At 70.3% G+C, this 44,825-nt stretch carries 46 protein-coding genes and 1 tRNA gene; 15 read left to right on the top strand and 32 right to left on the bottom strand.

Features of this window, described 5'->3' with window-relative positions:
* The 5 genes from AB0K37_RS15560 to AB0K37_RS15540 form a co-directional block, all read right to left on the bottom strand.
* Positions 1 to 1,329 (bottom strand): AAA family ATPase (locus tag AB0K37_RS15560; RefSeq protein ID WP_363980620.1); only part of this gene is annotated, 1,329 nt, incomplete at its 3' end.
* 81 nt (positions 1,330 to 1,410) lie between these two features.
* Complete coding sequence (locus AB0K37_RS15555; RefSeq protein ID WP_363980617.1) at positions 1,411 to 2,109, bottom strand: L,D-transpeptidase family protein; 699 nt, start codon at positions 2,107 to 2,109, stop codon at positions 1,411 to 1,413.
* 170 nt (positions 2,110 to 2,279) lie between these two features.
* On the bottom strand, positions 2,280 to 3,356 hold the full coding sequence (locus tag AB0K37_RS15550) for a hypothetical protein (RefSeq protein ID WP_363980614.1): 1,077 nt from the start codon (positions 3,354 to 3,356) through the stop codon (positions 2,280 to 2,282).
* 211 nt (positions 3,357 to 3,567) lie between these two features.
* Complete coding sequence (locus AB0K37_RS15545) at positions 3,568 to 4,380, bottom strand: crotonase/enoyl-CoA hydratase family protein (RefSeq protein WP_363980611.1); 813 nt, start codon at positions 4,378 to 4,380, stop codon at positions 3,568 to 3,570.
* Between the two features lie 8 nt (positions 4,381 to 4,388).
* Positions 4,389 to 5,162 (bottom strand): SDR family oxidoreductase, encoded by a 774-nt coding sequence (locus tag AB0K37_RS15540; protein WP_363980609.1) that lies wholly within the window; start codon positions 5,160 to 5,162, stop codon positions 4,389 to 4,391.
* A gap of 179 nt (positions 5,163 to 5,341) precedes the next feature.
* Here AB0K37_RS15540 and AB0K37_RS15535 point away from each other — a divergent pair, with 179 nt between their 5' ends.
* Positions 5,342 to 6,190 carry an SDR family oxidoreductase gene (locus AB0K37_RS15535; protein ID WP_363980607.1) on the top strand — a complete coding sequence of 283 codons (849 nt, stop codon included), beginning with the start codon at positions 5,342 to 5,344 and terminating at the stop codon, positions 6,188 to 6,190.
* A gap of 11 nt (positions 6,191 to 6,201) precedes the next feature.
* Positions 6,202 to 7,224: a DNA topoisomerase IB gene (locus AB0K37_RS15530; protein WP_363980604.1), complete on the top strand. Its 1,023-nt coding sequence runs from the start codon at positions 6,202 to 6,204 to the stop codon at positions 7,222 to 7,224.
* Between the two features lie 28 nt (positions 7,225 to 7,252).
* Here AB0K37_RS15530 and AB0K37_RS15525 read toward each other — a convergent pair whose 3' ends face one another.
* Positions 7,253 to 8,659, bottom strand: coding sequence for a family 1 glycosylhydrolase (locus tag AB0K37_RS15525; RefSeq protein ID WP_363980602.1), 1,407 nt, complete (start codon positions 8,657 to 8,659; stop codon positions 7,253 to 7,255).
* Positions 8,660 to 9,284: 625 nt separating this feature from the next.
* On the opposite strand from AB0K37_RS15525, the gene AB0K37_RS15520 reads away from it, so the two are divergent.
* A complete protein-coding gene (locus tag AB0K37_RS15520; RefSeq protein ID WP_363980600.1) occupies positions 9,285 to 9,815 on the top strand; it encodes a C40 family peptidase in 531 nt (176 codons plus the stop codon).
* A gap of 54 nt (positions 9,816 to 9,869) precedes the next feature.
* Here the strand turns inward: AB0K37_RS15520 and AB0K37_RS15515 are convergent, their stop codons facing one another.
* Together AB0K37_RS15515 and AB0K37_RS15510 are read right to left on the bottom strand one after the other, a co-directional pair.
* Positions 9,870 to 10,556 carry a dienelactone hydrolase family protein gene (locus tag AB0K37_RS15515; RefSeq protein ID WP_363980598.1) on the bottom strand — a complete coding sequence of 229 codons (687 nt, stop codon included), beginning with the start codon at positions 10,554 to 10,556 and terminating at the stop codon, positions 9,870 to 9,872.
* 1 nt (position 10,557) lies between these two features.
* Positions 10,558 to 10,950, bottom strand: coding sequence for a PaaI family thioesterase (locus tag AB0K37_RS15510; RefSeq protein WP_363980596.1), 393 nt, complete (start codon positions 10,948 to 10,950; stop codon positions 10,558 to 10,560).
* 24 nt (positions 10,951 to 10,974) lie between these two features.
* Between AB0K37_RS15510 and AB0K37_RS15505 the strand changes: the two genes are divergently transcribed.
* The 3 genes from AB0K37_RS15505 to AB0K37_RS15495 all read left to right on the top strand — a co-directional run bounded on the left by AB0K37_RS15505 (position 10,975) and on the right by AB0K37_RS15495 (position 14,044).
* Complete coding sequence (locus AB0K37_RS15505; protein ID WP_363980593.1) at positions 10,975 to 12,261, top strand: cytochrome P450; 1,287 nt, start codon at positions 10,975 to 10,977, stop codon at positions 12,259 to 12,261.
* A 44-nt stretch (positions 12,262 to 12,305) separates the two neighbouring features.
* Positions 12,306 to 12,378, top strand: a tRNA-Lys gene (locus AB0K37_RS15500).
* 547 nt (positions 12,379 to 12,925) lie between these two features.
* Entirely contained in the window at positions 12,926 to 14,044 is a 1,119-nt protein-coding gene (locus AB0K37_RS15495; protein ID WP_363980590.1) for an acyl-CoA desaturase, read from the top strand.
* Between the two features lie 367 nt (positions 14,045 to 14,411).
* On the opposite strand, the gene AB0K37_RS15490 is transcribed toward AB0K37_RS15495, so the two are convergent.
* Together AB0K37_RS15490 and AB0K37_RS15485 are read right to left on the bottom strand one after the other, a co-directional pair.
* Positions 14,412 to 15,047 carry a hypothetical protein gene (locus tag AB0K37_RS15490; RefSeq protein ID WP_363980587.1) on the bottom strand — a complete coding sequence of 212 codons (636 nt, stop codon included), beginning with the start codon at positions 15,045 to 15,047 and terminating at the stop codon, positions 14,412 to 14,414.
* A gap of 402 nt (positions 15,048 to 15,449) precedes the next feature.
* Positions 15,450 to 15,713 (bottom strand): hypothetical protein, encoded by a 264-nt coding sequence (locus AB0K37_RS15485; protein ID WP_363980584.1) that lies wholly within the window; start codon positions 15,711 to 15,713, stop codon positions 15,450 to 15,452.
* 58 nt (positions 15,714 to 15,771) lie between these two features.
* On the opposite strand from AB0K37_RS15485, the gene AB0K37_RS15480 reads away from it, so the two are divergent.
* On the top strand, positions 15,772 to 16,290 hold the full coding sequence (locus AB0K37_RS15480) for a DUF5994 family protein (RefSeq protein ID WP_363980581.1): 519 nt from the start codon (positions 15,772 to 15,774) through the stop codon (positions 16,288 to 16,290).
* Between the two features lie 434 nt (positions 16,291 to 16,724).
* Here the strand turns inward: AB0K37_RS15480 and AB0K37_RS15475 are convergent, their stop codons facing one another.
* The 4 genes from AB0K37_RS15475 to AB0K37_RS15460 all read right to left on the bottom strand — a co-directional run bounded on the left by AB0K37_RS15475 (position 16,725) and on the right by AB0K37_RS15460 (position 19,994).
* Entirely contained in the window at positions 16,725 to 16,982 is a 258-nt protein-coding gene (locus AB0K37_RS15475; protein ID WP_363980625.1) for a DUF6458 family protein, read from the bottom strand.
* A gap of 275 nt (positions 16,983 to 17,257) precedes the next feature.
* Positions 17,258 to 18,466 carry a PP2C family protein-serine/threonine phosphatase gene (locus AB0K37_RS15470; protein ID WP_363980578.1) on the bottom strand — a complete coding sequence of 403 codons (1,209 nt, stop codon included), beginning with the start codon at positions 18,464 to 18,466 and terminating at the stop codon, positions 17,258 to 17,260.
* 80 nt (positions 18,467 to 18,546) lie between these two features.
* Positions 18,547 to 18,864, bottom strand: a complete 318-nt coding sequence (locus AB0K37_RS15465) for a UBP-type zinc finger domain-containing protein (RefSeq protein ID WP_363980575.1) — start codon at positions 18,862 to 18,864, stop codon at positions 18,547 to 18,549.
* A gap of 32 nt (positions 18,865 to 18,896) precedes the next feature.
* The gene (locus AB0K37_RS15460) at positions 18,897 to 19,994 is read right to left on the bottom strand and encodes an acyl-CoA desaturase (RefSeq protein ID WP_363980572.1); all 1,098 of its coding nucleotides are present in this window, start codon (positions 19,992 to 19,994) and stop codon (positions 18,897 to 18,899) included.
* Between the two features lie 247 nt (positions 19,995 to 20,241).
* Here AB0K37_RS15460 and AB0K37_RS15455 point away from each other — a divergent pair, with 247 nt between their 5' ends.
* The 3 genes from AB0K37_RS15455 (at position 20,242) to AB0K37_RS15445 (ending at position 22,486) form a co-directional block, all read left to right on the top strand.
* Positions 20,242 to 21,156, top strand: coding sequence for a LysR substrate-binding domain-containing protein (locus AB0K37_RS15455; RefSeq protein ID WP_363980569.1), 915 nt, complete (start codon positions 20,242 to 20,244; stop codon positions 21,154 to 21,156).
* A gap of 169 nt (positions 21,157 to 21,325) precedes the next feature.
* The gene (locus AB0K37_RS15450; protein ID WP_363980566.1) at positions 21,326 to 22,183 is read left to right on the top strand and encodes a slipin family protein; all 858 of its coding nucleotides are present in this window, start codon (positions 21,326 to 21,328) and stop codon (positions 22,181 to 22,183) included.
* Positions 22,184 to 22,303: 120 nt separating this feature from the next.
* Positions 22,304 to 22,486 carry a hypothetical protein gene (locus tag AB0K37_RS15445; RefSeq protein WP_363980563.1) on the top strand — a complete coding sequence of 61 codons (183 nt, stop codon included), beginning with the start codon at positions 22,304 to 22,306 and terminating at the stop codon, positions 22,484 to 22,486.
* Positions 22,487 to 22,616: 130 nt separating this feature from the next.
* Here AB0K37_RS15445 and AB0K37_RS15440 read toward each other — a convergent pair whose 3' ends face one another.
* The 5 genes from AB0K37_RS15440 to AB0K37_RS15420 form a co-directional block, all read right to left on the bottom strand.
* Positions 22,617 to 23,309 carry a serine/threonine-protein kinase gene (locus tag AB0K37_RS15440; RefSeq protein WP_363980623.1) on the bottom strand — a complete coding sequence of 231 codons (693 nt, stop codon included), beginning with the start codon at positions 23,307 to 23,309 and terminating at the stop codon, positions 22,617 to 22,619.
* 1,346 nt (positions 23,310 to 24,655) lie between these two features.
* Entirely contained in the window at positions 24,656 to 25,072 is a 417-nt protein-coding gene (locus AB0K37_RS15435) for a hypothetical protein (protein ID WP_363980561.1), read from the bottom strand.
* A 106-nt stretch (positions 25,073 to 25,178) separates the two neighbouring features.
* Positions 25,179 to 25,607: an STAS domain-containing protein gene (locus AB0K37_RS15430; RefSeq protein ID WP_363980558.1), complete on the bottom strand. Its 429-nt coding sequence runs from the start codon at positions 25,605 to 25,607 to the stop codon at positions 25,179 to 25,181.
* Between the two features lie 54 nt (positions 25,608 to 25,661).
* Positions 25,662 to 26,252, bottom strand: coding sequence for a DUF5994 family protein (locus tag AB0K37_RS15425; RefSeq protein WP_363980555.1), 591 nt, complete (start codon positions 26,250 to 26,252; stop codon positions 25,662 to 25,664).
* A 431-nt stretch (positions 26,253 to 26,683) separates the two neighbouring features.
* Entirely contained in the window at positions 26,684 to 26,854 is a 171-nt protein-coding gene (locus AB0K37_RS15420; RefSeq protein ID WP_363980552.1) for a hypothetical protein, read from the bottom strand.
* A 617-nt stretch (positions 26,855 to 27,471) separates the two neighbouring features.
* Here AB0K37_RS15420 and AB0K37_RS15415 point away from each other — a divergent pair.
* Both AB0K37_RS15415 and AB0K37_RS15410 read left to right on the top strand, forming a co-directional pair.
* Positions 27,472 to 27,864 carry an STAS domain-containing protein gene (locus AB0K37_RS15415; protein ID WP_363980549.1) on the top strand — a complete coding sequence of 131 codons (393 nt, stop codon included), beginning with the start codon at positions 27,472 to 27,474 and terminating at the stop codon, positions 27,862 to 27,864.
* 415 nt (positions 27,865 to 28,279) lie between these two features.
* The gene (locus AB0K37_RS15410) at positions 28,280 to 30,013 is read left to right on the top strand and encodes a SpoIIE family protein phosphatase (RefSeq protein ID WP_363980546.1); all 1,734 of its coding nucleotides are present in this window, start codon (positions 28,280 to 28,282) and stop codon (positions 30,011 to 30,013) included.
* Positions 30,014 to 30,061: 48 nt separating this feature from the next.
* Here the strand turns inward: AB0K37_RS15410 and AB0K37_RS15405 are convergent, their stop codons facing one another.
* The 4 genes from AB0K37_RS15405 to AB0K37_RS15390 all read right to left on the bottom strand — a co-directional run bounded on the left by AB0K37_RS15405 (position 30,062) and on the right by AB0K37_RS15390 (position 32,939).
* Positions 30,062 to 30,358, bottom strand: a complete 297-nt coding sequence (locus AB0K37_RS15405; RefSeq protein WP_363980544.1) for a hypothetical protein — start codon at positions 30,356 to 30,358, stop codon at positions 30,062 to 30,064.
* A 767-nt stretch (positions 30,359 to 31,125) separates the two neighbouring features.
* Complete coding sequence (locus AB0K37_RS15400) at positions 31,126 to 31,752, bottom strand: NAD(P)H-binding protein (protein WP_363980541.1); 627 nt, start codon at positions 31,750 to 31,752, stop codon at positions 31,126 to 31,128.
* Positions 31,753 to 31,783: 31 nt separating this feature from the next.
* Complete coding sequence (locus tag AB0K37_RS15395; protein WP_173392544.1) at positions 31,784 to 32,224, bottom strand: SgcJ/EcaC family oxidoreductase; 441 nt, start codon at positions 32,222 to 32,224, stop codon at positions 31,784 to 31,786.
* A gap of 64 nt (positions 32,225 to 32,288) precedes the next feature.
* Positions 32,289 to 32,939, bottom strand: a complete 651-nt coding sequence (locus tag AB0K37_RS15390; protein WP_173392545.1) for an SgcJ/EcaC family oxidoreductase — start codon at positions 32,937 to 32,939, stop codon at positions 32,289 to 32,291.
* Positions 32,940 to 33,030: 91 nt separating this feature from the next.
* On the opposite strand from AB0K37_RS15390, the gene AB0K37_RS15385 reads away from it, so the two are divergent.
* Positions 33,031 to 33,498, top strand: a complete 468-nt coding sequence (locus tag AB0K37_RS15385; protein ID WP_363980537.1) for a MarR family transcriptional regulator — start codon at positions 33,031 to 33,033, stop codon at positions 33,496 to 33,498.
* Positions 33,499 to 33,627: 129 nt separating this feature from the next.
* Here AB0K37_RS15385 and AB0K37_RS15380 read toward each other — a convergent pair whose 3' ends face one another.
* Positions 33,628 to 34,239: a hypothetical protein gene (locus tag AB0K37_RS15380; RefSeq protein WP_363980534.1), complete on the bottom strand. Its 612-nt coding sequence runs from the start codon at positions 34,237 to 34,239 to the stop codon at positions 33,628 to 33,630.
* 57 nt (positions 34,240 to 34,296) lie between these two features.
* Positions 34,297 to 35,421, bottom strand: coding sequence for a glycoside hydrolase family 76 protein (locus AB0K37_RS15375; protein WP_363980532.1), 1,125 nt, complete (start codon positions 35,419 to 35,421; stop codon positions 34,297 to 34,299).
* Positions 35,422 to 35,702: 281 nt separating this feature from the next.
* Here AB0K37_RS15375 and AB0K37_RS15370 point away from each other — a divergent pair, with 281 nt between their 5' ends.
* On the top strand, positions 35,703 to 36,455 hold the full coding sequence (locus AB0K37_RS15370; protein WP_363980529.1) for a DeoR/GlpR family DNA-binding transcription regulator: 753 nt from the start codon (positions 35,703 to 35,705) through the stop codon (positions 36,453 to 36,455).
* 148 nt (positions 36,456 to 36,603) lie between these two features.
* Here the strand turns inward: AB0K37_RS15370 and AB0K37_RS15365 are convergent, their stop codons facing one another.
* From AB0K37_RS15365 to AB0K37_RS15335, 7 genes are all read right to left on the bottom strand, one after another.
* On the bottom strand, positions 36,604 to 37,233 hold the full coding sequence (locus AB0K37_RS15365; RefSeq protein ID WP_363980526.1) for a DUF4132 domain-containing protein: 630 nt from the start codon (positions 37,231 to 37,233) through the stop codon (positions 36,604 to 36,606).
* Between the two features lie 436 nt (positions 37,234 to 37,669).
* On the bottom strand, positions 37,670 to 38,452 hold the full coding sequence (locus tag AB0K37_RS15360) for an alpha/beta hydrolase (RefSeq protein ID WP_363980523.1): 783 nt from the start codon (positions 38,450 to 38,452) through the stop codon (positions 37,670 to 37,672).
* Complete coding sequence (locus tag AB0K37_RS15355) at positions 38,449 to 38,712, bottom strand: hypothetical protein (protein ID WP_363980520.1); 264 nt, start codon at positions 38,710 to 38,712, stop codon at positions 38,449 to 38,451. Before AB0K37_RS15355 ends, AB0K37_RS15360 begins: the two co-directional genes overlap by 4 nt.
* Positions 38,713 to 39,136: 424 nt before the next feature.
* Entirely contained in the window at positions 39,137 to 40,411 is a 1,275-nt protein-coding gene (locus AB0K37_RS15350) for a cytochrome b N-terminal domain-containing protein (RefSeq protein ID WP_363980518.1), read from the bottom strand.
* A gap of 71 nt (positions 40,412 to 40,482) precedes the next feature.
* Positions 40,483 to 40,707 carry a hypothetical protein gene (locus AB0K37_RS15345; protein WP_363980515.1) on the bottom strand — a complete coding sequence of 75 codons (225 nt, stop codon included), beginning with the start codon at positions 40,705 to 40,707 and terminating at the stop codon, positions 40,483 to 40,485.
* Between the two features lie 169 nt (positions 40,708 to 40,876).
* Complete coding sequence (locus AB0K37_RS15340; protein WP_363980512.1) at positions 40,877 to 42,466, bottom strand: MFS transporter; 1,590 nt, start codon at positions 42,464 to 42,466, stop codon at positions 40,877 to 40,879.
* 233 nt (positions 42,467 to 42,699) lie between these two features.
* On the bottom strand, positions 42,700 to 43,596 hold the full coding sequence (locus tag AB0K37_RS15335; protein ID WP_363980509.1) for an RNA polymerase sigma-70 factor: 897 nt from the start codon (positions 43,594 to 43,596) through the stop codon (positions 42,700 to 42,702).
* A gap of 357 nt (positions 43,597 to 43,953) precedes the next feature.
* Here AB0K37_RS15335 and AB0K37_RS15330 point away from each other — a divergent pair.
* A partial coding sequence (locus AB0K37_RS15330) for an amino acid permease (RefSeq protein ID WP_363980506.1) occupies positions 43,954 to 44,825 on the top strand: 872 nt, incomplete at its 3' end.

Here is a 44,825-nt window from a genome sequence, read left to right as displayed (position 1 = left end):
ATGGCGCAAGCTCGACCATGGGCTGAACGGGCTGACGCGCGGCACCACCGGCCCGCAGGAGCTGACCGCCGCCGCCGCGACCAGCCACTCCAGCCGCTCGGCGGCGGGCTCGGCGGGCGAGCGGTCCGCGGCCAGCAGGTACAGCTCGGCGGCCATCCGATGCGACCCCTGCCGGACGGCCTGCTCGGCGGCGGTGACGAGCGAGTGCGCGAGCTCGGCGTTCGGGCCCGGGTCGGCGAGGGCGCGGTGCCGGGCCCGTCCCGCCGCGTCCGGCACCACCTCGGCGAGGGCGCGGTGCACCCGCGCCAGGTGCGGGGCGTCGGCGGACTCGGCGAGGACGGTGCCGACCGCGGGCGGGGTGAACCGGATCCCGCCGCCCTCGGTGATCAGCAGCCCCAGCCCGGCGGCGTGCCCGATGTCGCGCGCGGCCTCGGCGCGCCCGGCCCGGCGCAGCAGGTCCGTCGTCGGCCGGATCGCGAGCGCCGCCATCAGCAGCGTCTCGCGGGCACGCTCGGGCAGCCGCGCCAGCCGTTCGGCGATCACGGCCCGCACGCGCTGCGGCAGCGGGGCGGGGCGCCAGTGCCGCGGGACGCGCCCGGTGAACGCGCCGCCGAGCGCCAGCGCCAGGTACGGGTTGCCGCCGGAGTCGGCGTGCAGGGTGTTCACCACCCGCACCGGGAGCCCGTAGCTGTCGAACATCTCGGCCAGCTCGTCCGGCTCCAGCGGCGGGACGGGGACGTGCGCGGCGTCGGGCGCGGGCGTCCAGGTGTCGCCGCCGCCGTCGCTCGCGGCGAATCCTTCGGGCCAGCGCCCGGCGACGATGGCGCGCACGCCGCGCGGGCCGAGCCGGCCGACGGTGTAGCGAACGGCGTGCACGGACTCGGCGTCCAGCCACTGGGCGTCGTCGACGAGCAGCAGCACCGGCCGCTCCTCGGCGCACCGGGCGAGCAGCCCCCGGAACGCCAGCCGGCACGCGACATGGTCGGACGACGCCGCCGGATGCGGCTCGGGCAGCCCGGACAGCCGCTCGCGCGGCAGCTCGGCGGTGAGCGCGCCCGGCAGCTGGTCGAGCAGCTCGGCGAGCCCCGAGCACGGCACCCACCGCTCGGTCTCGGTGCCCGCGACCCGCAGCACGAGCTCTCCGCGTTCCGCGGCCGCGGCTCCGGCGGCTTCGAGCAGCGCCGTCTTCCCGATACCGCTCGGCCCGGTCAGCACCACGCTGCCGTTCCGCCCGATCCGGGACTCCACGGACGCGAGCAGCGCGGATCGCCCTGCCAGCCTGGGCGGTGCTCCGGCGCGGACCACCGACGACGCGGCGAGGACGTCCATGACTCGCTCCCCTCAGGAGGACCAGGACGCCGCCACCGACGATAGCCAGCGGACGAACCCGTCACAACGCCCGCGTTCCTGTCAGGGGCGGAACAGGGCCCGGCTCGTCCCCATCATGACCCGGTCGTGCGGGCGCAGGGTCCGCATGACGGACTCCAGGACGGGCCGCTCCATCGAGACGCACCCGGCCGTCTGACCCGCGCCGACGTGCATGAAGATCGCCGAGCCGTTCCCCTGGACGACCGGCGAGTCCGGAGGCCGGTTGTAGTTGATCACCACGGCCTGCCGGTAGGGCCCGTCCCGCATGATCTTCGAGAGGTCCTCGTCGGCGGGCAGGCACGTGCCCCGGTAGTACCGGTTGTACCGCCGGTCGCCGATCGTCGAGCCCCAGCAGTCGCCGCTCTCCCGCAGCCTGCGGTAGGGGAGGCGGGTGCCGGGGTCCCCTTCGCCGAACGCCTGGGTCAGGCTGTAGGAGCCGGTCGGCGACCTGCCGTCGCCCTCCCGCTTGGCGCCCGGCTCGGCGTAACCGTTCCGTCCCACATGCCCCGGTGCGGTCAGGAGCGTCTTCCACGAGCGCCCCGTCTTGGCGCATTCGGTGACGACCACTTCGGTCGTCCCGTACCGGGCCGCCACGGCGAACACCACATGCCGCGCCGCCCCTGGCTCGTAGCGCGTCCTCCCCTGGCCGAGCGCCCGGCAGGGATCCTCCGCCCTCTCCCGGGCGAGCGCCTGCGGCGCGTGAACCCCCGCCGCGACCAGCACCGCGGCAGCGGACAACACGGCGGCAGAGGAGAGAACCGTGACCCGCATGGCACCCGAACGCATGACGCGGCTCCCTGCTCTCCCGGAACGGATGATCATGCCTCGATCTCTACCCGCCCCGGGTACCCCTCACCCGCCCTCGTGGCGGGGCGGGCGCGGGGCGGGGCGGTCCGCCCCGAATACTCCGGTCAGCTGAAGTACTCGATGAAGGGAACCTTCTTGTCGGGCTGGGAGGCGGTGCCGGTGCTGACGATGCCGGTGGTGCCAGGACGGGCGTCGACGTCGGACGCCTGGACTGCGCCGGTGCGGGCGGGTCCGTTGAGGGTCGTCCACGCGGCGCCGTCGTAGTGCATGTACTGGGTCCTGGTCCCGGTGGTGATGGGGAGCATGACGACGCCGCCCTTGCCATCTGAGGAGAGGCCGATGCCCGCGGCGTTCAGCGGCGTGTCGACCGTCTTCCACGCCTTGCCGTCGTAGCGCAGGACCGCGTTGGTGATCTGGGCGTTCTGCCGGACGCGCAGGACGTACACGTTCGTCGGCGAGGCGGCGACGATGCGGTGGAGGGTGCCCTGGTAGCCGGGGACGCCCAGGGAGCCGGGGACGTCGATCCTCTTCCAGGTCGCGCCGTCGAAGTGCATCACCAGCCCGGTGACCGACGTGCCGGTGGCGGACGTGGTGCCGGCGAGCCACACGTCGTTCTCGGCCCGGACGTCCACGGCGGTGATGGACGACGAGGGCGGCAGCGGGACCTTCGGGTCGACCCACGCGGTGCCCGTCCAGCGCAGGATGGCGCTCGGGCCGCCGGACGCCGCGTCGACGCCCGCGATGGAGTAGGCGGTGCCGTCGGCGGCGGCGGACACGGCGGTCGGGAAGCCCACCATCGGATAGGCGACCTGGCTCCACTTGGCGCCGTTCCAGTAGAGGCCGAGGGTGCCGCTGAGGTTGTAGCCGATGACCCACGCCTTGCCGGCGCTGGAGACGGCGACGTCGGTCGGGGTGAAGCCGACCGGGCTCTTGTCGGCGACCCAGGCCGAGCCGTTCCACTTGACGAGCCTGGCCTCCGGGCTGAAGAAGGAGCCTGCGGCGCCGACGGCCCAGCCGGCGTTCTTGGCGCCGAAGTCGACCCTGTCGAGGCTGCCGTTGTAGGCGAGCGCCGTGCTGCCGATGCTCTTCCAGCCGGCGGCGTGCGCGGGGGCCGCTACGGCCACCGTCCCGGCGGCGCAGGCGAGCGCGGCCATCGCCGCCGGCACCGCGTTGCGTCTCATCTGTCGCAAGGTCCACAGCTCCCAAGATCACAGCAGGCGTGCGCCCGAGGGTACGGGATTACTTACTGCCGGGTAAGTGGAATCTTCTGGGCGGCCGGATCAGGACGCCATGGAAACCGCAAAACGCCCGGAACTATGAAGTTCCGGGCGCTCTGCGTACCGCCACGATGCCGGAGGGCTACTCAGGCCGGAGGGCCACCTGGCCGGAGGGCTACTCGCCCTTCCAGTTCGGCTTGCGCTTCTCGGCGAAGGCCGCCGGGCCCTCCTGGGCGTCCTTGGACATGAAGACCGGCAGGGTGATGTCCTGCTGCTTCTTCCACGCCTCGTCGGACGTCCAGTCCGCGGACTCGACGATGACCTTCTTGGTCGCCGCGAGCGCCAGCGGGGCGTTCTCGGCGACCTTCAGGGCCAGCTCCTTGGCCGCGGCGAGCGCGCCGCCCGGCTCGGCGAGCCGGTTGACGAACCCGAGCTCGGCCATCCGCTCCGCCGGGTACTTGTCGCCGGTGAGGGCGATCTCCATGGCGATGTGGAACGGGATGCGCTGCGGCAGCCGCAGCAGCCCGCCGCCCGCGGCGACCAGCCCGCGCTTCGGCTCGGGCAGCCCGAACTGGGCGTCCCGCGCCGCGACGATCATGTCGCAGGACAGCGCCACCTCGCAGCCGCCGGCCAGGGCGTAGCCCTCGATGGCGGCGATCAGCGGCTTGGCCGAGGGGCGCTCGGTGATGCCGGCGAACCCGCGTCCCTCGACGGTCGGGTTGTCGCCCGTCAGGAAGCCCTTGAGGTCCATCCCGGCGCAGAACGTCCCGCCCGCGCCGGTGAGGATGCCGATGGACAGGTCCTTGCGGGAGTCGAGCTCGTCGAGGGCCGCCGCGATCCCCTTCGCCACCTCGCCGTTGACCGCGTTGCGGGCCTCCGGGCGGTTGATGGTGATGATGAGGACCGCGCCGTCTTCTTCGGTCAGCACCGCGTCGTTGCCGGGGGGTGTGGGGGGTCGTCCCCCCTCGGGCGATACAGCGTCGGTCATTCAGTGCCTCACTTCGGCTGGAAGCGGATACCGCCGTCGAAGCGGATCGTCTCGCCGTTCATGTAGTCGTTCTCGATCAGGGACTTGACCAGGTGGGCGAACTCCGACGCCTTGCCCATCCGCTTCGGGAACGGGACGGGTGCGGCGAGCTTGGCCTTGAACGCCTCGGCCGCCTCGCCCTCGCCGTAGATCGGGGTGTCGATGATGCCGGGGCAGATCGTGTTGACGCGGACGCCGATCGCGGCGAGGTCGCGGGCGGCGGGGAGCGTCATGCCGATGATGCCGCCCTTGGACGCGGAGTACGCGAGCTGCCCGGTCTGCCCCTCGATGCCGGCGATGGAGGCGGTGTTGATCACGACGCCGCGCAGGCCGTCCTCGTCGGCGGGCTCGGTCTTGGAGATGGCCGCGGCGCCGATCCGCATGAGGTTGAAGGTGCCGATCAGGTTGATCCGGATGACGGTCTCGTAGGAGGCCAGGTCGTGCGGGGTGCCGTCGCGGTTCACGGTCCGCGACGCCCAGCCGATGCCGGCGCTGTTGACGATGACGCGCAGCGGGGCGCCGGAGTCGACGGCGGCCTGCACCGCGGCCTGCACCTGCTCCTCGTTCGACACGTCCGTCTTGACGAAGACGCCGCCGATCTCGTCGGCGAGGGCCTTGCCCTTGTCCTCGTTCAGGTCGGCGATGACCACCTTGGCGCCTTCGGCGGCCAGCGTGCGGACGGTGGCCTCACCGAGGCCGCTCGCGCCACCGGATACGACGGCGGAAACTCCGTTCAGGTCCATAAGCGACACCTTACGTGAGGGACCGAATGTGGTTCGGGGTGATGCTATCCAGACGTCCTCGCGCGCTCTGCTCACACCCCTGCGGATCACGGAGGCGCGACCTCGCCCGGGAAGGCGAAGTTACTCCGGAGTCACAATAGAGAACGTTTGCCGCCCCCTGGCAAGGGCACCCGGACCCCATGAGCGAGCGTCCTGCACAGAGCCAGTCCTACCCCGGGCGCACCGAGGACATGACGCCCGAACCACGCGACGAGATGCGCGGCTACACCGGCAGCGGCCTGCTGGACGGGCGGCGCGCACTGATCACCGGCGGCGACTCCGGCATCGGCCGCGCGACGGCCGTCGCGTTCGCCAAGGAGGGCGCGGACGTCGCGATCACCTACCTGGAGGAGGACGAGGACGCCCGGCACACCGCGGGCCTCGTCGAGGCCGCGGGCCGCCGGTGCGTGACGTTCGGCGGCGACCTGGCCGAGGAGCGGCACTGCCGCGAGGTGGTCCGGCACACCGTCCGCGACCTCGGCGGGCTCGACCTGCTCGTCCTGCACCACGGCACCCAGACGCCGGTGAAGGACGTGCGCGAGATCGACGACGCCCAGCTCCGGCGGACGTTCGAGGTGAACGTGTTCTCGCTGTTCTGGACCGTCCAGGAGGCCCTCGACCACCTGGGGCCCGGCTCGTCCGTGATCATCACCGGGTCCATCAACGGGCTGCGCGGCAACAAGACGCTCATCGACTACTCGGCCAGCAAGGCGGCGGCGATGACGCTGACCACGTGCCTCGCCCAGAACCTCATGGACCGCGAGATCCGGGTCAACTGCGTCGCGCCCGGCCCGGTCTGGACGCCGCTCATCCCCGCCACGTTCGACGCGGAGAAGGTCGAGGACTTCGGGAAGCAGGCCCCGATGGGACGCGCCGCCGACCCCGACGAGATCGCGCCGTCCTACGTCTTCTTCGCCTCCGACCGCCAGTCGTCCTACTACACCGGGCAGACCCTGGTGCCCGCCGGCGGTGAGATCCACCCGGGTTGAGGGAGCCCCCCATGATGGAGCTGCGACGCAGCGATCTGAGCGAGCCCGGCTACGGACGCCGGAAGTGCGGCAAGGGATTCGTGTACCTCGGTCTGGACGGCCGGACCCTGGCCGACCCCGCCGAGAAGGCACGGATCAAGGCCCTCGTCATCCCTCCCGCGTGGAAGGACGTCTGGATCTGCCCCGACTCCGACGGCCACATCCAGGCCGTCGGGACGGACGCCGCCGGGCGCCGCCAGTACCTCTACCACGACGCCTGGCGGGAGCAGCGCGACCGGGAGAAGCACGACCACGTCCTGGAACTGGCCGAGCGGCTGCCCAAGGTCCGCCACACGCTCACCGAGCACCTGGCCGGACGGGGCTACACGCGCGAGCGGGTGCTCGCGGCGGCCGTCCGCCTCATCGACCTCGGGTTCTTCCGGATCGGCGGGGAGGCGTACGCGGCCGAGAACGGCACCTTCGGGCTCGCGACCGTCCTGCGCGAGCACGTCACCTGCGGGCGGGACCGGGTGACGTTCGACTACCCCGCCAAGGGCTCGAAGGACCGGTACCAGGCGGTCGCGGAAGAGAACGTGTGCAAGGTGGTGAGCGGCCTCAAGCGGCGCGGCGACGACTCGCCCGAGCTGCTCGCCTACCGGACGCCCGCCGGCTGGCACGACGTCACCACGTCCGACATCAACGAGTTCATCCGCGAGGTCACCCAGGGCGACTTCACCGCCAAGGACTTCCGGACGTGGCACGCCACCGTCCTCGCGGCCGTCGGGCTCGCGGTGTCGGTGCGCGCCGGGGACAGCGAGGCCTCCCGCAACCGCGCCGTCGTCCGCGTCGTCAAGGAGGTCGCCTCCTACCTCGGCAACACCCCGGCCGTGGCGCGGGCGTCCTACATCGACCCGCGCATCATCGACCTGTACGAGGAGGGAGCGACGATCGCGCCCGCCCTCGGACGGCTCGGCGTGGACGTCGCCGAGGGCGAGCTGGCGACACAGGGGCCGACGGAGCAGGCCGTCCTCGACCTGCTCCGCGAGGCCTCCTGAGGTTTGCCGGAGGCGGAGACGCGCGTCCTCACTCCGTGCGGCGGTAGGCGGCGGGCGGGGTGGGCGTCGTACCGAGGCAGGTGGCGACGGGGTCCTCGATCGAGCACCAGCCGGGCGTGCGCACCGGCACGTAACCGGCGGGAACGCCCCGGTTCGCGATGATCGACCGGTAGGTCGGGACGGCATCGGTCGGACGGCGCGCCAGGGACGGATCGGTCAGCGCGTCCACCGTGTAGAGGCCGAACCGCGGCCGGTAACTGCCCCACTCGTAGTTGTCGGTGAGGCTCCAGTAGTTGTAGCCCATCATCTTCACGCCGTCGGCCATCGCACGCTGGATCCAGTAGATGTGGTCGCGCAGATGGTCCGAGCGCGTGTAGCCGTCCTGGCGCGGCTTGCCGTTGTCCGTGGACATGCCGTTCTCGACGATGTAGACGGGCAGGTTCGGCAGCCGGCGCTGGTAGTTCCTGAGGACGTAGTACAGCCCCTCGGGCTCGGGGTCGATCTTCCAGAACTCGCCCATGAGCGCGTAGGCCGCGGTCCCGTTCTGCAGGTTGGCGCCGTAGTAGTAGTCGATGCCGATGAAGTCGAGCTTGTCGGTGACCTCGTTGAACAGGGCCGCGTCGAAGATGCCGTTGACGGGCGACCCGTAGGCGACGTTGCTGGACACCGGGGCGCCCGGGTCCACCGCGTGGATCATGTCGTAGGCGGCGCGGTGCGTCCTGACCAGGGCGTCGCGCATCCTCATCATCTGGCCGAGGTCCATCGGACGGGCCGTCAGCTCCTTGTAGATGTAGGCGCTGGCCTCGTTGAACGTGATCCAGACGACGCCCTGGCGCTTGTACCTGTCGACGATGAAGCGGGCGTTGCGCAGCCAGTCGTCCTGCGTCCGGGGGTTGTCCCAGGCGCCCTGGTCGGCGACCCAGCCCGGGTACACCCAGTGGTCGAGCGTCAGCATCGGGCGCATCCCGGCCGCCTTGATCCGGCGGACGAGGTCGTCGTAGTAGGCGATCGCCTTGGGGTCGCGGAAGCCGCGGCGCGGCTCGACGCGGGACCACTCGACGGACGTCCGGAACACGTTCGCGCCGAGCCCGCGGGCGAGTCGCAGGTCGCTCGGGTAGCGGTGCCGGAAGTCGACGGAGTTCCCGTACGGGTCGGTGACGCCGCCGGCCTTGCGGTCGGCGTACCTCGTCCAGTTGCTGTCGGGGAAGGAGCCCTCGCTCTGGAAGCCGGACGTGGCGACGCCCCAGAGGAATCCCGGCGGGAACTTGGCGGTGGCGGGCCTGCCGGCGGCGGGCTCGGCGGTCGGGGCGGCGGCGGTGGCGGGGGGCGCGGCGGTCAGCGCGAGGGCGGCCGCCACGCCCAGGGCCGACAGGAGGTGGACGGGGCGTGCTCTGCGGGGCCTGCCGAACACGGGACTCCCTCCGGAGACGGACATGAATCTCCTTCGCACTACAGGGGTCGCGCGAGGCCCCGTCAACGGCCGGACACGGCCGGATCCGGCAACCTCCACCCCCTCCCCGGCTGTGCCGCGCATCACAGACCGATAAATTGATCATGCTTTTCCCGGCGCTTGTGACTCACTTCACAATTGGTGAAAGGGGTTGCTGATCAGTGCTGGCAGGGCGCTGGACCGGCGTCTCAAACGGACCGCCGGCACCGTGGAGAAATGGCGGGTGATTTGCCAGCCCGGCCGCGGGCTGGCTAGCTTCCTGCCCGGTTCATGCGGCGCCCGAGCCGCCCGGACAACAGAACACGCACCCCGACGCGCGGCGGCGGCGCGCACGGTCTCCCACGGGAGGCCGGCGCGGACCCCCAGGTCGTCCCCTCCAGGGACCCCGCCCGGAAGCCGTCGTCGGACGCCGAATCCGTGCCTACGAGAGGCACGGAACCGGAAGCGGCCGCCATTTCTCCGCGTCCCCCCTCAATGACGCTGCGAAATCGGCCGCTACATCCAGAACCCTCCAATTAATCCGGAGGGGACGGCTGCCCGGTAGGCACCAACCGCGAGGTCTGGAGACATTCTGCATACCCCTCGAAACCCCCTCAAGGCCGGATTCACCGTGGGCGGGCTCGTGCTCACCACGACCGCCGCGCTCGGCGCGTCCGTCCTGGCGGCAGGGCCCGTGCACGCCGCGGCCCCGCAGCGGGCCCCCCTCGCCGCGGCCCCGGCCGCGACGGTCACCACCACGGCCCTCACCGCCAAGCAGGCCCGGATCGCGAAGCAGAGGAAGCGCGCCGACTACGCCGTGAAGTACGCGGCCAAGCAGATCGGCGACCCCTACCGCTACGGCGGGACAGGCCCCGGCTCCTGGGACTGCTCCGGGCTCGCGGGAGGATCCTGGCGCAAGGCCGGGGTGAAGCTCCCCCGGACCACCCAGCAGATCTACAAGGCGGTCCACAAGAAGGTCTCCTGGAAGGGCGCCGTCAAGGGCGACCTGCTGTTCTTCTACGGCGGCAGGAGCCACATGGGCATCTACGCCGGCCACGGCTACATGATCCACGCGCCGAGCTCCGGCAAGCGGGTCAAGAAGATCAAGCTGAACGGCTACTACAAGCGCAACTTCCACGGCGCCGTCCGGCCCGGGATCTGACCCGGGCGCACGCCAGGCCCCGCGCCGCCCGCCCGGCGCGGGGCCTTCGCGGCGCTAGGCCGGCAGGGTCCGCCGCAAGAACTCCTCGGTGAGCCGCCAAGCGCGCGCGGCGGGCTCCGGCTGGTAGAACATCGGCGCCTTGCGGTTGTGGAACGCGTGCCCTCCGTCCTCCTGGACGTGGATCTCCATGTGGTCCCTCTGCTCGACCGCACGTTCCACCTTGGCGACGTCCTCCCGGGGGATGTACGCGTCGTCACCGCCGAAGTGGAACTGCGCGGGCGCCTGGATGGCGTCGAGCTTGTCGAGCATGTCCGGCACACCGGACCCGTAGTACGAGACGAGCGAATCGACCTGGGCGTTCGCGGCCACCAGGTACGCCAGCGTCCCGCCGAAGCAGAACCCCAGGACGCCCACCTGTCCCACCTCCGGCAGCCCCTTGAGAACCCCCAGCGCCGCCACAGCGTCCTCTACGCCCTTCTCCCAGTCGAACTGGGAGACCATCGACATCCCCTTGGGCAGGGCCTCCTCGTTGTGCACGGTCGTCCAGTTCGGCTCGATCCGCCAGAACATGTCGGGCGCCGCCACGACGAACCCCAGCGCTACCAGGTCCTCGGCGACCGCCTCCATGTACTCGCCGACACCGAAGATCTCCTGGAGGAGCAGGATCCCGGGACCGCTCGTCCCCCACACCCGCAGGTCGAACTCGCCGTCCGCGACGACGACCTTCTCTGTACGCGTCATGTCAGCCGATGATGGCGTAAACCGCGCTGGCATGCGCGACCGTCCGCCCGTCCGCGGCCATGTCGATCTCCGCGAACGCCAGCGTCCGGCCCAGCTTGGACAGCTCCGCGCGCACCAGCACGTCCCGTCCCGTCACCGGCCGCTGGAACGTCGTGCTGAGCTGCACCGTCGTCATCGGCACGAAGGCCCCCTTGGCCCCCGACACCGCCAGCACCACCGCCGTGTCGGCCGCCGCCATCAGCGCCTGCCCCGACAGCGCGCCGCCCTCCCTGGCGAGGCGGTCGGACCAGGGCAGCCGCAGCACCGCCGTCCCGTCCCCGACCTCCTCGGGCACCAGGCCCAGGTCGAGCACCCACGGCGCGAAGTTGTCACGGAGGATCTCTTCAGGCTTCACCCCGTCATGATGCACGCTGAGGGCATGCACGAGGAGATCTTCCTGCCCGCCACCTACGCCGCCGGCGTCCCCTACGCGACGTTCGCCCGGCTCCGCGCCGCGTCACCGGTCGCCCGGGTCGGCGAACCGGCCGTCGGCCCCTGGCCCGCGGGCCCCGGCTTCTGGGCGGTCTTCCGGCACGCCGACGTCAAGCACGTCCTGCGCTCCCCGGACCTGTTCTCCTCCCACCTCGGCGCCACCCAGATCCGCGACCCCGACACCCCCGAGGACCTCGCCTTCGTCCGCGCGATGATGCTGAACCAGGACCCGCCGGACCACTCCCGCCTGCGCCGCATCGTCGCCGCCGCGTTCACCCCCCGCGCCGTCCGCGCCCTGGAGGACACCATCAACGAGCGGGCGCGCGCCCTCGTGGCCTCCGCCCTCGGCGAGGACACCGACTTCGTCGAGCTCGCCGCGGACCTCCCCGTCTGGACGCTGGCCCACATCATGGGCGTCCCCGACTCCGACCGCCGCCTCCTCTACGACTGGGCGTCCCGCGTCATCGGCTACCAGGACCCCGACTACGCCGGCCTCTCCACCGCCGACACCGCCGCGATGACCCCCATGGCCCGCGAGGCGATGAAGCACCGCCCGTCCGAGACCGTCCGCCCCGACGGCCGCCCCATCAACCCGCGCTCCCACACGGCCCTCGCCGACATGTTCGCCTACGCGCACGCCCTCGCCGCCGAGAAGCGCTCCCGCCCGTCCGGCGACATCATGTCCCGCATGCTCGAAGGCGGGCTCACCGCCCACGAGTTCGAGAACATGTTCTTCCTCTTCGCCGTCGCCGGGAACGAGACCCTCCGCAACGGCATCCCGGGCGGCCTGCTCACCCTCCTCGACCACCCCGCCGAACACGCCCGCCTCCGCGCCGACCCGTCCCTGTTGCCGTCCGCGGTCGAGGAGATGCTCCGCTACTGGCCACCGGTCATGGACTTCCGCCGCACCGCCACGACCCCCCTCGACCTAGGCGGCCAGAAGATCGAGCCCGGCGACAAGGTCGTCGTCTACCACGCCTCCGCCAACCGCGACGAGACCGTCTTCCCGTCCCCCGACCGCTTCGACATCACGCGCACCCCCAACGACCACGTCAGCTTCGGCTTCGGCCCCCACTTCTGCCTGGGCGCCCACCTGGCCCGCACCCAGATGCGCGCCGTCTTCCGCGAACTCCTCCCCCACGACGTCACTCTCACCGGCACGCCCGTCCGCCTGGCCTCCAACTTCCAGAACGGCCTCAAGCACCTCCCCGTCCACCTGACCCCCGCCCCCTAACCCCGTCGCGAACCCCCCGCCGATCTCGGTACGCTTGCCAGGACGGGTCGCTAGCTCAATTGGCAGAGCTCCGGACTTTTAATCCGTAGGTTGTGGGTTCGAGTCCCACGCGACCCACCTAGTCTGAACTGGGCAAACACGAGAACGCCCGGCTTGTCCGCCGCCCGCTTCGCCCCGCTTCGTCCCCATGTCGGCTCGAGGTCGGCTCGCGGGCACGCACCGGGCCTGGTCACCCTCGTTCTCCACCGTCCGCGGCTCGGTTCACCGCCTTCCTGGACTCCCATTCCGAAGCATGGCGGCTCCCCTGGCAGGAAGGACGAGCGCCACGACGGCAGTGCTGAACGTCGCCGCGCAGCGGCAGAGGTTCCCGGTGGTGGTGTCGACGGGGAAATCGATCACGCCACCGCCGGTCTGCTGCGCGAGTAGGTGATCTCGGCCGCACCGTCGGCCGCGCGACCCCCGCTCCGGCCTCCATCGTGATGTTCACCGCCGTGGCGGTTCACCATCCCGGTCCTGCTTCTCGCCGCGCCGGTGATGGCCGATGGCACCCGGGCTCACCGGCCCGCCGGGCGATCGGCTCTGCTGATGGGCTCTGCTCGGATCGCCTGTGTCGGCGTCCGGGCCAGTGAATGTCACTGTAAGTGATTGGCGTGCTTTCTCGGGAATGCTCGCCCGTATGGAAAAAGACAATGTGACCACAAGCGTGACCACGGATGTTCCGACCCCCGGTAGTGTCCCCGCCCGGGACCGGGACGAGGCGGTTCCGCGGGGCAGCGACTACGCGCTGCTGTCCCGCGAGGTGAAGCGGGCCGGGCTGCTGACCCGGCGGCCGGGCTACTACACCGTCAAGATCGTTTCGAATCTCGTCCTGCTGACGGCCGGCTGGGCGGCCTTCGCGCTGATCGGGCCGTCTTGGTGGCAACTGCTGGTGGCGGTGTTCCTGGCAGTCACCTTCACGCAGACCGCCTTCCTCGGGCACGACGCGGGCCACCAGCAGATATCCGGCTCCAAGCGGGTGAACGAGCTGCTGGGGCGACTGCACGGCAACCTACTGGTCGGGCTCAGTTACGGGTGGTGGATCTCCAAGCACAACCGGCATCACGCCCACCCCAATCAGGTCGACCGCGATCCCGACATCGCCACCGGAGCGATCACCTTCACCCGTGAGAACGCACTGGCCCGGCGCGGCCCCGGTGCCTGGCTGGCCCGGCACCAGGCATGGCTGTTCTTCCCGATGCTGCTCCTGGAAGGGTTCCACCTACATCTCGCGGGGGTCCGCGCCCTGTTCGGCGGCAAGGCCACCGCGCGCAGGCCGGGCAGGGCCCGCTTGGCTGAGGGCGGTCTGCTGCTCGCCCACATCGGCGGATATCTCACCGCCCTGTTCTGGGTACTCCCTCCGCTGCAGGCCGTGGGCTTCCTCCTCCTCCAGCAGGGCCTGTTCGGCCTGTACCTGGGCTGTTCGTTCGCCCCCAACCACAAGGGCATGCCGATGCTCGGCAGGAACGACAAGACGGACTTCCTGCGCCGGCAGGTCATGACCGCGCGCAACATCCGCGGTGGCCGGATCACCGATTTCGCGCTCGGCGGGCTCAACTACCAGATCGAGCACCACCTGTTCCCGTCCATGCCGCGGCCCAACCTGCGCCGCGCGCAGACACTGGTACACGCCTTCAGCAAGCGCCACGGCGTCGCCTATTGCGAGACGGGTCTCCTCCAGTCCTACGCGCAGGCGCTGCGCCATCTCCATGCGGTCGGCGGGCCGTTGCGTCCCGAGATGGAGTAACCAACGCGCAGCTCATGCTGGTGTCCCTCATGAGCCCGGGGTCTCGAAGAGACCGAACCGCCCCCTCTCTTAATCCGTAGGTCGTGGGTTCGAGTCCCACGCGACCCACCCTCCACCAGGGCGAACACGTTTCGGTGGGCATGTGGGCGATCATGCCTGGTGCCGAGCTGACGCCATCCTGGGGCCGGAAGGCGCACAAGCCGAGCCGACGCCCGCTTCTATCCCTGCGCCCGATACCGCAGCATCCGAGCGTAGGCGTCCAGGCGGCTGAGCCCCCGAGCCAGGCCCTGCCGATGCGGGACGCTTACTGGTCGCCCGGCGCCGCACCAGATCTGGATCATTGGGACTCCTTCATTTTCCGGTTGAATCAGTTTCCCCAGTCTTCGTCGTCCAATTCTTCCCAGGTCGGCTGATCCGTGGGCCGTGTGCCCGACCGCTGGGAGGAACCTCCGAGAGCGTCGGCGCGGCGCGGCGGTGCCGGGGACGGTGCGGCCGGTTCGTCCAGGCGGGGTTTGAGTTGCCGGTAGCGCTCCTCGGCCTCCTCGACGCCGAGGCCGAGGACGGCGGCGATCTGTTCGAAGCTCAGGCCCGCGGCTTGGGCGATGCTGAGCAGGCGCGCCTCGGTCTGGTCCAGATTCAGGCGGACCGCGCCCAGCACCAGCAGTGCCGCCGCGACCTCGACCGGCTCGGGACTGTCGCCGTTTCCGTGCTGGGCCCGGTCACCGGCGTCGAGGACCGCGCCGATGGCGTCGCGGTCGGGCATCGGCCGTCCCCTGGACTGCCAGAGAAACTCGTCCACGCCGGTGGCGTGGCGGGGGGTCAGGAAGGCGCGTGCCTGCTGGACGGCACGCGGTGCGGGCGCTGGCAGGCCGACTGACACTACCGCCGGCGAGGCGGCGTCCACGTTCGAGGGCCGCTGTTCGTGGTCGGCCCGGTCCGGCGCGCCGGGAGAGGGGCTGCATTTCGAGGTTCGGATCGCGGGGACCCGGTCCCGGACGGTCATGGGGCTCACTTCCTCTTCAGCAACCCGGCCAAAGGTCTCGCCTCACCACGGGTTGGCCGTGGTCCAGGGCCGGCCGGCTCGGGGAGGAGCGGACGGTCCTGGACCAGCCGGGCGCAGCCCCCAGTGGTGACCGGCTGCTTCTCATTCAAGTCGGACGGCCTGATGGTGGGAAACAGGCAAGGCGTGCACACGCCATCACTTGCGCCGATGACCGCCCGCCCGGAGCTCAAATGAACCCTGATCCCGTGTTCCTGCGCACCTTCCGAGAAATATCTTCAGATAATTGCAAGTATTCATGAATTGTTGAGGTAGGATAAAATTATCCGGCAACGATGACATCCTCATTCTGAGGTTGTTCCGTCACACCGGCTCGCCCCCGAGAGGGGGAGTCATGCCGAATTCTTACGAGCGTCGCACCAGCAGCCGTCGGCCGTCTTCATGGTGGTCGTGGTAAGCAACACCGGCGACGCGCGGATCTCTTTCGCCGGCATGAGCGGTGTCCTGCCGCTGGCGGTCGTGCTCCTGGCCGCGATGGCCGCCGGAATCGCGGTGACCCTGATTCTGGGCACCGCCCGCCTCACCCAACTGCGGCCGCTGACCCGCAAGGCCTCCGATGAGGAACCGGCTCGCCGCATCGATCGAAATCCAGAAGAAGGTGCCGGCCATGTGGACCACCACCGAACGCCGCACGACGATCAGTTTGTCCCCACCCTCGACTCCACGGTTGCGGTTGCGCCCCGCGGCTCCTCCCGGCTCGGTGCGGACCGCGCTGGACGGCGCCTGGTGGCCCCGCTCGGCCGACCCGGTCGCGGAGCTGCCCGGGCTGGTCCTGGCGCTGCAGGACCACGGCCCCATCGACGACCACCGTCCCATCACCCACGTCCTGCTGCGGGCGGACGACTGGGACAGCCGACCGCGCCGGCTGCGGATCGACGGCCCGGCCGACACCCGGGTGGTACGGCTGAGCTGGTTCGACTCACTCCCCGCCGGGCTCCTCACCGCGATTCACGCCGACGGGCGGCGCGTTGACCTGCTCACCGTCCCGGTCTCCACCACCCGCGCCGAAGCCGAGGCGGTGATGGAACTGGCGTCCCACCCCGCCAACCATCTGCACACCCCCGGCCTGCTGGCGGCCCTCACCGCGGCACCCGGCCGACCGGACCGGGCCGGCACCCAGAACGCCCCGGAGGACGCCTGGGAATCCGAGGGCGGACGACTTCGCGAAGCCCCGGCGACACGCTGATCCGACCCGGCGCCCGGCCGGCCCGCCCGGGTACGGGACTTCCGCCCCCTCACCATGACGTTCCGTGACACCGGCCTGCCCTGCGGCGCACGTCCCGGTCCGGGCTCGTTCCGATGGAGAGAACTGTGAGCGTCCCCGACGGGAACGACGTCGACGCCGCCGCGCGTCCCGATCTGCGCACCGGCCGGTGGCGGGCGCCCGCCGGGAGGGCGGCCGCGCGGACGGCCACGGCATCATCGCCCTGACGTATGGACGTCGGCCCTCCCGCAGGCTGCCCGGTACATCCGCTCCTTCGCCTGGTGGCAACGGGACCCAGCCGCCCGACCGGGTGATCCTGTCAGGAAACGACGACGGCGACCGCCGCGATGAGCACGCAGACGATCGCCACCGCGATGACCATGCCGCCGATGAGTCCCATCACCAGCCGAAAGTATTCATTCTTCATGCTCATCGGGCACCCTCTGCCGTCTTTGCCTGGCGTGCGCTTCGTCGATGACGTCTTGGCGGCTGCGGGCCGGCCACCGCTTCGGACGCGGCCTTCCGCGCACGACCAGCGGAAGCAGCAGCAGGGCCACGCCGGCGACCATGAAGATGGCGCCCACCGCGTGCAGATCGATACCGCTCACGGATCCGGTGACGGCGAAAGCGAGAATCGCGCCGACCACGAGGAGAGTGATACCGGCTGTCGGCATCACACGCCGCCCTTCGGTGAGATCACATCAATGAACCAGGCGTCTATGCCCATGAGCGGACTCCTAGGACGAGCCGTGAATTCGGTCCGGATGTGCCTTATGGTCACCGGACTCGCATGCTCATCTCAGCACCATCAAACCGCCCCCCGGCCGCAACGGAAACAGCGGATTTCCGAACGTCTCTTCTCTTCAGGAGATGACCGGTCGTCATCTGCACCATCCCTCACCGCCTCACCTCCCGTTGGCCCGGCCGCCACCTGGCCCGGGTCTCGTGGTCACAGGAGGGGCCGGGTGAGGTGGTCGGCGGTGCCACCGCGCCATTCGACGAGGAAGAGGGTGGCGTCGTCGCTGGTGATTCCGCCTCGCTCACCCATAAGGGTGTGGGAGAGGTCGCGCACCATTTGCTGGGCGGTCGCGCTGGCGGGGCCGACGCGCTCGATGGTGGCGATCAGGCGGTCCTCGCCGAACAGAGTCCCGCCGGCGGTGTGCTCTTCGACGAGGCCGTCGGTGTAGGCCAGGACTCGGTCGCCGGGGAGGAGCCGGCGGTGGTTGATCTGGGGTGTGGAGCCGCCGAAGCCGACGGGGAGTGTGCCGTGGCCTTCCAGTGCGCAGATGACCTTGTGGTCGCGGATCAGCATGGGAGCGGGGTGGCCGGCGTTGACCCATTGCAGGTGGCCTGTTCCGATGTTCAGGCGCATCATCTGCGCGGTGACGAAGTGGTCGGGGCCGAACTGCTCGTCGATGGCGGTGTCCATGAACGCGTACAGCTCGGCGAGCCCGGCCTCGGCGCGTCTGGCGTGCCGGTAGGCGCCCACGGCGACGGTGGCCAGGACCGCGGCGTTCAGACCGTGGCCCATCGCGTCGATCACGGCCAGGTGCAGGACGTCGTCGTTGAGGGCGTAGTCGAGGCTGTCGCCCGCGACGTCGTAGGCGGGTTCGAGGATCCCGGCGACGGCGACCTGCGGTGTCGTCATGGTGAGCGGGGGCAGCAGGGACCACTGGATCTCCGCGGGCACGCTCATCGGCGCGCGCCGCCGTGCCCGCAGGAACTGGTCGGTGTAGTTGTTCTTGGTCACCAGCATGTCGGCGACCAGGCCCGCGAGCCGCCGCAGCAGCCGGCGGTCGTCATCGTTGACCCTGTCCAGGGTCAGGGCCATCACCCCGATCTCGTCGCTGCCGTCCAGAAGCGGCAGGAACATCCGCACACCATCGGCCTGCCGCTGTTCGACGACGGTCTCCGACAGGAACGCGCGACCGGCCGGGGACCCCTCCAGCGGCAGCGGTTCACCGTCGGTGAGGCCCCGGCCCGACAGCGGCACCAGCGTCAACTGGGCGTAGTCCTGCAGCAGGATCGAGACGTCCCGGCCGCCGATCGCACGCACCTCCTCGGCCACCAGCGGTGCGATGAGCTGGGGCGGCATCTCGTGCGCCCGGTCCAGCAGCTGTCCCAGCAGCCGCTCACCGAAGCCTTCGCTCCGATCCACCCCGTCCTCGGGCCCGCTCAGTTCCCCCACGCCGTCTATGTGCCCTCCGGCATGGACGGTAACTTCGCGTAGCGAGAGTGTTAGACGGGACGTTCGTGGACATAGCACCATTTCCAGGTCGATCCCGGCTCCACGGCGGCGGCGAGCGGATGGTCGGTCTCCTGGTAGTGCGCTCGCGCGTGCCGTCCGGGCGAGTCGTCGGAGCAGGCCACCCAGCCGCAGGTCAGGCACAGCCGCAGCGCCGTCCACCGGCCGCCCCGTGCCTCACACGCCGCGCAACCAAGTGATCGTGGCGTGACGGGGGTCAAGCCGTCCAGATGCTCACAACGCGGCGCCGAGCCGTTGGGGCTGTGCGGCACGCCCGAGGCCATGGCGCGGACCCTCATCTCGTGATCCATCGAACCTCCCCTTCCGGGTGTCGCGTTGCGGGTCAGTACTCCAGTTCCGGCCGCAGGGGACCGCCGACCGCGTGCAGGTGACGCAGTACCTCGGCGTAGGAACCGGTGAGGGTCGTCTCGCGGTAGGCGATGTCGTTGCGGGCGCAGAACTCGCGCACAAGGGCTTGGGCGCGGCGCAGGTTGGGGCGCGGCATGGAGGGGAAGAGGTGGTGTTCGATCTGGTAGTTCAGCCCGCCTAGCGCGAAGTCGGTGATCCGGCCGCCGCGGATGTTGCGCGCGGTCAGCACCTGCCGGCGCAGGAAGTCGGACCCGTGGTCCCTGCCGAAGATCGGCATGCCCTTGTGGTTGGGGGCGAACGAGCACCCCAGGTAGAGCCCGAAGAGTCCCTGCTGGAGCAGGAGGAAGCCGACGGCCTGGGCGGGAGCCAGGACCCAGAGCAGGATGGTGAGGTATCCGGCGGCATGGACGAGAAGCAGGCCGCCCTCGACCAGCCGCGTCGTTCCCGGGGTGTTCGCCCGGGAGGTCGCGCCATGCCCGAGCAGTGCCCGGGCGCTCGCCACGTGCAGGTGGAGTCCTTCCAGGAGCAGCATCGGGAAGAACAGCCAGGCCTGGCGGCGGGCCAGCCATACGCCGAAGGCGCCGCGGGCCTGGGCGTTGTCGCGGGTGAAGGCGATCGCGCCGGTGGCGATGTCGGGGTCGCGGTCGATCTGGTTGGGGTGGGCGTGGTGCCGGTTGTGCTTGGCGACCCACCAGCCGTAGCCGAGGCCGACCAGCAGGTTGCCGTGCAGCCGTCCAAGCAGGACGTTGACCCGCTTGGAACCGGAGATCTGCTGGTGGCCCGCGTCGTGGCCGAGGAACGCGGTCTGGGTGAACGCGGCCGCCAGGAACGCCGCCACCGCCAATTGCCACCAGGACGGGCCGACCAGCACGAAAGCGGTCCAGCCCGCGGCGAGGAACAGCAGGTTCGTCGCGGCCTTCACCCAGTAGTAGCCGGGCCGCCGGGCCAGTAGCCCGGCCCGTTTCACCTGCCGCGACAGCACCGCGTAGTCGCTGCCTCGGACGCTGCCTGGTCCGCGGGTCTGGTCCGGTGCGCCGCTTCGAGGGTCGCCTGCGGGGACGATCACGGTCATGGTCTTCGACTCCAGGTAGATGCCCTCCGGTGAGGGACGACCGGCTCGAACGCCGCCGGCGGGCTCGGGAGCGCGGAAGGCGCCTACTCCCAGTTGAGCCCGCTCTTGGGCCGGACCGAACCGGGCAATGCGGTCAGGGATCATCAGTTGCGGCGATAACCGTCGACCGGCGATGCACAGTTTCAGGCGCACGCCGCGATGTACGCTGCTGGAGGGTCCAGCTGTTCCGGCCCGGAAGGCGGGAGACGTGGAACTGCGCCAGCTCCGCTATTTCGTCTCCGTCTCCGAGGAGCTCAACTTCGGGCGCGCGGCGGCCCGCGAGCACATCGTGCAGTCGGCGTTGAGCCAGCAGGTACAGCGGCTGGAGCGGGAGCTCGGGGTGCGCCTGCTGGAGCGCACCACGCACTACGTCGCCCTGACCGTGGCGGGGGCGGCGTTCCTGGTCGAGGCGCGGCAGATCCTCGCCCACGTGGAGCGCGCCGCCCAGGTCGCCCGGACCGCGCAGGGCACCTCGCCGGCATTGCGGGTGGGCATCATCGACGCCAGCTACGACTCGATGCCGCAGATCCTGCACGAGGCCCAGGCACGCTACCCCGACCTGGTGATCCACCAGGTCGAGGCCGGTGTCCCCGAGCAGTACCAGCAGCTCGTCGACGGGCGCCTGGACGTGGGCATCGGCCGCGCCGCACAGGCACCCGGCGGGATCGCCTCGCACCTGTTCCGCCAGGACCGCCTCGGCGTCCTGGTCCCCCGCGGGCACCGGTTCGCCGACCTGGACGAGGTGCCCGTCGATGCCCTGGCCCGCGAGCCGCTGCTGCTGGCCGAGGAGATGAAGGCCCCGGAGTTCAACCAGTTCACCGTCGAGATGTGCCGCGCCGCCGGCTTCACCCCCACGGTGCACCAGGGCACCGTCGAAAGCATCCGCGCCGCGTCCACACTGGTCGCCCAGGGCCGCTGCCTGTACTGCGTGCCCTCCTCCTGCATCTCCGCCCTCCCGGGGACGATCTGGCGCCCGCTCACCGAACCGGTCTCGTTCTACCCCTGGTCGATCCTGTGGCGCGCCGCCGACGACTCCCCTCACGTCCGCGCCGTCGTCGCCTGCGCCCGCGGCATGTCCGAACGGCTCGGCTGGCTCGTCACCGCCGACCAACCGGCCGGCTGACCCGCCGGCCACCGATCCACCGGCCTCCACCCGACCCGCGCGGTGATCGGTCGTGGTGATCGGCTCAGACCGTATCGGCGGTATCCCCCGGCGGCCGGACGGGATTGTCTGTAATAGGGGTCTTCCACACGGCCCGTCCAGGCCCAGCCCCCACCGAGCGGAGTATTCGATGGGAATCCTGATCGCCGTTGTCATGATCATGGTGCTGGTGGCGCTGTTGCTGCTCGCGATGGCGGTGCGGATCGTCAAGCAGTACGAGCAGGGGGTGCTGTTCCGGCTCGGCCGGGTCCGCGGCGTTCGCGAGCCCGGCCTGCGGCTGATCATTCCGGTGGTGGACGTGATGCGGCGGGTGACCCTGCGGATCGTCACGATGCCGATCCAGTCGCAGGGCATCATCACCCGCGACAACGTCAGCGTGGACGTCTCGGCGGTGGCCTACTACCGGGTGGCCGACGCGGTGAAGTCGGTCGTGGCGATCGAGAACGTCCGCGCCGCGATCGACCAGATCGCCCAGACCACGCTGCGCAAGGTGGTCGGGCAGCACACCCTGGACCAGACGCTGTCGGAGACCGACCGCATCAACGCCGACATCCGCGAGATCCTCGACGTCACCACCATCGCCTGGGGCGTGGAGGTGAGCCTGGTCGAGCTGAAGGACATCCAGCTCCCCGAGACCATGAAACGCGCCATGGCCAAGCAGGCCGAGGCCGAGCGGGAGAAGCGCGCCAAGATCATCAGCGCGGAGGGCGAGTCGATGGCCGCCGCCGCCCTCGGCGACGCCTCGGACACGATGATGGCCCACCCCCTTGCGCTGCAACTGCGGAACCTGCAGAGCCTGGTCGAGATAGGCGTGGACAAGAACAGCACCGTGGTGTTCCCCGCCCCGCTGATGACCACCATCGCCGAACTCGGAGCCTTCCTCGCCCGCGAGAAGACCGCCGCCCTCCCCGCCGCCACGCCGAACGGCGCCCCGCAACCCGCCGCGACCACGGTCGTAGACCCGCCCGCTCCCCCTCCCACCACCTGAGAAGGCCCCCCATCGGGGACGCCGTCGCTCACGGTCGGGCGCCCGACCCTCAGCCACGCGGTCAGTCGACTCCATTCGCATCACGCTCGACGGATCATCTTCACTGAGCAGTGATCCGCCATGTCGGGGGACCAGCCGGATCTCTCCGGGGCCGCCCGTTGGAAGGCAACTCGGGCGGCCCCGGACGATCTCGATGAACGCAAGCACGCGCTCGAGCAGGAGATCTCCAGCGGCGACACCGAGCGGCTCCGGATCGGGCTGCGGCAGTACCACCGGATGCTGTACCAGATCCTCACCCTCTGAGCCGCCCCGCGGCTCGACCACGGGCCGGTACGCGGCGATGCCGCGTACCGGACCTTCTCGTACGGAGCGCACGGGCCGATTGGCGAACCGCGAACCGAGACGTGCAGCAGCGGAGATTCGCCGCAGCCCCTCATCCGCTTGCGAGTGCGCGCCGGCAGCCGGCGGCGGCCGCAGGCAGGTCGCACATCACCTGGCCGGCACTGGGCCGCAGAGCCGGATCCTTGGCCAGGCACGCGGCCGCCAGGGCGCGCAGTCGTCCCGTCAGCCGGCCCAGTTCGGGATCCTCGTCGAGGATCCGTCGCATTACGGCCGGGATCGTGTCATCGCCGAACGCGGGTGATCCGTTCGCCGCGAAGGCCATCGTGGTGGCCCAGGCGAACATGTCGGCCGCGGGCCCGGCACATTCGCCGAAGAACTGCTCGGGGGCCATGTAGGAGGGTGTGCCGATCACCTGGCTGGTGGCGCTCGTACTCGCCTCCAGCACCCGCGCGACCCCGAAGTCGATCACCCGGGGCCCGTCCGGGCCGATCAGCACGTTGGCGGGCTTGAAGTCGCGGTGCACGATGCCGGCATGATGAACGGCCGCCAGGGCGGTGGCCGTGCCCAGCGCCAGCCGGTCCAGGTCACCACCGCGGCGCGGTCCCTGCCGGCGGACCAGGTCCCGGAGCGAGGGCCCGGCGATGTACTCGCACACGATGAACGGTCGCTCACCATCGACCTCGGCGGCCAGCACGGCGGCGGTGCAAAAGCTCGCCACGCGCTGTGCCGCGGCCACCTCGCGGACGAACCTTGCCCGTGCACGCTCGTCATCCCCGCGGTGCATCACCTTGACGGCGACCGGCTCTCCCGCCGCCGGTCTCACCGAGATAGACCATCCCCTGGCCCCCCTCGCCCAACCGGCCGAGGATCCGGAAACCGGCAAGCCGTGATGGGTCGCCGGGTCGCAGCGGCTCCATGATGTCCCACTCTCGTCATGCCGGGCGTGCTATGTGCTCCGTGGGAGCACGGGAACGGCTCGGTGCGCCTATGACCGCGGTCCCGCGCATCTTTCAGGTCCTTGCGGGCTCCGGGCCGCCACGGTCCACCGCCGCCCCAGGGCCATTTCACCTGCGGCCTGCCCAGCTGTTCGAGCGGCGGAACGCCGGCCGTTCCGGCCGCCGCCGCCGTGTCCGGCGCGGCGTGTGGTGATGAAGGGTAGGCGAGCAGGAGGAGGGCCGATCCGGCGACGGCGGTGATCCAGGTGGACGATCACTCCGGCGACCAGGCCGAGGATGATCCAGGCGATGATGCCCATGACCGAGCTCCTAGACGAGCCTTGAATCGATGGCTGCCCGGCAACGGTCATCCGGACCGGCCAGGGCAGGGGCCCCGGCATATCTTCCGCAGGAGCGCGGAAAGGGGCCGCTCGTTCACCCCTAAGCCAATCCCGTTGGCGCCGGACGGGAAACAGTCAATCCACGACAAGTGTCATCACCGTGACCGATGACCGCATGGGCACCGGAAGTCAGGTGATCGGCCCCAGTGATGGCCTTTGCGCGAATCGCCCCTTTCCCATGCCCCTTTCCGCACCCCGATGCCGCGACGCCCCGGACGGGAGCCCAGCGCGCCCAGAGGGCGCCGACTGGGGCGACGCCCCCCTTTGTCCTCCTGTTGGCTCGCGGGCTCGATCGGGACCTCCAAACGCCCTGGTCACGCCCGGAAATCCGCCGATCCTGCGCCGCCAGGAGGTGCAGGTGGCACGGTGCCCTGCCGGGTCCGAGGAGGTCTGTCCGCTGGTGACGACCGCATGGTTCGGCGGCGCGGCGGCCGGACACCAGGGCACCCTGGATGGAGCCGGTGTCGCGGTCCCCGGGCGGCACCGTGGTCGCCGCAGACGTGGCGTCCTCCGCGTATCCGCACCGAGCGGCGCAGCCGCAGTGGCGGGAGCATCGCCGGAAGAGCGCCTTCGATCGGATACGTGGCGATCAGCAGCCACCCGGCGGTGTCACCGTAGATCTCCTCCAGCCGGCGGCGCACGCGCGACTCGTCGGCGTCAATCCCGAGCAGGGAGGTCGCGATGAGCGCGCGGCCATCGGCGGAGTAGTACTCGGGCGCCGCGTCGGTGAGGACCGGCATCCGCCCCATCCCGAAAGCAGGGACGCCGCGGCTGCGCTCGGCTTGCCGATGGCCTCAGCGTGGCCGTTCCGCCGTCCAGCGGCGGTGACGTACTGCGTGGAGTCTCCCGTCGGGCGGGGAGGTCGTGGCCCGTGGGGCCGGCGGCGCCTGGGGGGCGATGGCGTGGGCGAGCGCCGCGGCGCGGATGCCGTGGATGATCTCGTCCAGTGCGCCGATCGCCTGCCGCAGCGTCCTGCGTAGCCGCTCGGCCTCAGCGGGGGTCACCCGGCGGTGGGCCGGAGCCGCGGCGGCAGGTCGGCCGTCGCGCTGCCGCCGAGGGGGCTGGTCGTCACCGTCCTGTGGGCTGAGCCGGGCGAGGTCCTGGTGCAGGTCCATGCTGACGGTGAACGCCTGGCGGATCAGCCCGTCGGCCAGCACGGTGAAGTCGGGGGGCCCGCCGTCCGCGGGTAGATGGGGCCGTTGTTCCGGCATCGCAGACCACTTCCTCGATGGATTGAAGGACGACGACCCCGCGGTGTTGAGCTCGCCTCGCCCGCCGCGCGAGGCCAGAGCGGCGTGGATTTCCTCTCCGGCCGCATCAGCCGCCGGTATCCGGAGCGTGGAGAGAAGAGTCCGGGTGGACGTTGAGACCGCGGTCCAGGCCGGTGATGCGCAGCAGTTTGGCGACCTGCGGGCGGGGGCCGGACAGCCGCAGGGTGAGGCCGAGTCCGGTGGCCTGGCGCTGGATGCCGATCAGCATGGTCAGCCCCACCGCGTCGCAGAAGGTCACCCCACTCAGGTCAAGGATCAGCAGCCGGGCGCTCCGGGGCAGCGCGACGAGCAGATGCTCGCCCAGTGCGGGGGCGGACGCCATGTCGAGATCGCCCTGCAAGGCGAGAATGGCGACTCCCGATCGTCCGCGGGGAAACACAGTGGCCCTGGCGGCTCCATGGGAGCGGTTCACTGCTGCGAACCTGGTGTGGTCGGCGTATCGGTTGCTCAGGGCGGTGGGCCTGCTGCCGGTCATGGCGATCTCCGATCGCGAGGTGGTGGATCCGGCCGTGTGAACCGCGTCCGCTGATCAGCGCGACGTCGCCGGTTCACGCAGTCGTTCACCTTGCCGTGTCGAGGTGCTTCCGGGTGGTTCGGCGCCCCACCCGTCCCGCGGCTCGGCCGGAGCGGTCGGTGCGGCCGGCACGTCGCGGGCGGGCAGACTGCCGGCCGGATCGGCGGCCCTCTCCAGGGTCGCCTGAGCCGCCGCACTGCCGGTGGCGGCCGGGACGGTGAGCAGCTCGACGCGGCGGCCGTCGGCGTAGATCGCGGTGAGCAGCCCGGCGGGCAGGTTGTCGAACCAGCTCAGCATGACCTCGCGGGTGTCGTCGGGACCGTTGACGAGCAGGCGGCGCGGATGGCTGTCCCAGTCGGCCGCCCGCAGCAGAACGTGGCTGATCGGCCGGCGGTCGTCGGGTGGGCCGTAGGCCCTCAAGGCCAGCAGCAACCCGGGCAGTTCGGCGACCGGATCGGCCGAGCGGGGCCACCACGCACCGTCCAGAAGCGTGCGCCCCCGTTCTGAACGGTTTCGGCTGAGCGGGGCGGACGGCTGCAGGACGAGCCGGGGGGCCGAGGGCGACAGAGGGCCGACGATCGTTCCTGGTTCCGCGGTGGCACGCATGGAATTCCCCTTCCCCTTGAACCGCGAAGCGGTTCCGAGCAGTGAACGAGCCGGTGTGGCGGATCACCCTCTAGGGTGGGGATGTCGTCTTTGCCGGATACGTTCACTCTAGCTCCCAACCCTCGGCGCCTTAAAAACCTGGAGTAATATCCGCCCAAGTTTTCGACATTTCTCCCCTGTCTTTTGATTCCGAGGGTTTGACGGAGAGGGATTTCCAATCCCGAATTTCCGTCCTTCCGGAGGTGTCGAATCCGTGCCGCCAGGGGCGACCTGGGGGCTTCTTGGCGTCCCTGATCTGCAGTGATCAGTATTGGAGCGCGGCACGAAGGACGTCCCCTGGCCGCTCAGCGTGGCGAGAAATGCAGGCGTGAAGAGAGCTGCCGAGGCCCCGCCGGGCTCCGTCCGCCCAACCGGCTCCGTGGCCGCTGGGGTCAGCGGGAGCGCAGTCTGTCGAGGCGATGGGCCGGCACCCCGAGCGCCTGCAGAGCGTCGCGCAGTTCGTCGCGCTCCGCTGCGCTGACCGGCGCGTCCCTCATGTACAGGCCCATGATCAGCTCGCCGATCGCCTTCTCCCACCGCCCGCGGGCGGCCGAGTCGGCCACGCGCCGCAGCGTCGAGGCGGGAAGGCGATCCTGGAAACCCCCGGGCAGGCATCGCATGGCGTCGGCCAATTCCCGGTGCTGCGCGGCTGCCAGCGGTGGGGCGGATGCCAGTTGGGGCCGGGATGGTCTGGGGAGACCGAATAACCGCACCATCTGATCCATCGCGCCCACAGCGTGCCCTGCCTTTGCTGGCCCAGAGGGGGCGCCCGGCGTTCGTGCCCGTTGTTCTGGAGGTGTGGCCAGCTCATACCCCCGAACGCGCAGGCCCACTCATCGCGATGAGCCGGCGCAGGGCGGTCCGGCACTCCAATGACCTCGATCGCCGGCAGCACCCCCGGGCCAGGCCCGGTGGCGTAGGCTCCGTGGTACTGGAGGCACTTCATGCGCGGACCGCCATGTCGGCGCTGTCTCCGGCGATCACGACCCGGTCCCCCACAGACCGAGAACGAGGCCTTCGAGATGGCCCGCACAGTGCTCGATTCACAAACGCCGCAAGACAGCGGTCCCGGTCGGCCATGTGCCGCGGAGGAGATCCTCGCCTCCCGTGCCACGCGATTCGGTGTCATCCATCGCCCACCTCCCGGGGCGGTAGAGCGTTCCGTGATCGGAGATCACCAATGAGCGCCATGACCGCCGCGTCCACTGCCGATGATCTGACCACGGCACCCGCCACGGGACGGGTGCCCGCCCGCCGGCGTCCCGGCCACACCATCGTCGCACTGCACGGCGACCTCGTTGCCTCCGCGGCGCCGGCACTGCGCGAGCACTTGCTGCGCATGCTGCGTCCAAGCGGCAGGCTGCTGATACTCGACCTGGGAGAGGTGCCGTCCTGCGACGAGGCGGGGCTCGCCGTTCTGGTCGGCGTCCAGCGCCGCGCGGCAGGACTCGGAATCATCGTCCGCATCGGTGCCCCGAACCGGCAACTCACCGAACTCCTCCACCTCACAGGTCTGGACCGCGTGCTCGTGGCCCAGACGGCTCCGAAAGCCCAGGCCGCGGCCACGTCATGACCGCCGGGACTCCGGACGCCACGGGCACGGCGGCGGCCGCAGCGCACCGTGTCCGGCCACGCCGGTCGTACCGGACGGCGCGGGCCGTTCACTGATCGGGCGCCCACGTGATCCCCCGCCACGCGCTCCGCACCCAGGCGGCCCCGACGAGAAGCCACCGAACTCCGAAGCGGGCGAATGACGATGAAGGACGAATACCTCGCGCTGATGAAGGGCCTCGCCGCAGGCATGGCCATAGCGCTGACCGCCGTATGCGCGGTCATCGCCGTCGTCTCTCTGATCGTCTCCTGAACCGGCCGGCCGGAGGCGACCGCGCAGTGCACCCGAGACCCTCCGGGGACCGGGCCGGCCGCAGATCGGACCGCGCACCCGCGGGACCGAGGTGTTCCGGTGGCCGTGAGGGGGAGGGATCCTGATGTCCGACCAGGAGGAACAGATGAGCGGGCAGCCGCACGACCGGGTCGGCGCGGACGACGCGGGCCCGGTCGAGGCGATGGACTCGGCGATCGTGGCCGTCAGCGCGTCGGGCAGGATCACGGCCTGGAATCCCTCGGCCCGGAATCTGCTGGGTTACACCGCCGAGGAGGCGCTGGGACGACCGGTGGAGCGGTTCCTGCCCCGCGTCGCAGCGGGCGACGCCCCTCCGCTGCGAGACCACCGCGTCCTGCGGGCGCTGCGGGCCGGTGTCCCCGACAACGCCGACGGCGACTCGTTCACCCATCGTGACGGGCACCCGGTGATGCTGGCCTGGTCATCCGCTCCGATCCACGCCGACGAGCCGGGAACTGAGGGACGCGGAGCCGAAGCGGTGACCGGAGCGGTCATCGTGCTGCATGACGCGGCCGAGCGGCTCCGGATCGAGCGGGAGCAGCACAACCGGATGGAGCAGGCGCGGCGGGCGAACTCCCGGCTGGCGCTGGTCGCCGAGATCACCACCGTGCTGTCGTCCACCCTGGACGAGAACGAGGTGCTGCGGCGGCTGGTCCGGCTGGCGGTGCCCGCGCTCGGTGACTGGGCGGAGGTCGACCTTCTCGTCCCGGACGGACGCGTCGAGCGGGTGGCCGCGACCCACCGCGAGTTCTCCCCCGCCGACATCGCTCGCCTGGAAGGGCCGCTACCGCCGCTCCCCCGGTCCCCGCGCGGCCCCCTCGCGCGAGTGCTGCACGGCGGCACGACCATGGTCGTCGGCGGCGACGCCGCCCGGCCCTACTCCGACGAGCCGCTCACCGCCGCCCAGCACGAGCTCTTCCAGACCATGGACGCCCACAGCGTGATCATCACCCCGCTGGCCGCCCGGGGCGAGACCTATGGCGCGCTGACCCTGGGCTACTCCCGTCCCCGGCACGACTACGGTCCTGAGGACCGGCTCGTCGTGGAGGACATCGCGCGCCGCACCGGCCTCGTCCTGTCCAACGCCCGGCTCTTCGCCACCCAACGGAACACGGCGGAGGCCATGCAGCGCAGCCTGCTCACCCCTCTGCCCCAACCGGACGACCTGCAACTCCAGGCCCGATATCTGCCCGCCGCCCAGGCCAGCTGGGTCGGCGGCGACTGGTACGACGCCTTCCCCCTCGCCGACGGCGCCACCGGGCTGGTCATCGGCGACATCATGGGCCACGACCTGAACGCGGCGTCCCGCATGGCACAGGTCCGCAACATGCTCCGGGCCCTGGCCTGGGACCTCGCCGCACCCCCGAGCACCGTCCTGGAGCGCCTGGACGCGGTGATGGACGCCGTCAGCGACGCCGAACTCGCCACCGCCGTGTTCGCCCGCGTCGAGAAGACCGCCGCCGGACCCTGGCACCTGCGCTGGTGCAACGCGGGCCACCCCCCGCCGCTCCTGATCACCCATGACGGCGCCACGACGTTCCTCCAAGAGCACGGAATGCTGCTCGGCAACCCCGGCCTCACCGGTGGCCGACCCGACGGCACCCGCGAACTGCCCGCGCTGTCCACCCTGCTGCTCTACACCGACGGCCTCATCGAGACCCGCGGCACCGACCTGACCGACAGCCTCACCGGCCTTCGCCGCCACAGCGCCCACCTGGCCCGGCTCCCCGTGGCCGAACTGTGCGACCAGCTCCTGGAGCGCATGGAACTCAGCGGCGAGGACGACGTCGCCCTCCTCGCCCTCCGCATCCCCGCATGAAGGCACAGTGACTGCGCCCCTGCGATCGGGGCCGTCGCGCGCCTCCCCTCACAGGGGTTCGCTGATCCAGCGCCAACCGCCGTCGACACACCGTGCACTGATCAGCTGCGCGCTACCGGAGTCCGCGACCTCGGCGATCATCCTGACCAGCCGGCGGTGGAAGTCCGCGGGCGGACGTCCGCTTCCCGCCGCCCCCTCCAAGAGGGGAACGCTGACCTTCGCCTCGTCGCGCAACTGCACCGTCAACCGGCCGGTCTTGTCCTGACGCAGGACCACGATCGCATCTGCGCGAATCAGGTCTCCTTCGGCCGCCGAAATCCATACCTCTGGTGCGTTACCGCTCATGAGCCCCACCCTCCATGAGTCCGGGAGCCCGCCTCACCCCCGAACCTAGTACGGCCCCCGCCCCAGCCCCCTCGGCGCGCCGACGAAGAAGGCAAGGACCACCGGAACAAGGGACGCGCGATGGGCGGCCAGGACTTCGGCGACGGCTCCGGCCTCTTCCTCTTCGGCGGCGCGGCGGCGCGCCGATCACCTCACCAGCCCTCTTCCCTCTCCCGGGAGCAGAGACCCGGCCCTAGTCTCACCCACGCGACCCACCACCCCTCACCAGGGGAAACGCGAGCATGCCAGGCTTGTCCACCGCCGCGTCTGCCCCACTTCGCCCCCATGTCGGCTCGAGGGCGGCTCGCGGGCACGCCCCCGCCTGGTGTGGGTGGCGTGCGCGACCTCGTGCGTCACGACACGGAGTCCAGACCTTCTGCCCCTCCGCCAGCACGGCCATCACCGAAAGCTCGGCGTAGCAGGCAATCGCCGCTCCACCACGCAACCGACCTTGGGCATCAAAGATGTTGAGCTAGCGCTGATGGATTGAGCCGAATGTGGGCCAAACAGGGCCAATGTGACCACTCAGCGACTTGATGGAGCGCTCAAGGGGAGGGCGGTGCCGCTCTTCTTTGGAAGTAGGCGCGGGACGATCCTCCAAGCCCGCGCCCAGAGCCTCGCACAAGCGATCACGGCAAAGTACGGCCGGGCGGTCTCCCGGAGATGAAGGTCGTGAAGGAGCCGTGGCGCCTGCCGTTCGGCGTCCGTCCCGATCGTCGGCAAGGTGGTCAGGAGGAGATGGCGACCCGCGTGCGGTGGGTGCGTGGGTCGTTGATCGCGTTCAGGGTGTAGGCGGCGAGGTCGGTCCGGGTGGTGTGGTTGCCGACGCGGGTGGTTGCGCCGATGGAGACGCGGGGGTGACCGGTGGCGGGGCGGCCGGTCAGTCGGGTCGGGCGGACGGCGGTCCAGGTGAGGTCGCTGTCGGCGAGGAGTTGTTCCATACGGGTCATGTCGGTGTAGGTGTGCCGCATGAGCTGATGCAGGAGCCGGGCGGCCAGGCGGGTGCCGGGTCCGGCGTCGGCGGGGGTGCCGAGCCCTGCCGAGGAGATCACGATGAGCCGCCGACGGGGCTTCATGGCCGAGATGATCTCGGCGGTGCCGGCGGAGTAGACGGTGGTGGGACCGCGGCCGTTGGCGCCGAGCGCGGAGATCACCGCGTCGTGATCGTCCAGGAGTCCGTGGAGTGAGCCGGGCGTGTGGATGTCGGCGATGGCGGTGGTGAGTCGGGGACTCGTCGATGCGAGGGACTGGGGTCGGCGTGCGATCGCGGTGACGTGGTGCCCGTCGGCCAGGGCCCGCTGGATGATGAGCCGTCCTGTGCGGCCGGTCGCCCCGATGACGGCGATGGAGGTCATGGCGTTCTCCTGTGTGATCGGCGCCGTGTGATCAGCGCGTGGCGGGCTTGGTGGCGGGCTGGAACTTGAAGGAGACGGCCTCCATCAGCGGCTTGCGCTTGGTCTTCTGGACGGCGGCGATCCGCCAGCCGCTGGTGTCGCGGACGAGGGTGTAGGTGGCGACCTTGCCGAGCTTGTCAGGGGTCTTGCCGGCCGACTCGCCTCGGGTGACCACGATGGCGGTGTCGGTGCCGTAGAAGCGGATGTCGACGATCTCCATGTGCAGCCGGGTGCCTTTGAGGAAGCTGTCGAACAGTGCCTGGTGAGCCCGTCCGATCTCGTGGCCGCCGGTGTAGACGGTGCCGACGTAGGTGACGTCGGTGGCATCGGCGGTGAAGCAGGCTCCATAGGCGGTGCCGTCGCCGCGGTTCCAGGCGTCGCAAGCCCGGTCGAGCAGCGCGCGGATCTCGATGGTCGCGGTGGTGGAGTCCATGGCGTCAGGTCCCTTCGGTGGTGTGGTCGGTTGAGCGGTGTGGTCGGTCGGGTGGCGTGGTCGGTCACTTCTCGGCGGCGGGCTTGGTGCCGGCGTCGAACAGGAACGAGATGCGCTCCATGACTCGCTGCCGCTTGGTGTTGTGGAAGGCCGCGATGCGCCACTGCCCGTCGTCCTGGCGGATCAGCGTGTAGGTCTGGGTCTTGGACAGCTCACCGGGCTTCTTGGGCTTGCCCTCGTAGGTGTCGCCGCGGGTGGTGACGATCGCGACAGTGGGTCCGTAGAAGCGGATGCCGAGGTAGGAGTCGGCCAGCTTGGTGCCCTTGAGGAAGCCGCCGAACAGGGCACGGTGGCCTTCGGTGATGTCGCGGCGGCCCTGGTAGTGGCTGCCTACGAAGGTGGTGTAGGTGGCGTCCTGGGTGAACGCCTTGCCGTAGGCCTCGGCGTCGCTGCGGCCCCAGGCGTCGGTCATCGCGCTCAGCGTCGCGCAGACCTGCCGGTGGGCATCGGCGGTAGGGGCGCCGGTCGGGGCGACGGAGGTGCAGTCGGGGTTGCCGGTGTTGCGCACGTTCGAGGTGCTGTTGAGCCACAGGTAGGTGCCTCCCGCGGCCAGCCCAAGCGTCAGGGCCCCCACGCCCACGACCTGCTTGACCCGGCGCGCCCGAGGCCGCTTGGAGGCGTCGGTGACCTGCTCGGTGCCGGTGGTGGCGCTCATGGCGGTACCCTCTCATGATGACTTCTTAGGAGAAGTTTCTTTGTCGAAGATTTTTCTTCGTTGAGGAAGAGATTAGGGAGTGGAGGATCTCGTGTCAACACCGGGACCACGGCCGGGGGCGCAGTCGGAGGAGAGCCGGATCTACCGCCGCTACCTCAGCGCGGTGATGCTGCACGGGCACGCGGGCGCCAAGGTCTGCGACTTGGGGGCGAGCGACCTGTACGCGCTCAACGTCCTCGAGTTGTCTGGCGCCATGACCCCCGGGGAACTCGGCGCACGCACCGGGTTGACGACCGGGCCGACCACCCGGCTCATCGACCGCCTCGAGCAGGCCGGCTACGTCCGCCGCGTGCCCTCGCCCGGCGACCGACGCAAGGTCATCGTCGAACCGGTCGGCAGACCCGCCCGCCTCGACGAGGTCCTGGCCCCCGCCCGCCAGAAGATCGGCGAGATCATCGGCGGCTACTCACCCGAGGAGCGCGAAGTGCTGTTCGACTACTTCGCCCGCGCCGCCCGCGCCTACCAGGACGCCGCCGAAGAACTCAACGCGCCATCCTGAGCAGACCTGCCGAGGTCGGCTCATCAGCCGCCCCCTCCGAGACCCCGCCCAGAACCCCTCTCGGCCCATCGACACGGCCGGTGGGCCACTGCGACCTGCCGGGTTCACCGGGAACCCAAGATGTCGGGATTAGATCTTGGGTTCAAGGGATCTTGATCGTCTCGAAGGTGCGAGTGCGGGACCACGGATTCTCGACGGCTCAGCAGGAGGAGCCGTGGAGTCGTTGGCGCAGTGGTGAGTCGCTGGGCTGTATTGCCAGGGGCTTGGGAGCGCAGCTGCAACATGTGCGGCGGTTCCGAACCAGATCGGCACGCCTATGAATCCGTAGGTTGTGGGTTCGAGTCCCACGCGACCCACCACCCCTGACCAGGGAGGACAGCCGTCCTGGCGGACGTTGAGCGCGATCAGGTGGTAGACGGCGTAGAGGCGGTGCCCGCGGATGGCGTGCAGGAACGCGGCAGTCTGCTCGGGGGTCCACACCGCCACCGCCGGCCGCTCCCCGGTCCGTTCCCAGTGCTCGACTTGGGCGACGGTCCACACCACCTCCCGCGGCCGCCGCGCCGCCGGCATCGCCGGCAGCGCCGCCGGGTTCTCGCTGATGAGACCGTCCCGCAGCGCGGTGTTCAGTGCGCTGCGCAGTGTCGAGCGGATCCCGTTCAGCGTCGCCTGCCGAATCCGCCGCCGCTCGACCTGATGGTCGTGCACGATCGCGGCGAACATCTCCCGCCGGCCGGTGTTCACGTGGCGTGGCGGATGTGGCGGCGTCGTCGTGGGCGGGTCGGTCCGTTCGCTCAGTGGTTACAGGACGGCGATGAGCAGGCTCACGGCGGACTCCTGGCGGGCGATGTCGGCCTGGTCGAACGGGCCTGTCCAGCGCAGTCCGTACTGGTCGGCGTTGTTCCGGCCGTAGGTGAAGGCAGAGCGGGCCTGGGTCGTCAGGTAGTTCCGGTACGGGTGGCCGGGGAGCGCGCGGTCGAGTTCGGCGAGGTTCCGCGCGAAGATGCCCTTGAACGCCGCCTGGTCGGAGTTGCACGTGGCGGCGGCCTCGCAGGGTTCGGTGAGGATTCCGCGCGGTGACAGGCCCGGGTCGGTGGTCACGGCGTCGGCGATCCGCCGGGCGGTGGCGAGCAGGGACGGGTCGCCGGTGGCGCGGTGCAGCTCCGTCAGGCCGCCCAGGATCACACCCTGGTTGTACGTCCAGGTGGTGCCGCCGTTGTTGCCGCAGTTTCCGCTCTGCGTCGCCAGGCCGTCGTTGACCAGGTGGGATCCATTGATCATCCCGCTGCGGGCGAACCAGCGCCAGGCCTGGCGCGCGCGGGCGAGGTACTCGGTGTCGCCCGGGATCCGGTTGTGGAGGGAGGCGGCCAGCTTGAGGTAGAGCTCGTTGCTGATGGCGTTCTTGTAGGTCTTCCCGGGCAGGTCCCACCAGATGCCGCCGCCGCAGGTGTCGTCCCAGTACTGGCGCATGTACGCCTCGTCGGTCTCGGCGATCTTCAGGTACCTGGTGTCGCGGGTGAGGTCGTACATGCGGACCATCGCCAGCGCCCACCAGCCGGTGTCGTCGGTGGAGTCCGCGCGGAACTCGCCGTCGCCCTGCGGCCACCAGGGCAGCGGCTTGCGCTGGAGCTCGATGGTGTTCTTCACCTGGGGCAGGTAGCGGGTCGAGCGGGTCCGCGCCATGTAGTCGAGGAGCGCTTGGAGCGCGTTGCCCGACTGCCACCAGGGACTCTCGGGCTGCCAGCGTCCGCTCGCCTGGTCGTAGAACCCCATCATCGCGTCGACGGCCGATGTGGCACGGGCCCGCGCGGTCCTGTCCTCGCCCGCGTCCGCGCTTGCGGCTGACGTGCCCACGGCGAGCGCCAGCACGGCGCCCGTCACGAGGGAGACCAGACCCTTTCCCGTACGTCGCTTCAGTCCGGTCATCGCGCACCCTCCATGGCAACGAGGCGTCCCAGCCCATGGCCTCCGCCCGGGCGGGCAGTGCGCTGAATTGTGCCCCAGGCGAGACGAGACACGCAAGAGTCGTCAGAATCGTTCACATATGTGAGCGTTATTGCTTGAAATTGTCGGAGGTGTCGGTTGGTTCGCCGCGACCGCGGTCAGGTGGGAGCGCGTATCGGGTCGTGCGCTCACGAGAGCCGACGCGCAGGAGCGTGATGGAGAATGTCTGGTGGTGATCGGTCTTGCGCGAGTACGGTCGACGCATGCTCCGGGACCGACGCCATGAGCTGATCCTCCGCGTCCTGCGCTCCGAAGGGCCGGTGACAGCGGAGACGCTGGCCGAGCGCTTGGCGGCGAGCCTCGCCACCATACGCCGCGATCTGCAAAAGCTCGACGAGGAGGGCCTGCTCAAACGGGTGCACGGCGGCGCGATGCCGGTCGAGGGCCATGACGACCCCTTCACGGACGTCGCCGAGGTCCGGCCCGCCGAGAAGGATGCCGTCGCGCTGCGCTGCGCCGAGCTGATCCGGGACGGCGAGACCGTGCTGCTCGACATCGGCACGACCGCGCACATGGTGGCGCGGCACCTGCGGGGCCGGGCGCTGACGGTCGTCACCAGCAGCCTCCCGGTGGTCGAGACGCTGGCCGACGACCAGCACGTCCAACTCGTCGTTCTCGGCGGCATGCTGCGCCGTGACTACCGGTCGCTGGTGGGCTACCTGACGGAGGACAACCTGCGGCAGATCCACGCGGACCGGCTCGTCCTCGGCACCAGCGGGATACGGCCGACCGGAACCGTCATGGACACGACGGTGGTCGAGGTGCCGGTCAAACGAGCCATGATCGCGGCCAGCGACCAGGTGGTCCTCGTCGCCGACGTCGGCAAGTTCCCGGGCACCGGCATGGCGAAGGTCTGCGATGCCACCGACCTGGACATGGTCATCACGAACGCTCCGGTCGATCCGGACACGGGGGCGGCCCTCGCGGATGCCGGAGTGCAGGTGCTGGAGGTGTGAGGTGCTCGGCGTCCACTGAACCGCTGCGGCTGTTCAGACGTCCCTTTCTGGGAGTGCGCTTGCCGAAAACTCCATCCATGCCGGTCAGGCAGGGTCGCTGACGAGCAACCCACAAGATCGCCAACGGCCTGTGTCGCGCCCCCGACATTCAGACCCGGGTTTCTGAGCCGACTTCTTGACGCGGGACAGTCCAGCGCGTCCGGCAACGTGCACCCGCAGACCTCCGGAACGTCACTCCAGCCGGCCCGCGACCTCCAGCGGCTCGGACGAACGGAGGTAGCGAAGGTCCTCCATGACCAAGGCGGCATCGGTGGCGCCACCGCGGCGGAGGGCCAAGGCCAACGCGTCCAGGTCGGACCAACGGGATGGGCGGAGATGGACACAGCGGGTGCGGGATCGCGAAGGCGTCGGCGCCCGTCCACGCGCCCTCACGCAGGAGCGCACAGCAGCCGAGGTCGGGTGCGCCGTCGACGATCGGGGCGATGACCAGATCGGTGAGCGTCTCGCGCCACACCGGGTCGTCCCACACGGCCGCGAACACCGCGGCCGGGACGGGCAGCGACCGCACCATCCAGGACTCGACCCGGTCGTGCACCGCCCGGGCGTGCCCGCGGAGCCGGTCACAGAGGGCGGCGAGCCGTACCGCGGACGGATCCTTCCCGACCTTGGCGGGCACCCTGGCCAGCACGCGGCCCGCGGCCGTCCGGCAGGCGAGCACCGGCCGCCGCGTTCCCTCGACGGTGAGGTCGTGGCCCGTCGCGCTTCCGATCCATCCCATGGCACGCCATTCTTGATCAACCCCAGGACATTGGGCGGGCAACGGATGATTTGCCCGCTGTGACGGGGCAGCCGGTAGGTGCCGCTGGCCGAGGCCCGTTGGGCCGAGCAGGCGGGCGTCGAGCAAGCCCGCCATCGACGGCTCGCGGGCTTCCGCGTCCGCGCTGGGCGGTGCGTCGGTGGACCCGGTGATGCTTCGGGGCGCGGATCCGAGCTACTACACCCAGACGGTGCTCGGCTACTCGCCCGTCCAGGCCGGGCTTGGCCGGGCAGGCAAGACGACGGCGCTCGGACGCCCGATCGCGGAGCGAGCGGGCTGCCGACATCACCGACGGCGGTCACCGCCTGCTGCGCCGCCGAGACCGTCGAAACGCGGGCTGAATGCTCGCTTCGGAAGACTTCCGCGGGTCCGCGCCCCCTGCCATCGACCAGCCTGGTCAGCGCCTGTCATGCTCGTCGAAGAAGCTGCGCACAACCGCGTGTGGCCGCTCGCTCGCGACCCAGTAGACATGACGCTCGCCGTCGAACACCTGCAAGGTGCTTCGGGGAATCTCCCGGTCAAGAAGCCTGGCGTTCTCCACAACCGTCAGCTCGTCATCGCCACCGTGGAGGATCAGCGTCGGAGCCTCGATCTGGGCAGGGACCGGCCCGTCGTGACGTGCGACGGCGGCGAGATGGGCACCCATCGCGGCGGTGGAGGTCGGGGACGGGAGCACCGACGTCGCGGTGTCCCCATGCTCGGCCAGCCAGGCGTCGGTGTAGAAGAGCGTGGACAGCCGCGCGCCGTCTCCTGAGTTGAGGGCGTCCGTCGCGTGCTGCGGACGGGCGACGCCGGTTTCGTCACCGGCGGTGGTCGAGCCGAGCACCAGCGCCGCCACCCGGTCCGGGTAGAGAGCGCCGAGCCACTGCGCGATGCGCCCGCCCATCGAGTGCCCGTAGACCATCGCTCGCTGAATGCCCGCCGCATCGAGGACGGAGACGGCATCCCGGGCGAAGCCTGACATCGACCAGTCGTCCGGGAAGTGGTCGTCGCTTGCGCCCGTGCCGCGGTGATCCATGACGATGACGGGTCTGTCGCCGAAGTCGCCGTCCGCGGAGTCCCAGCCGTGGTGATCGAGCGCCAAGCCCTGGATGAGGAGCAGCGGCGTCATCCCGCGGTCGGTCTCGCCGGTCACGGCGTACCAGATCTTCTGTCCGTCATCGGTGTTCGCATAGCTCACACATCGATTCTGTCGGAGGGCACCGACATGCACAGGATGCGGCTACCGATGCGCCCACAGGTCGAGGTCGCCGCACCTGACCCCCTGATAGCCGTCCACGGGGCCACGCCGAGGAAGAGCACGCCGACGACGACGGGCGCCCCGGCATGAACGCCAGGGCAGGTCAGAGCTTGGTCGCCTCGACCTTCGACGTGGCGGCGAACGAGATGCTTCGCCATGCCAGAGACCGTGCTGCCGAGTTCGGCGAGCAGGTCGATCACGTCGCTGCCGGCTATCGCCGGACACCGGCGGCCGCGACGTTGAGATCGGCCTCTGCGGATCGCGGAGAGCTGCCGGCGAGGATCGGCCGGCGCTTTGCTGAATCGGTCCCCCCTCGCGCGATCCGGCGACCCCTCGGCGAAGTCCTCGCGGCGTGCTCGGCATGGGCTTCAGCGCGCTGTGGCGGACGCCAACGCACAGCGCCAGATCCAGGACACCTTTACCGGAGACCCCTTGCGTTAGCCATCACAACACACCGCCACACACCCAACTTCACATCATGCCCTGACCGCGCCGATAAGGTTCGTCGGCGTTGTCGTGCATCAGGTGCATGGTCGAGTGGTCGTCGTGGATGAGGGACGCCCAAACCGTGCAACTGCCCGACCGCTGCTGTCAGGGCGGCCGCCTGTGGTCGCTGAGCCGAGGTCAATGTGTCAGTTCGCGGGGCCTTTGTGGGGCTTCGTGAATCTCGCTGAAACCGCCTTCCGGACTCATCAGGATCCGGCCGGTCTCGCGGCCCTGCTCGGACTCCTTCTGGTCCCTGTAGACCAGCCCGAGGCAGATCCACCGGGTGACGGCGTAGGCGAGCGGCGGTCCGGCGAAGACGGCCAACCGGAAGAACCAGGTGACGTCGTACAAGGACAGGTGGAAGTTGTGCGCGATCTGGTCGTTGGCGGCCGCGGCCCACAGCAATCCATAGAAGGCGATGCCGGCCGCGCCCACTGCCGTACGGGTCGCCGCGTCACGGGGACGGTCCAGAACGTGGTGAATGCCGCGATCGCCGGTAAGCCGCCGTTCTATCCAGGGATAGACCGCCAGGACGGTGAAGAACGCCCCCGGCATGAGAAGCGCGGGCACCAGCACCGCGAGGGTGATCGGGTGGCCGGCCACGCTGGGTTCCCAGCCCGGCATGATCCGCACGGCTCCGTCCAGGAAGCCCATGTACCAGCCGGGCACCGCTCCGGCGGTGATGTCCCCCGGCCGGTACGGGCCGTACTGCCAGATCGGGTTGATCTGCGCGAACGTGCCGAGGAGCGCGAGAACCCCGGCAGTGGCCAGCAGAAGCGCCACGGCTGAGCCGCGCGACGCACGTCCCGAGAAGGCGCCGGGAAAACGGGTGTGGCCGTGCTCGCGAACGAGCCTGTGGCGGAGGACGAACAGGGCGGCCAGGGCCGCTGGAAGTACGAGGATGTGCAGCCAGTAGAGCCGGGTGATGATCTTTTCCCCCGGAAACTCATCGCCGAAGATCAAGAACGTCAGGCTGGTGCCGACCAGCGGAATCGCCTGGGTCACGCCTTGGAGGAGCCCGAGGCTGCCGCCGGACAACATGTCGTCCGGCAGAATTGTGCCGGTCCAGGCCGTCCCCATGCCCAGCAACAGCAGGGCCACCCAGACCAGCCAGTTGAGGCCGCGTGGGCGGCGGAACGCGCCGGTGAAGAACAGCCGCAGCAGCTGCAGGCTGATCGCGGCGACGAAGATCAGTGCCGCCCAGTGGTGAATCTGCCGCATGAGCAGTCCGCCGCGCACGTCGAGGCTGATGTCCAACGTCGACGCGTACGCCTCGCTGACCGGGATGCCGCGTAGCGGCCCGTACGAGCCGTTATAGGTGACCTGCGTCATGTCGGGGTCGAAGAAAACGGTCAGGAACGCGCCCGTGACGATGAGCACCAGGAACGAGTAAATGGCGAGCTGGGCGAACAAGAACGACCAATGATCGGTCCGTGTCTGCCGTGACCACCGACCCACCCAGCGGGCTTGTCCCTGCATTGGCTTCACTCCCGGAACTGGTTCTGGTACACATGCGACGCTCCGAGATCGGCAGATGTGACATCCCAGGGGAGAAAAGCCGTCAGGTGTGACGTAATCGACAGGAAGGCCCCCTGCGCATTCGCTGTCGGCGGCCTCCGGTCGCCCCGAACGACCGCCGCCGCACTGCGCTGGAGGTAGGCCGACGGCGCCCGGGCGGCGGGCGGAGTGGCCTGCATCGTTGCGGTCATTGTGGATCTCCTGGGCTGAGGCTGGCGCCAAAGCCCGGCTGACCTGGTGTCTTGCTCGATGTGTCGCCCATGACCGACACCGCCGCCGGCCTTCTCGGCGACCGGATCTTGATTCGCGACCGGGACGGCAAGGACGCCTAGATCGGGATGGCAGCGGCCGCTCGTACGGTCACTGGGCGGCGACGGTCTCGGTGTGCTCTGCCTCGTCCGGTGCGGCCGCGGGGGCGGCGTTCTTCGGGCCACGGACGGCGATGTACACGAGCAGCAGGCCCATAAGGGCGACGCCTGCCCACATGGACTGCTGCCATCCGTCGACGTAGGACTGCTTTGCGGCGTCGACCAGGGTCTGAGCCTGCGAGCCTGCGCTGTTCGAGGCCTGGAGTGCGTTGGCGATGCCCTCGCGTGCGGTGCCGGCGGTCCCCTGCGGGATGCCGTCCAGCCGGTCGTCGATGGCGTTGCGGTAGCCGGCTGTCAGGATCGCGCCGAGCATGGCGACGCCGAGTGCGGTGCCGAATTCCCGGGTGACGTCGTTGAGGGCGGAGGCGACGCCTTGTTTCTCTTGTGGCAGGGAACGGGTGATGGCCTCGGTGGAGGGCACCATGGACAGGGCCATGCCGACGCCCATGACAACGATGCCGGGCAGGACCGACAGGTAGCCGCCGTCGATGGAGACGAACAGGGCCAGGAGCGCCAGACCGACGCCGGTCAAAGCGATTCCCGAGCTCATGGTCAGGCGGGGGCCGAACCGCGCGGCCAGCCTGGGGGCCAGGCCGGAGGTCGCCATCATCGCAACCGCCATGGGCATCAGCGCCGCCGCGGACAGCAGCGACGACCAGCCGAGCACGGCCTGGAAGAACGGGAAGAGGACCACGAAGATCCCTGACTGGACACCGAAGACCACCAGCAGCGTGATCGAGCCGCCGGCCAGGCCGCGCTCGACGAACAGGCGCACGTCCAGCAGCGAGGCGTCCCGGCGGCGCAGTTCCCAGGAGACGAACCCGGCCGTGGCGATGAGGCCGGCGGCGAGGCCGATCAGCGTCGCGGGTGCGGTCCAGCCGCGACGGGGTCCCTCTTGCAGGACGAAGGTGAGGGTGGCCACGGCGACGATGGAGACCAGTGCGCCGACGGTGTCGAAGGCGTGAGCGGAGCGCTCGTGGGAGTTGGGAACCGACTTCGACGTCATGGCCAGGGCCATGACGATCAGGGCCACGGGCAGGACGAACATCCAGCGCCAGTCGGCGACGTCGACCAGAAGAGCGGACAGGAACATGCCCAGGATGCCGCCTCCTCCGGCGACGCCGGTCCACACGCCGATCGCCTTCCCGCGCTGCTCCTCGGGGAAGGTGGACGTGATGACGGCCAGGGTGATGGGCATGATCGTCGCTGCGCCGACACCGCCGGCCACGCGCGCGGCGATCATGAATTCGGCGGTGGGGGCCAGGCCCGCCGCGATGCTCGCGACCCCGAAGACGGCCAGCCCGGCGATCAGCGTGGGCCTGCGGCCCAGGCGGTCACCGATCGCGCCGAGCGGCAGCAGCAGTGCGGCCAGGGTGAGGGTGTAGACGTTGATGATCCACAGGACCGTGTCCTGCGAGGTGTCGAAGTCGACGGCCATCTCCGTCTGGGCGACGGTCAGCCCGGACACGGACGCGATGACGGCCATCAGCGCCATCGAGACGGCTATCAGGACCACGCGCAATTGACGCGCGTCCGGCACGTCCCCGCCACCGTCGGCGAACGCGACCCGTGAAGGTTTCATACTCATGGAGTCCTTTCAAGATGGGCATGCGGCATCAGCGTCGATGCGGCATCGGCCGGTCTGTCGCCGGCTGAAGGGGATGTGGAAGTCGACCACCGTGCAGGGTGGACCCCTCGGATCGCCGTCGCCTGCGATGGATTCGATGACCGGGCCTGCCGGGTCACCTGATCGGCACGGCCTCGGCCGAGGGATGGTGTCTCAGTGAGGTGCCCGCTACTGCTCCGCGACCGTGCTCATCGCAGGGTGAGTGAGGTCTCGGTCTCGACATGGGTCAGCTTGTCGGGGTTGCGGACGTAGTAGAGACCGGTGATGCGGGCGTCCTCGACGCGCACCGCCAAGACGCCGTCAAACTCACCGTCCACGCGCAGAATCAGAGCCGGGTTGCCGTTGACCACGGTCGGCCCGACAGTGAGAGCGGCATCGGTCTTGGCCAGGCCGCCAATGATGAAACGGGCCACCTTCTCGGCGCCGATGATCGGATAAGGCGCGGCCTGCTTTACGCCACCGCCGTCGCTGATGACCACGACCTGGGGGGCGAGCACGTCGAACAACGCCTGCAGGTCCCGAGTGACCAACGCCCGCCGGAAAGCCTCCACGGCCGCCCGGGCCTGGCTCGGCGACACCGTTTCCCGGGGGCGGCGAGCGTCGACGTGCCTGCGGGCGCGGTGGGCGATCTGGCGGACGGCCTCGGAGGTCTTCCCGACGGCGGCCGCGATCTCGCCATAGCCGAGCCCGAAGGCCTCGCGCAGCACGAACACGGCCCGTTCGGTCGGTGACAACGTCTCCAGAACGAGCATCAGCGCCATCGACACGCTCTCGGCGAGCTCGATGTTCTCGGCCACGTCCGGCGTGGTGAGCAGCGGTTCGGGCAGCCAGGGACCGACGTAGGCCTCCCTGCGGCGTCTCATGCTGCGCAATCGGTTGATCGATTGGCGGGTCGTGATCTGGACCAGGTAGGCGCGCTGATCGCGCACCTGCCCCACGTCGACCTTGACCCATCGCAGCCAGGTCTCCTGCAGGACGTCCTCCGCGTCGGCCGCCGATCCGAGCATCTCGTAGGCGACGGTGAACAGCATTTTCCGGTGGGCGAGGAACGCCTCGGTCGCCGGGTCGGTGGCGTGCTCGCCCACATCTCGAGCCTTCTCCTTCTCCGGCGGCCCTGGCTGCCGGCGGCCCTCACGCGGTGCGTCCACGACACGGTCCTCTTTCGGAGATAGCCATCGGGCGCGGCCCAACGGGTTAGTGCAGTCGACATCAAGACACCGGTGCAGTCCCGTGACATCGAGCCGCCTACGGCTCGATGTCACAGCCGCCGACGGCGGCGGACTCGGTGGCGTTCATTACCGACCGGCGCAAGGCGGACGAATGCCTCTACGGGACGGGACCTTGGTCCGGGGTTTCGGGGGACCGATGACCGGCGACCCGGGCGGGCCGCCGGTGATCGACTGAGTGTCGCGGCACGCAGGCCGCTCATCGAGGAGACGCTCATGCGCACGCAATCCCCCCGCCGAAGACTGGGTTTCTGGATGGCCTCCGCCCTCGTCGTCGGCAACATGATCGGATCGGGTGTCTTCCTGCTGCCGAGTTCGCTGGCCGAGTACGGCCCCATCAGCCTGATCGCCTGGGTGTTCACCAGCGCGGGCGCCGTGCTGCTGGCGCTGGTGTTCGCCCGCCTGGCCCGCGCCTACCCGCGGACGGGCGGGCCCTACGCCTACGCGCGGCAGGCGTTCGGCGACTTCGTCGGTTTCCAGACGGCCTGGGGCTACTGGATCGCGGTCTGGGCGGGGAACGCGGCGATCGCGGTGGCGTTCGTCGGCTACCTGGCCCACTTCTGGCACGCGCTGGCCACCGACCGGCTCCTGGCGGCCGCGGTGGGGATCGCGGTGATCTGGCTGCTGACCGGCGTCAACGCTTACGGCGTCCGGCAGGGCGGCGCGGTCCAGGTCGTGACGACCGTGGTGAAGCTGGTGCCGCTGCTGCTGATCGCGGTCGGCGGGCTGTTCTTCATCAAGTCCGCCAACTTCGGGCCGTTCAACGCCAGCGGCGAGGGCGCGTTCTCGGCGGTCACCGCCGCCGCGGCGCTGACGCTGTGGTCGTTCATCGGCCTGGAGTCGGCCACCGTTCCGGCCGAGGACGTGGAGAACCCGGAGAAGACCATTCCGAGGGCCACCATCGCCGGCACGGCCGTCACCGCGCTGATCTACATCCTCGGCACCGTCGCCGTGCTCGGCCTGGTACCGGCCGCCGCGCTGGCCGGCTCGACGGCGCCGTTCGCGGACGCCGCGGACGCGGCGTGGGGGGGGGGGGGCCCCCACCACCGCGCGGCGGGCGCCCAGATAAACGCGGAAGGGGGCGATAG

This window comes from Actinomadura sp. NPDC049753, from assembly GCF_040674655.1.
GTDB classification, from domain to species: Bacteria; Actinomycetota; Actinomycetes; order Streptosporangiales; family Streptosporangiaceae; genus Spirillospora; species Spirillospora verrucosospora.
Note: the sequence above shows the minus strand (reverse complement) of the source record. Positions and strands in the feature narration are given on the sequence as shown.

What these genes read in the sequence shown, in the direction of transcription:
- AB0K37_RS15550 (WP_363980614.1), bottom strand. Translation starts at nt 3,356, where the DNA reads ATGAGACGCAACGCGGTGCCGGCGGCGATGGCCGCGCTCGCCTGCGCC.
- AB0K37_RS15485 (WP_363980584.1), bottom strand. Translation starts at nt 15,713, where the DNA reads ATGGCCGGCACCTTCTTCTGGATTTCGATCGATGCGGCGAGCCGGTTC.
- AB0K37_RS15540 (WP_363980609.1), bottom strand. Translation starts at nt 5,162, where the DNA reads ATGGACCTGAACGGAGTTTCCGCCGTCGTATCCGGTGGCGCGAGCGGC.
- AB0K37_RS15400 (WP_363980541.1), bottom strand. Translation starts at nt 31,752, where the DNA reads ATGACCTCCATCGCCGTCATCGGGGCGACCGGCCGCACAGGACGGCTC.
- AB0K37_RS15535 (WP_363980607.1), top strand. Translation starts at nt 5,342, where the DNA reads ATGAGCGAGCGTCCTGCACAGAGCCAGTCCTACCCCGGGCGCACCGAG.
- AB0K37_RS15465 (WP_363980575.1), bottom strand. Translation starts at nt 18,864, where the DNA reads ATGGATCACGAGATGAGGGTCCGCGCCATGGCCTCGGGCGTGCCGCAC.
- AB0K37_RS15370 (WP_363980529.1), top strand. Translation starts at nt 35,703, where the DNA reads ATGCTCCGGGACCGACGCCATGAGCTGATCCTCCGCGTCCTGCGCTCC.
- AB0K37_RS15430 (WP_363980558.1), bottom strand. Translation starts at nt 25,607, where the DNA reads ATGACCGGCAGCAGGCCCACCGCCCTGAGCAACCGATACGCCGACCAC.
- AB0K37_RS15495 (WP_363980590.1), top strand. Translation starts at nt 12,926, where the DNA reads ATGCTCGCCCGTATGGAAAAAGACAATGTGACCACAAGCGTGACCACG.
- AB0K37_RS15445 (WP_363980563.1), top strand. Translation starts at nt 22,304, where the DNA reads ATGTCGGGGGACCAGCCGGATCTCTCCGGGGCCGCCCGTTGGAAGGCA.
- AB0K37_RS15475 (WP_363980625.1), bottom strand. Translation starts at nt 16,982, where the DNA reads ATGCCGACAGCCGGTATCACTCTCCTCGTGGTCGGCGCGATTCTCGCT.
- AB0K37_RS15375 (WP_363980532.1), bottom strand. Translation starts at nt 35,421, where the DNA reads ATGACCGGACTGAAGCGACGTACGGGAAAGGGTCTGGTCTCCCTCGTG.
- AB0K37_RS15525 (WP_363980602.1), bottom strand. Translation starts at nt 8,659, where the DNA reads ATGTCCGTCTCCGGAGGGAGTCCCGTGTTCGGCAGGCCCCGCAGAGCA.
- AB0K37_RS15460 (WP_363980572.1), bottom strand. Translation starts at nt 19,994, where the DNA reads ATGACCGTGATCGTCCCCGCAGGCGACCCTCGAAGCGGCGCACCGGAC.
- AB0K37_RS15345 (WP_363980515.1), bottom strand. Translation starts at nt 40,707, where the DNA reads ATGACCGCAACGATGCAGGCCACTCCGCCCGCCGCCCGGGCGCCGTCG.
- AB0K37_RS15440 (WP_363980623.1), bottom strand. Translation starts at nt 23,309, where the DNA reads ATGCACCGCGGGGATGACGAGCGTGCACGGGCAAGGTTCGTCCGCGAG.
- AB0K37_RS15365 (WP_363980526.1), bottom strand. Translation starts at nt 37,233, where the DNA reads ATGGGATGGATCGGAAGCGCGACGGGCCACGACCTCACCGTCGAGGGA.
- AB0K37_RS15405 (WP_363980544.1), bottom strand. Translation starts at nt 30,358, where the DNA reads ATGAGCGGTAACGCACCAGAGGTATGGATTTCGGCGGCCGAAGGAGAC.
- AB0K37_RS15505 (WP_363980593.1), top strand. Translation starts at nt 10,975, where the DNA reads ATGCACGAGGAGATCTTCCTGCCCGCCACCTACGCCGCCGGCGTCCCC.
- AB0K37_RS15390 (WP_173392545.1), bottom strand. Translation starts at nt 32,939, where the DNA reads ATGAGCGCCACCACCGGCACCGAGCAGGTCACCGACGCCTCCAAGCGG.
- AB0K37_RS15545 (WP_363980611.1), bottom strand. Translation starts at nt 4,380, where the DNA reads ATGACCGACGCTGTATCGCCCGAGGGGGGACGACCCCCCACACCCCCC.
- AB0K37_RS15395 (WP_173392544.1), bottom strand. Translation starts at nt 32,224, where the DNA reads ATGGACTCCACCACCGCGACCATCGAGATCCGCGCGCTGCTCGACCGG.
- AB0K37_RS15410 (WP_363980546.1), top strand. Translation starts at nt 28,280, where the DNA reads ATGTCCGACCAGGAGGAACAGATGAGCGGGCAGCCGCACGACCGGGTC.
- AB0K37_RS15450 (WP_363980566.1), top strand. Translation starts at nt 21,326, where the DNA reads ATGGGAATCCTGATCGCCGTTGTCATGATCATGGTGCTGGTGGCGCTG.
- AB0K37_RS15515 (WP_363980598.1), bottom strand. Translation starts at nt 10,556, where the DNA reads ATGACGCGTACAGAGAAGGTCGTCGTCGCGGACGGCGAGTTCGACCTG.
- AB0K37_RS15435 (WP_363980561.1), bottom strand. Translation starts at nt 25,072, where the DNA reads ATGCCGGAACAACGGCCCCATCTACCCGCGGACGGCGGGCCCCCCGAC.
- AB0K37_RS15425 (WP_363980555.1), bottom strand. Translation starts at nt 26,252, where the DNA reads ATGCGTGCCACCGCGGAACCAGGAACGATCGTCGGCCCTCTGTCGCCC.
- AB0K37_RS15340 (WP_363980512.1), bottom strand. Translation starts at nt 42,466, where the DNA reads ATGAAACCTTCACGGGTCGCGTTCGCCGACGGTGGCGGGGACGTGCCG.
- AB0K37_RS15530 (WP_363980604.1), top strand. Translation starts at nt 6,202, where the DNA reads ATGATGGAGCTGCGACGCAGCGATCTGAGCGAGCCCGGCTACGGACGC.
- AB0K37_RS15415 (WP_363980549.1), top strand. Translation starts at nt 27,472, where the DNA reads ATGAGCGCCATGACCGCCGCGTCCACTGCCGATGATCTGACCACGGCA.
- AB0K37_RS15490 (WP_363980587.1), bottom strand. Translation starts at nt 15,047, where the DNA reads ATGACCGTCCGGGACCGGGTCCCCGCGATCCGAACCTCGAAATGCAGC.